Annotated in this window: 50 protein-coding genes, 2 tRNA genes and 5 pseudogenes (2 of these 57 cut by a window edge); 40 read left to right on the top strand and 17 right to left on the bottom strand. The window is 58.7% G+C overall.

Annotation, left to right across the window (positions count from 1 at the left end; all coding sequences use genetic code 11):
- Positions 1-77 precede the first annotated feature (77 nt).
- From AC0IYN_RS01125 to AC0IYN_RS01110, 4 genes and pseudogenes are all read left to right on the top strand, one after another.
- Positions 78-839: an SDR family oxidoreductase gene (locus tag AC0IYN_RS01125; RefSeq protein ID WP_078047655.1), complete on the top strand. Its 762-nt coding sequence runs from the start codon at positions 78-80 to the stop codon at positions 837-839.
- 202 nt (positions 840-1,041) lie between these two features.
- Positions 1,042-2,454, top strand: coding sequence for an aminotransferase-like domain-containing protein (locus AC0IYN_RS01120; protein ID WP_457240451.1), 1,413 nt, complete (start codon positions 1,042-1,044; stop codon positions 2,452-2,454).
- A gap of 114 nt (positions 2,455-2,568) precedes the next feature.
- A pseudogene (locus AC0IYN_RS01115) lies at positions 2,569-3,678 on the top strand (HAMP domain-containing protein); the annotation flags it as partial.
- The gene (locus tag AC0IYN_RS01110) at positions 3,655-4,536 is read left to right on the top strand and encodes a methyl-accepting chemotaxis protein (RefSeq protein ID WP_405045906.1); all 882 of its coding nucleotides are present in this window, start codon (positions 3,655-3,657) and stop codon (positions 4,534-4,536) included. The pseudogene AC0IYN_RS01115 and the gene AC0IYN_RS01110, both read left to right, overlap by 24 nt.
- A gap of 35 nt (positions 4,537-4,571) precedes the next feature.
- Here AC0IYN_RS01110 and AC0IYN_RS01105 read toward each other — a convergent pair whose 3' ends face one another.
- Positions 4,572-5,384, bottom strand: a complete 813-nt coding sequence (locus tag AC0IYN_RS01105; protein ID WP_457240449.1) for an alpha/beta fold hydrolase — start codon at positions 5,382-5,384, stop codon at positions 4,572-4,574.
- 666 nt (positions 5,385-6,050) lie between these two features.
- The gene (locus tag AC0IYN_RS01100) at positions 6,051-6,821 is read right to left on the bottom strand and encodes a hypothetical protein (RefSeq protein ID WP_406599663.1); all 771 of its coding nucleotides are present in this window, start codon (positions 6,819-6,821) and stop codon (positions 6,051-6,053) included.
- Positions 6,822-7,180: 359 nt separating this feature from the next.
- Between AC0IYN_RS01100 and AC0IYN_RS01095 the strand changes: the two genes are divergently transcribed.
- The 5 genes from AC0IYN_RS01095 (at position 7,181) to AC0IYN_RS01075 (ending at position 10,086) form a co-directional block, all read left to right on the top strand.
- Positions 7,181-7,256: transfer RNA gene (locus AC0IYN_RS01095), tRNA-Glu, on the top strand.
- Positions 7,257-7,260: 4 nt separating this feature from the next.
- Positions 7,261-7,336, top strand: a tRNA-Gly gene (locus AC0IYN_RS01090).
- Positions 7,337-7,562: 226 nt separating this feature from the next.
- Positions 7,563-9,500 (top strand): tyrosine-type recombinase/integrase, encoded by a 1,938-nt coding sequence (locus AC0IYN_RS01085; protein WP_471840306.1) that lies wholly within the window; start codon positions 7,563-7,565, stop codon positions 9,498-9,500.
- Positions 9,501-9,688: 188 nt separating this feature from the next.
- Positions 9,689-9,940 (top strand): hypothetical protein, encoded by a 252-nt coding sequence (locus AC0IYN_RS01080; protein ID WP_471840304.1) that lies wholly within the window; start codon positions 9,689-9,691, stop codon positions 9,938-9,940.
- Between the two features lie 11 nt (positions 9,941-9,951).
- On the top strand, positions 9,952-10,086 hold the full coding sequence (locus tag AC0IYN_RS01075; protein WP_471840302.1) for a hypothetical protein: 135 nt from the start codon (positions 9,952-9,954) through the stop codon (positions 10,084-10,086).
- 25 nt (positions 10,087-10,111) lie between these two features.
- Here AC0IYN_RS01075 and AC0IYN_RS01070 read toward each other — a convergent pair whose 3' ends face one another.
- The 3 genes and pseudogenes from AC0IYN_RS01070 to AC0IYN_RS01060 form a co-directional block, all read right to left on the bottom strand.
- Positions 10,112-10,993, bottom strand: coding sequence for a LysR family transcriptional regulator (locus tag AC0IYN_RS01070; protein ID WP_471840300.1), 882 nt, complete (start codon positions 10,991-10,993; stop codon positions 10,112-10,114).
- 283 nt (positions 10,994-11,276) lie between these two features.
- Positions 11,277-12,364 (bottom strand): annotated as a pseudogene (locus AC0IYN_RS01065) (IS3 family transposase).
- Positions 12,365-12,433: 69 nt separating this feature from the next.
- Entirely contained in the window at positions 12,434-13,027 is a 594-nt protein-coding gene (locus tag AC0IYN_RS01060) for a sugar O-acetyltransferase (RefSeq protein ID WP_471840299.1), read from the bottom strand.
- Between the two features lie 766 nt (positions 13,028-13,793).
- Between AC0IYN_RS01060 and AC0IYN_RS01055 the strand changes: the two genes are divergently transcribed.
- The 10 genes and pseudogenes from AC0IYN_RS01055 to AC0IYN_RS01010 all read left to right on the top strand — a co-directional run bounded on the left by AC0IYN_RS01055 (position 13,794) and on the right by AC0IYN_RS01010 (position 22,225).
- The gene (locus AC0IYN_RS01055) at positions 13,794-14,360 is read left to right on the top strand and encodes a flavin reductase family protein (protein ID WP_471840297.1); all 567 of its coding nucleotides are present in this window, start codon (positions 13,794-13,796) and stop codon (positions 14,358-14,360) included.
- 423 nt (positions 14,361-14,783) lie between these two features.
- Positions 14,784-15,753, top strand: a pseudogene (locus tag AC0IYN_RS01050) (IS5 family transposase).
- A gap of 278 nt (positions 15,754-16,031) precedes the next feature.
- On the top strand, positions 16,032-17,144 hold the full coding sequence (locus AC0IYN_RS01045; RefSeq protein WP_471840295.1) for an ABC transporter ATP-binding protein: 1,113 nt from the start codon (positions 16,032-16,034) through the stop codon (positions 17,142-17,144).
- Positions 17,144-18,025, top strand: coding sequence for an ABC transporter permease (locus AC0IYN_RS01040; RefSeq protein WP_471844731.1), 882 nt, complete (start codon positions 17,144-17,146; stop codon positions 18,023-18,025). Before AC0IYN_RS01045 ends, AC0IYN_RS01040 begins: the two co-directional genes overlap by 1 nt.
- 5 nt (positions 18,026-18,030) lie before the next feature.
- Positions 18,031-18,819: an ABC transporter permease gene (locus AC0IYN_RS01035; RefSeq protein WP_471840293.1), complete on the top strand. Its 789-nt coding sequence runs from the start codon at positions 18,031-18,033 to the stop codon at positions 18,817-18,819.
- Between the two features lie 53 nt (positions 18,820-18,872).
- Positions 18,873-19,856 (top strand): aldo/keto reductase, encoded by a 984-nt coding sequence (locus AC0IYN_RS01030; protein WP_471840291.1) that lies wholly within the window; start codon positions 18,873-18,875, stop codon positions 19,854-19,856.
- An 8-nt stretch (positions 19,857-19,864) separates the two neighbouring features.
- Positions 19,865-20,734 (top strand): amidohydrolase family protein, encoded by an 870-nt coding sequence (locus AC0IYN_RS01025; protein WP_471840289.1) that lies wholly within the window; start codon positions 19,865-19,867, stop codon positions 20,732-20,734.
- A gap of 4 nt (positions 20,735-20,738) precedes the next feature.
- Positions 20,739-21,323 carry a DUF1349 domain-containing protein gene (locus AC0IYN_RS01020; RefSeq protein WP_471840287.1) on the top strand — a complete coding sequence of 195 codons (585 nt, stop codon included), beginning with the start codon at positions 20,739-20,741 and terminating at the stop codon, positions 21,321-21,323.
- A gap of 13 nt (positions 21,324-21,336) precedes the next feature.
- Positions 21,337-21,777, top strand: a complete 441-nt coding sequence (locus tag AC0IYN_RS01015) for an RbsD/FucU family protein (RefSeq protein WP_471840286.1) — start codon at positions 21,337-21,339, stop codon at positions 21,775-21,777.
- A gap of 157 nt (positions 21,778-21,934) precedes the next feature.
- The gene (locus tag AC0IYN_RS01010; protein ID WP_471840284.1) at positions 21,935-22,225 is read left to right on the top strand and encodes a transposase domain-containing protein; all 291 of its coding nucleotides are present in this window, start codon (positions 21,935-21,937) and stop codon (positions 22,223-22,225) included.
- A gap of 302 nt (positions 22,226-22,527) precedes the next feature.
- Here the strand turns inward: AC0IYN_RS01010 and AC0IYN_RS01005 are convergent, their stop codons facing one another.
- The 4 genes from AC0IYN_RS01005 to AC0IYN_RS00990 form a co-directional block, all read right to left on the bottom strand.
- Positions 22,528-23,571 (bottom strand): ABC transporter substrate-binding protein, encoded by a 1,044-nt coding sequence (locus tag AC0IYN_RS01005; protein ID WP_471840282.1) that lies wholly within the window; start codon positions 23,569-23,571, stop codon positions 22,528-22,530.
- A gap of 72 nt (positions 23,572-23,643) precedes the next feature.
- The gene (locus AC0IYN_RS01000) at positions 23,644-24,501 is read right to left on the bottom strand and encodes a fumarylacetoacetate hydrolase family protein (protein ID WP_471840280.1); all 858 of its coding nucleotides are present in this window, start codon (positions 24,499-24,501) and stop codon (positions 23,644-23,646) included.
- 139 nt (positions 24,502-24,640) lie between these two features.
- On the bottom strand, positions 24,641-26,197 hold the full coding sequence (locus AC0IYN_RS00995; RefSeq protein WP_471840278.1) for a UxaA family hydrolase: 1,557 nt from the start codon (positions 26,195-26,197) through the stop codon (positions 24,641-24,643).
- Positions 26,198-26,396: 199 nt separating this feature from the next.
- On the bottom strand, positions 26,397-27,314 hold the full coding sequence (locus AC0IYN_RS00990) for a LysR family transcriptional regulator (protein ID WP_471840276.1): 918 nt from the start codon (positions 27,312-27,314) through the stop codon (positions 26,397-26,399).
- Between the two features lie 242 nt (positions 27,315-27,556).
- On the opposite strand from AC0IYN_RS00990, the gene AC0IYN_RS00985 reads away from it, so the two are divergent.
- The 14 genes and pseudogenes from AC0IYN_RS00985 to AC0IYN_RS00920 all read left to right on the top strand — a co-directional run.
- A complete protein-coding gene (locus tag AC0IYN_RS00985) occupies positions 27,557-28,369 on the top strand; it encodes a shikimate dehydrogenase family protein (protein ID WP_471840275.1) in 813 nt (270 codons plus the stop codon).
- 33 nt (positions 28,370-28,402) lie between these two features.
- Complete coding sequence (locus AC0IYN_RS00980) at positions 28,403-29,650, top strand: DegT/DnrJ/EryC1/StrS family aminotransferase (RefSeq protein ID WP_471840273.1); 1,248 nt, start codon at positions 28,403-28,405, stop codon at positions 29,648-29,650.
- 3 nt (positions 29,651-29,653) lie between these two features.
- Positions 29,654-30,631 (top strand): dihydrodipicolinate synthase family protein, encoded by a 978-nt coding sequence (locus AC0IYN_RS00975; protein ID WP_471840271.1) that lies wholly within the window; start codon positions 29,654-29,656, stop codon positions 30,629-30,631.
- 290 nt (positions 30,632-30,921) lie between these two features.
- Entirely contained in the window at positions 30,922-31,662 is a 741-nt protein-coding gene (locus AC0IYN_RS00970) for an amino acid ABC transporter ATP-binding protein (RefSeq protein ID WP_471844729.1), read from the top strand.
- Positions 31,663-31,688: 26 nt separating this feature from the next.
- Complete coding sequence (locus AC0IYN_RS00965) at positions 31,689-32,495, top strand: transporter substrate-binding domain-containing protein (protein ID WP_471840269.1); 807 nt, start codon at positions 31,689-31,691, stop codon at positions 32,493-32,495.
- A 74-nt stretch (positions 32,496-32,569) separates the two neighbouring features.
- Complete coding sequence (locus AC0IYN_RS00960; RefSeq protein ID WP_471840268.1) at positions 32,570-33,265, top strand: amino acid ABC transporter permease; 696 nt, start codon at positions 32,570-32,572, stop codon at positions 33,263-33,265.
- A gap of 10 nt (positions 33,266-33,275) precedes the next feature.
- Positions 33,276-33,920, top strand: coding sequence for an amino acid ABC transporter permease (locus AC0IYN_RS00955; protein ID WP_471840266.1), 645 nt, complete (start codon positions 33,276-33,278; stop codon positions 33,918-33,920).
- A 68-nt stretch (positions 33,921-33,988) separates the two neighbouring features.
- Positions 33,989-35,578 (top strand): aldehyde dehydrogenase (NADP(+)), encoded by a 1,590-nt coding sequence (locus AC0IYN_RS00950; RefSeq protein ID WP_471840264.1) that lies wholly within the window; start codon positions 33,989-33,991, stop codon positions 35,576-35,578.
- 963 nt (positions 35,579-36,541) lie between these two features.
- Positions 36,542-38,074, top strand: a complete 1,533-nt coding sequence (locus tag AC0IYN_RS00945; protein ID WP_471840263.1) for a M81 family metallopeptidase — start codon at positions 36,542-36,544, stop codon at positions 38,072-38,074.
- 42 nt (positions 38,075-38,116) lie between these two features.
- Positions 38,117-39,427 carry an MFS transporter gene (locus AC0IYN_RS00940; protein WP_471840261.1) on the top strand — a complete coding sequence of 437 codons (1,311 nt, stop codon included), beginning with the start codon at positions 38,117-38,119 and terminating at the stop codon, positions 39,425-39,427.
- 38 nt (positions 39,428-39,465) lie between these two features.
- Positions 39,466-40,206 (top strand): aldolase, encoded by a 741-nt coding sequence (locus AC0IYN_RS00935; protein WP_471840259.1) that lies wholly within the window; start codon positions 39,466-39,468, stop codon positions 40,204-40,206.
- 65 nt (positions 40,207-40,271) lie between these two features.
- Positions 40,272-41,627 carry a D-serine ammonia-lyase gene (locus tag AC0IYN_RS00930; RefSeq protein WP_471844727.1) on the top strand — a complete coding sequence of 452 codons (1,356 nt, stop codon included), beginning with the start codon at positions 40,272-40,274 and terminating at the stop codon, positions 41,625-41,627.
- Positions 41,628-41,711: 84 nt separating this feature from the next.
- On the top strand, positions 41,712-42,665 hold the full coding sequence (locus AC0IYN_RS00925; RefSeq protein ID WP_471840257.1) for a LysR family transcriptional regulator: 954 nt from the start codon (positions 41,712-41,714) through the stop codon (positions 42,663-42,665).
- 20 nt (positions 42,666-42,685) lie between these two features.
- Positions 42,686-43,223: pseudogene (locus tag AC0IYN_RS00920) on the top strand (IS5 family transposase); the annotation flags it as partial.
- Positions 43,224-43,338: 115 nt separating this feature from the next.
- Here AC0IYN_RS00920 and AC0IYN_RS00915 read toward each other — a convergent pair.
- Entirely contained in the window at positions 43,339-44,247 is a 909-nt protein-coding gene (locus AC0IYN_RS00915) for a LysR substrate-binding domain-containing protein (protein WP_471840255.1), read from the bottom strand.
- 97 nt (positions 44,248-44,344) lie between these two features.
- Here AC0IYN_RS00915 and AC0IYN_RS00910 point away from each other — a divergent pair, with 97 nt between their 5' ends.
- Positions 44,345-45,553, top strand: a complete 1,209-nt coding sequence (locus tag AC0IYN_RS00910) for an MFS transporter (RefSeq protein WP_471840254.1) — start codon at positions 44,345-44,347, stop codon at positions 45,551-45,553.
- Positions 45,554-45,654: 101 nt separating this feature from the next.
- On the opposite strand, the gene AC0IYN_RS00905 is transcribed toward AC0IYN_RS00910, so the two are convergent.
- Positions 45,655-46,233 carry a TetR/AcrR family transcriptional regulator gene (locus tag AC0IYN_RS00905; RefSeq protein WP_471840253.1) on the bottom strand — a complete coding sequence of 193 codons (579 nt, stop codon included), beginning with the start codon at positions 46,231-46,233 and terminating at the stop codon, positions 45,655-45,657.
- Between the two features lie 255 nt (positions 46,234-46,488).
- Here AC0IYN_RS00905 and AC0IYN_RS00900 point away from each other — a divergent pair, with 255 nt between their 5' ends.
- The 4 genes and pseudogenes from AC0IYN_RS00900 to AC0IYN_RS00885 all read left to right on the top strand — a co-directional run.
- The gene (locus AC0IYN_RS00900; protein WP_471840252.1) at positions 46,489-47,304 is read left to right on the top strand and encodes an SDR family oxidoreductase; all 816 of its coding nucleotides are present in this window, start codon (positions 46,489-46,491) and stop codon (positions 47,302-47,304) included.
- Positions 47,305-47,366: 62 nt separating this feature from the next.
- Entirely contained in the window at positions 47,367-47,951 is a 585-nt protein-coding gene (locus AC0IYN_RS00895; RefSeq protein WP_471840251.1) for a TetR/AcrR family transcriptional regulator, read from the top strand.
- Positions 47,952-47,978: 27 nt separating this feature from the next.
- Positions 47,979-48,902, top strand: a complete 924-nt coding sequence (locus AC0IYN_RS00890; RefSeq protein WP_471840250.1) for a glutathione S-transferase family protein — start codon at positions 47,979-47,981, stop codon at positions 48,900-48,902.
- 50 nt (positions 48,903-48,952) lie between these two features.
- A pseudogene (locus AC0IYN_RS00885) lies at positions 48,953-49,163 on the top strand (DUF2274 domain-containing protein); the annotation flags it as partial.
- A 603-nt stretch (positions 49,164-49,766) separates the two neighbouring features.
- Here AC0IYN_RS00885 and mobH read toward each other — a convergent pair.
- Positions 49,767-51,632 carry a MobH family relaxase gene (gene mobH / locus AC0IYN_RS00880; protein WP_471840248.1) on the bottom strand — a complete coding sequence of 622 codons (1,866 nt, stop codon included), beginning with the start codon at positions 51,630-51,632 and terminating at the stop codon, positions 49,767-49,769.
- A gap of 485 nt (positions 51,633-52,117) precedes the next feature.
- On the opposite strand from mobH, the gene AC0IYN_RS00875 reads away from it, so the two are divergent.
- Positions 52,118-52,366, top strand: a complete 249-nt coding sequence (locus tag AC0IYN_RS00875; protein ID WP_471840247.1) for a hypothetical protein — start codon at positions 52,118-52,120, stop codon at positions 52,364-52,366.
- Between the two features lie 79 nt (positions 52,367-52,445).
- Here AC0IYN_RS00875 and AC0IYN_RS00870 read toward each other — a convergent pair whose 3' ends face one another.
- Both AC0IYN_RS00870 and AC0IYN_RS00865 read right to left on the bottom strand, forming a co-directional pair.
- Positions 52,446-53,378 carry a nucleotidyl transferase AbiEii/AbiGii toxin family protein gene (locus AC0IYN_RS00870; RefSeq protein ID WP_471840245.1) on the bottom strand — a complete coding sequence of 311 codons (933 nt, stop codon included), beginning with the start codon at positions 53,376-53,378 and terminating at the stop codon, positions 52,446-52,448.
- Positions 53,371-54,129: a type IV toxin-antitoxin system AbiEi family antitoxin domain-containing protein gene (locus AC0IYN_RS00865; protein ID WP_471840244.1), complete on the bottom strand. Its 759-nt coding sequence runs from the start codon at positions 54,127-54,129 to the stop codon at positions 53,371-53,373. The genes AC0IYN_RS00870 and AC0IYN_RS00865 overlap by 8 nt, the downstream gene beginning before the upstream one ends.
- Positions 54,130-54,359: 230 nt before the next feature.
- On the opposite strand from AC0IYN_RS00865, the gene AC0IYN_RS00860 reads away from it, so the two are divergent.
- Positions 54,360-54,719 (top strand): DUF3742 family protein, encoded by a 360-nt coding sequence (locus AC0IYN_RS00860; protein WP_471840243.1) that lies wholly within the window; start codon positions 54,360-54,362, stop codon positions 54,717-54,719.
- 14 nt (positions 54,720-54,733) lie between these two features.
- Here the strand turns inward: AC0IYN_RS00860 and AC0IYN_RS00855 are convergent, their stop codons facing one another.
- The gene (locus AC0IYN_RS00855; protein ID WP_471840242.1) at positions 54,734-56,257 is read right to left on the bottom strand and encodes a conjugal transfer protein TraG N-terminal domain-containing protein; all 1,524 of its coding nucleotides are present in this window, start codon (positions 56,255-56,257) and stop codon (positions 54,734-54,736) included.
- A gap of 12 nt (positions 56,258-56,269) precedes the next feature.
- On the bottom strand, positions 56,270-56,617 hold the 3' portion of the coding sequence (locus AC0IYN_RS00850; RefSeq protein WP_471840241.1) for a hypothetical protein. Its footprint extends 3 nt past the window's final position; only the last 348 of its 351 coding nucleotides appear in the window; its start codon lies beyond the right edge, outside the window; the stop codon is at positions 56,270-56,272.
- Position 56,617: a 1-nt sliver of an integrating conjugative element protein gene (locus AC0IYN_RS00845; RefSeq protein ID WP_471840239.1), read on the bottom strand. 1,397 nt of this gene lie beyond the right edge of the window; just 1 of its 1,398 coding nucleotides falls inside the window; the start codon falls outside the window, past its right edge — the gene reads right to left on this strand; only part of the stop codon is in view: it crosses the right edge, with 1 base visible at position 56,617. Before AC0IYN_RS00845 ends, AC0IYN_RS00850 begins: the two co-directional genes overlap by 4 nt.

Below are 56,617 nucleotides of genomic sequence, written 5' to 3'. Positions count from 1 at the left end.
TTCTGATAGTGCTGACGCGCCCGGCACGGCGTTGGCTAGACTCGAGCCACGGTTATTTTTCCCACAGGACATCTTCCATGAGCATGACGTTTTCCGGCCAGGTTGCCCTGGTGACTGGCGCCGCCGCCGGTATTGGCCGCGCTACCGCGCTGGCGTTCGCCGCCGAAGGCTTGAAGGTAGTGGTTGCCGACCTGGATGCAGCGGGTGGTGAAGGTACTGTCGCCCTGATCCACCAGGCCGGTGGCGAAGCGCTGTTTGTGCGCTGCAACGTCACGCAGGAAGCCGAAGTCCAGCAATTGATGGCCCAGACCCTCGCCGCCTATGGCCGCCTGGACTACGCCTTCAATAATGCCGGCATCGAGATTGAGAAAGGCAAGCTGGCTGACGGCAGCCTGGATGAGTTCGACGCGATCATGGGGGTCAACGTCAAGGGCGTGTGGTTGTGCATGAAGCACCAATTGCCGCTGCTGCTGGCCCAGGGCGGCGGGGCGATCGTCAACACTGCATCGGTTGCGGGGCTGGGCGCGGCGCCTAAGATGAGCATTTATGCTGCGTCCAAACATGCCGTGATCGGCCTGACCAAATCGGCGGCCATCGAGTATGCGAAGAAGAAAATCCGCGTCAATGCGGTGTGCCCGGCCGTGATCGATACCGATATGTTCCGGCGTGCCTACGAAGCCGACCCACGCAAGGCCGAATTTGCCGCCGCCATGCACCCGGTGGGGCGCATTGGCAAGGTCGAGGAAATCGCCAGCGCGGTGTTGTACCTGTGCAGCGACGGTGCGGCCTTTACCACCGGCCAAGCCTTGGCGGTAGACGGTGGCGCGACGGCTATCTAGGACCTCGGGTCGCCCTCCATTCGAAAACGGTCTGGGGGGCGTGAGGTATTTCCATAGCTGGCACCGTGCCTTGTCAGATTGTGTATCAGCAGGTAAATAACTCAATAAAATCAATACTTTAATAAAACTTGGCGAGCGGCTGCGGTGGGCTTCTGTGCTTAACTGTCCTGGGTTGAATAACAGACAGTGAAGTGAGTGGCGCATGGATTTAGGGATCGATCGACAAGCCCTTGTACCGGTGGTGCAGCAAATCATCAGCGCGGTGGCGCAATGGATTCGCACGAGTGGGGCGAGCCCTGGCACACGCTTGCCGTCCGTTCGCCAGGTGGCCCTTGATAACCTGCTCAGCCAGTCCAGCGTGATCGAGGCGTTTGAACGATTGGTCGCGCAGGGGTTGCTGGTTTCAAAACAGGGTTCGGGTTTCAGCGTTGCCCAACCGCCGATGTCGCACGAAGGCCAGTGGTACGAAGGGGCCGAGCAAGACTGGGGAGCCTTCACCGATAACCCGTTGGGTGAGCTGAAACTGGGCTGCGGCTGGTTGCCGGATACCTGGCGTGAAAGCGATGACATCAGTTACGCGGTCCGCGAAGTGACCCGTACCGACACCGCTGGCCTGTTCAACTACAGCACGCCCTTGGGGCTGCCCGCGTTGCGCGAGCAATTGCTCAAGCGCTTGGGCCAGGTCCACATCGCTGCCCATCTTGACCACATCCTCACCACGGCCGGCGCCAGCCATGCCCAGGACCTGCTGATCCGCACACTGCTCAAGGCCGGCGATTGCGTGGTGGTCGAAACGCCGGGGTACGGCAACCTTTATCGGCAATTGGCGTTCCACGGCGTGCAACTGCTGCAGGTGCCACGCACCCGAGGTGGCCCGGACATCCCGGCGCTGGAAGCGCTGTTGCAGCAGCATCGGCCCAAGTGCCTGTTCGTCAACAGCCTGTACCACAACCCCACCGGCTCCAGCCTGAGCCGCACGGTGGCCGAGCGTTTGCTGGAGCTGGCGCGCCGCGAAGATTTCCTGATCATCGAAGAGGATGTCTTCGGTGACCTGCAGCACGCCAGTTGCACACGGCTTTCGGCGTTGCCCCATGATGACCGGGTGATCTACGTTTCGAGCTTTTCCAAGACCCTGAGCAGCGCCTTGCGCGTGGGTTACCTGAGTGCCAGCGCGGCGATCATCGCGCAATTGGCCAGCCTCAAGACCTTGACCGGCTTCGGTACCTCGCGGTTTGCCGAGGCGGTGGTGGCCACGCTGCTGGCCAACGGCACCTACCGCAAGTGGGTGCAGCGTTTGCGCAAGCGCCTGAATGCGCAAATGGCTGCCACGTTGCAGGTGCTGGAAGACGAGGAGTGGGAGGTGTTCACTGCTCCGGCTGGCGGGATGTTTGTGTGGGCGCGGCCGGGGGCTGGGGATCGGTCGCGGTTGCAGGCTTGTGCACGGCGGCTCGGGGTTTTGTTATCGCCGGGGGCGCTGTTCAGTCCAACCCATGAGCCCAGCGACTGGCTGCGCATCAATGTGGCCTATGCGGCGGATCAACGCGCCTTGGCGTTGTTCCGGGCCATGGGCCCCGCGAGATCGACCTCGACCATTCTGAAAACGACGAGCGTGTAGCTTTTTGCCATTATTGTGGCGCCAACGACTTGTGCTCAGTGCCTTGTGGTTGCGAATCTCGCCTGTGTAAACCGGGCTCGATGGCAATTGCCATTGCAAGAGGATTCAAGTGCAATGATTTCGGCCGTGCAACGACAATTCGCCAACCTCGGTATGGCAAAAAAACTGGGCTTGGGCTTCACCCTGGTGCTGCTGTTGACGGCGGTGGTCGCGGCGATCGGCGTGTGGTCCCTGCAAACCGTTGGCCAGCGTTTCGAAGGCCTCAAGGCCATGTCCTCGCTCAACAGCGGCTTGCTCAAAGTGCGCCTGATCGAGCAGGACTACGCGCTGCATGCCGACCCCAAGGCCGTCGACGCGCTGCATGAAAGTGTCGACGCGTTGGCGGCCCTTGCCGCGAGCCTCAAGGCCCAGTCGGCGGCCAATGTGCCGGCCATGACCGACGTCGAGCAGGCCCTGGCCGCGTACCGCAAGGCGTTCGATGAGTTTGTCGAACTGACCCAGACCAAGGACCTGGCGTTGGAAATGGCCAGTTGGTCGGTGTCCAGCGTGGCCAATAACCTCGATGTGCTGCAAGCCGGGCTGGCAGACGACGGTGCCTATGGCCTCAAGGAAAGCCAGGGCAAGGAGGGCGCCGAATTCATCGAGCAGGCGGGGCAGGTCAGCCAGGTGTCGCGCCTGATGCTGCAAGCCATGAACGAGGCGCGGGTGCGCCTGGACCAGAGCCGCAAGGTGAGCGAGGAAGAAACCGAACAGGGCAAGATCGAGCAGGCCGACCAGGCTTTGGCCCAGGTCGAGCAACTGAAGACCTCGGTCAAGGACCCCGGCTACCAGACCGTGCTCAACGAAGTGTCCGGGCATATTGCCGCCTTCAGTGAAAAACTCGGTGAGTACACCGGCCTGCTGGCCCAGGAGAAGGTGGTCTACAAACAGCTGCATGACCGGGCGGGCGAGGTGGTCAGCCGGGTCAACCAGGCGTATGACGCTGAAGACCAGTCCATGCAGGCGCAGTTGAAGAAAAGCGCGATGCTGATCATCGGCTCGTCGGCCCTGGCCTTGCTGGTGGGGTTGATTGCGGCGTGGGTGATTACCCGGTTGATCGTCGCCCCGCTGCGCAGTGTGATCGCGGTAGCCCAACAGATTGCTGCCGGCGACTTGAGCGGGCGCATGGAGGTCAGCCGTCGCGATGAAATCGGCCAACTGATGCAGGCCATGCAGCAGATGGGCAACGGCCTGAGCCAGATGGTCAGCGGCCTGCAAGCCGGTATCGAGCAACTGGCGAGCTCGGCGCATTCGCTGTCCAGCGTCACCGAGCAGACCAACGTCGAGGTCAGCAGCCAGAAAGAAGAAACCGAGCAGGTCGCCACGGCGATGAACCAGATGACCGCCACGGTACACGACGTGGCGCGCAACGCTGAAGAGGCCGCGCAAGCTGCACAGACGGCAGACGACAAAGTCGACAGCGGCCAACAGGTGGTGCGCCAGAGTCTGCAACGCATTGAATTGCTCGCCACCTCCAGCACCAGTGCCAGCGCCAGCATCGAGAGCCTGAGCGCCGAGATCCAGAATATCGGCACGGTGTTGAGTGTGATCAAGAGCGTGGCCGAACAGACCAACCTGCTGGCCCTTAACGCCGCCATCGAAGCCGCCCGTGCCGGCGAGCAAGGGCGTGGCTTTGCGGTGGTGGCGGATGAAGTACGGGCCCTGGCCAAGCGTACCCAGCAATCCACCGAAGAAATCGAGCGCCTGGTCAGTACGTTGCGCAGTGCGGCCCAGTCGTCGGTGCAGCAGATCCAGCAAAGCGGGGAGCTGGTGAAGCTGGCGGTGAGCGACGCCCTGGAAACCGAGAGTGCCCTGGGCAGTATCGCCGTGGCGGTGTCGTTGATCCAGCAGATGAACCAGCAGATCGCTGCGGCGGCCGAGGAGCAAAGCTCAGTGGCCGAAGAGATCAACCGCAGTGTCACCAGTATCCGCGCCAGTGCCGATCAGTCGGCGCTGAGCATGCAGGGCAACGCCGCGTCGAGCATCCAGCTGGCGCAGTTGGGGGCGGAGCTCAAAGGGATGGTGGGGCACTTCCGCCTGTGATCGCCGCGTTGGCGCAGCGATCACAGGGGAGGGGGTCAGGCGTTGTTGGCGAGGAAGGTCAGCAGCGCTTCGTTGACGAAGTCCGGGTTTTCCCGGGCGCTGATATGGCCCGCCTCTGGAATCAGGATCAGGCTGCAGCCAATCAGGCCGGCCATTTCTTCGGACTCGGCGGGTGGGCGTGGTTTGTCTTGCTCGCCACACATTATCAGGGTGGTGTCGGCGTCCAGGCGTGGCAACTGCTCCAGCACAGCCTCGCGACTGAAGATCAAGCGGCCCAGGGGCACGATGCTCTGCAGCAGTCGCTCTTTGGAGTAGCCCTGCAATTGCCTGCGCAAATCCTGGTACAGCGCTGATTCGCGGTCGATACCCGGGCGGAAAAAGATCGGCGCGACCACGTCCAGCAAGGGCTCAGGGATAGCACCGGCGTCTTCGATCATCTTGAACAGCGAGAAATAGTACTGGCGCGTGGCGTCGGGCTCGGCGCCCAGGTACGTGTCCATCAGCACCAGGCTGTTGATGCGTTGCGGCGCCAGCAACGCCAGGCGTGCGCCCCACATGCCTCCGACGGAGAGCCCCACGAGGTTGATCTGGGGGATATCCAGTTGGTCCAGCAAGGCCAGGGCCTGGCGCGCGAGGTCGTCAAGAGAGTGGGTGTGCGCCGGCAATGGGCCGGATTCGCCATGGCCCCACAACTCGGGCACGATCACGCGGTATTGTTGCGACAGTGCTTCGATCTGCGGCGCCCACATGTCGGCGCCCCACAGGTAGCTTGAGCCCAGCAGGACGACGGGGCCCGAGCCCTGGTCGACGTAGTGCAGTGGTTGTCCATCAATGACGGCGACAGGCATAGCAGGCCTCTGACTTCGTGGAGTACGGGGCACTTTTGTACGCTAGTCGGGGGCGGGGGGATAGATGCAAAGTGATGGCATGTGGCGAACTGGGTTTGCCACAGGGGACAGGCCACAGCTAGCTAACGGTAACCCCGAGATTCAAAACTGTAGGAGCTGGCTTGCCTGCGAAGGCGGCCTGACAGCCGACCACAATCTAACTGTCACCCCGCGATCCAAATGTGGGAGCTGGCTTGCCTGCGAAGGCGGCCTGACAGCCGACCTGGATGTTGGATCTGATCGGGTACATATCCGTTATTTGGGTAACGGCTGTTATGGGTTCCGCCCTTACGGCGGGTCACTTTGGAAAAGCCCCAAAGTAACCAAAGGGCTCTTGCCCCAACACTCGGTACCTCGCCTAGGCTCGGTATGCCCGTAATCCGACAGGTATTTGGGGGGCCGCCGCCACGCGCCATCCATGGCGCGGGGCGGCTAAACCGGCATCCCTGCCGGTTTACCCCCCAAATCCCTGTCGAATTCCGGCCAGCGTGTTTGACGGGGCGCCTAGGATCAAAAGCGAGATCAAGATCAAGATCAAGATCACGATCAACAGCTACTCGCTTCGCATCGTGGTTTGGGGGTGGTGGCTACAGCTTTGTTAGGTACCTATGCACTGTGAGGGCAACATTAGTCGTAAATAACTTTCTTCTTCCACTCGGCGTCGGCGTCGACCACCTTGAGGCCTTCGGTCAGTTCGTTGACTTCGTCTTCGGCCGGTTTGCTGTTGGTCAGCACGGTGGAGTTGGCGCGGGCCAGTTGGGATTCCAGTTGTTGCAGTTGTGCGCTGTAGATCACCGGCTCCGGCTGCTTACGCAGGTACTGCACGCCACGTTCGAAGGCCAGGCGTGCCTGGCCCGGTTGGCCTTGTTGCAGGGCGTGTTGGCCGAGGTTGTTGAAGAATTCGATGTGCAGCAACACCAGGATATGGCGGATCTCCCTGATCCAGTGCTTGGCTTCGTTGGCCGGCAGGAAACCGTCCTGGGCCGCGCGGGTGACTTGGCCATGCAGGGCTTCGAGCAGGAAGCGCACGTCCTTGGCCTTGGCTTCGGTCTGGATCGGCGCGGGTGGGTTGTTCACCGGGATGGATTCACCCTGGGCCACCAGCGTATTCAACTCGGCAATGCGGGCCTTGATCGGTGCGCTACCTTTGTTGAGGTTCAACAGGCGCTGGTTGACGTTGAGTTCCAGGCGAGTCAGTAACAGCTTGAGCGCCGGGGTCATCAACTGGCCGGGGAAGGTCTCGGTGATTTCACCGCAGCGGCGCAGGCGATCGTTGAGTTCGATCTCGGTGCGCTTCTTTTCCAGCTTGTTGTTTTCCACCACGTGGTTCATGTAGCCAATGGCGATCAGTATTGCGATCCCGGCTATTACCAGCAGGGTGATCATGAGTGGTGTCACCGGTGTGACCTCTTTATAGGGTTTACAGTGGAGTGTAGTGACTGGGCCATCCGGCGGATAGGACTGATCGACCAGTTGCCCGGGTACTTTGCTTCTATATAGAAAGGCGTTCCCTGCATGGATGCACATTGCCATCATTTGCCGGAACGAACTATAGCGTCTTGTCGGGCGCCAGAATATAGGCGTCAAGGGCCGGACGGGCAGAATGCCCGCCAGGGCCCGGAAAGCAGGGCGAAGTCATTGATTTAAATAAATTTATCCTTGGGGGTTGACGACCTTTCAATCCATCCATAGAATGCGCGCCACTTACAGCGTAAAGCACACAGCGAAACGCGGTAGGGAGTGAATGTTGTACGTGTGTCCCCTTCGTCTAGTGGCCTAGGACACCGCCCTTTCACGGCGGTAACAGGGGTTCGAGTCCCCTAGGGGACGCCAATATGCGGGAATAGCTCAGTTGGTAGAGCACGACCTTGCCAAGGTCGGGGTCGCGAGTTCGAGTCTCGTTTCCCGCTCCAAATTATGATCTACAGACTTCCACTGACGTCTGTAAGTCATTGAAAGAAGGGGCTTAGGCCCCTTTTTTTCATTCCGGTGGCGTCTACTGAAATCCAGCCACAGCCAGCGTTTTTAAGGCCAGAATTGAGGCCAAAGAATGCGGGTGGTTTCAGCGCCGGATTGTTGCTGGGCCAGGAGTGGAATCGTGACGAGCATTGAGCCTAAGTCTCAATTTAGGAGCTCGACATGGCACTCTCTGATCTGATTGTCCGGCAGGCTAAGGCCACCGGCAAACTCTACAACCTCCCTGATCTCGATGGCCTCGGCCTGGTGGTTTCACCAGTCGGGGGCAAGTCGTGGCACTTGCGCTACTACTGGCTAGGCAAGCAGAAGCGCATCTCTTTGGGTAACTACCCCGAAATCGGCCTTCGCGAGGCGCGCAACCTTCGCGACGAAGCCCGAGCCCTCTTGGCCAGGGGTATCAATCCCCATACCGACCGTAAGCAGAAGCGACACGCGATCAAGCTGGCTTCGGACTACACGTTCAAGGCGGTCTTTGACGCTTGGGTTGAACATCGCGCGAAGGAGTTGAAGGAAGGCCGGAACAGCGCGATGTCGCAGATCAAGCGGATCTTCGTAAAGGACGTATTGCCCAGTCTTGGAAAAATGTCGGTCTACGACATTCGTCGGCCCCAGCTCCTGGGCGTCCTGTCGAGGATAGAGGCGCGCAAGGCGTACACCACCGCCGAGAAGGTCCGCACCTGGCTGGGGCAGCTATTCCGTTATGCTCTGGTCATCGTCGAGGGGATGGAGGCCAATCCGGCCACTGACCTGGACGTGGTGGCTGAGCCCAAGCCCCCGGTGAACCACAATCCCTACCTGCACCTCCCTGAACTTCCCTCGTTCCTCCAGAAGCTCCGGCTGTACAACCCCCGCGGTTGGCAAACCCAGCTCGGTATCCGGCTGCTGTTCCTGACCGGTGTTCGCACCGGGGAGCTGAGGCTGGCAACTCCTGACCAGTTTGACCTGGATCGCGGTCTGTGGATCATCCCGCCCCAGATCGTAAAGCAGCTTCAGGGCGAGATGCGCAAAGCCGGCAAGCGACCACAGGACGTGCCACCTTACATCGTCCCGTTGTCCGTCCAGGCCATTGAGATCGTGCGTTACCTCTTGGAAATGATGCGGCCTGCCCAACAGCACCTCCTGACACATCGCAGTGAACTCAAGAAGCGTATCAGCGAGAACACGCTCAACGCCGCCTTGAAGCGAATGGGCTACGACGATCAACTCACCGGTCACGGCATCCGTGGAACTATTTCGACGGCGCTCAATGAGATCGGCTACCCCAAGATCTGGGTGGATGCGCAGCTTTCGCACTCAGATCCGAACAAGGTGAGTTCGGCCTACAACCACGCGAAGTACGTGGAGCCGCGTCGGCGGATGATGCAGGACTGGGCTGATCGCCTTGACTTGCTTGAACAGGGCCAAGTGGATGCAGCCAGCGCACACCTTACGATCCATATTGAGGGAGTGCCGGCCATCGCCGACGAGGTCAAGAGCGACCCCATCGTTGCTAGTTCCCATGCAGCTTCGGTATCGTCCGGGGTATACGTTCCCATCGTTGTAACTCCGAACGATGGCGCAATCACGTTCCAGCGGCTGTCACAGGTGCCGCCGCCCCCGGTGCATGTGCCGGAACCGGAAGTGTCCGCTATCCAGCGCGAGCGCGAGGAAATGCTGGCTATATACGAATCGCCGAGTAGTCTGCCGGTTCCGTTGTTTGGCAAGTTGGCCGGGAAATCAAAGGATCAGATCAACCGCGAATTGAAAGCGGGCAAATTGCTGTCCGTCAGCCTAGGCAACCGCGGGCAGCGTGTGCCTGACTGGCAATTAGTGCCGCTCAAGCTCAAGCTCGCGCAGGTGATGCTGAGCCGGGTGACTCAAGCTGATGCGTGGGATTTGTATCACCTGCTAACCAAGCCCCAGCCGGGGCTGGATGATCGGGTAGCCATTGATATTGTCACGCCGACGAACCTCGACAAGGTCATGCAGGCATTGCTGGATGTGCCTCGGCAGCCCACCCAGACTGGTGCCGAGTCGCGTGAGTTTTCCGAGCCCATTCGCGAAAGCGTCAGACGTCTGGTGGGTAGTGCAGCTGCGCTTGAGGCTGTAAGCCTGTGCTGATCGAAGGGCGACGACACCCCGTTGCCCTCTGCTAAAGGGCGTCATCTGGGGCTGCCTTACTTAGATGCCGAGTTGCTATGTCGTTCACATCAGGGCCACCTTAGCCTTGAAGAGTCTGCAATCTTCCCCAAAACTATCGGTCGGCGGCAGCGCTTCTAGACTTCGCCGCCTTTCGGGAGACCACCATCATGGAAAATCACAGCGGCTTCGTAAGCGATGCCATTCTTCTGTCCATCGGTCGTGCCATTCTGCGCAAGCAGGATCGCGAAGGCCGTGATATCAACGATGCGGAGATGCAGAAGCGAAGCGTTCAGCGGGGCCGCCCCCAAGGCACAACCACCTATGAAGCCAAGCCCGCCATGGCTTTCGGCCTGGCGGTGCGGGCTGCCCGTCTGGAACAAGGATCGCGCAAGAGCAACTTGCCTCTGTGGCGGGCATAGAGCGCTCGCATATGGGGAAAATCGAGCGCGGGGAACATATCCCGACGCTTGCTTTGATAATGAAAATCTCAGTCGGCCTTGGACTCACTGCAGCGAAATTGATGGACGCACCCGAGCGCAATCTTCGCGCGTCTGTCGACGATTGATGCTGCAATCCAGAACGCAGGCGACCTATAAGTCGCGCAGACGATCGATAAGGCGCTCCAGAGCGGCGGATGAACGTTTGTTCGCTTGGCGCAGCAAATAGGTTGTGATCACCGCTGAATCCAGTGCCAAGGGGCGGAGCACCACATCCGGGCGCTGGCTTGTCGTGGTCTTGCTCGATGTTGTGAAACCGACGCCGTAGCCTGCCCCGACCAGAGTGAGCATCATGTCCAATGACGATACTTCCTCGACGACATTGAGTTTGTGCTCCATTGCCTGTAGGAGCCGGGCGAGTTCTCGGCCGTAACCCTCGCACGCCTGGGGATCGCACAAGACGAGCGGGTGGTCACGGAGTTCGTGCAGAGGAACCCTCCGGTGAGCCAGCAACTCGTGCCTAGCGGGTACGGCAACAACCAGAGCATCCTGCCAGATCGGTTCGGTGATGATGTCATTGCCGACGTCGGCTGTGTGAGCGAATCCGAGTGTGAAGTCGCCTGTGCGCAGGCCGCGGATCTGTTCGGCCAATGGCACCTCCGCTAGGCGGATCTCAATCTCCGGCTCCTCCGCTCTGCAACGGGCGAGGAATGCCGACAGCCGAGGGTCCATCGCGCCATCGGATACTGCGATTCGAATACTGCCTCTCAGTCCCGACGCCACGGCTCTGGCGTTATCCCTGGCTTGTTCCAGGACGGTGAACAGTCGGCGCGTGTCTTGTAAAAACGCAGCGCCTGCTGGCGTAAGACGGGTCCCCCTGCGATCTCGATCAAAAAGCACGACACCCAGCTCATCCTCCAGCTCTTTGATCGCACGGGATAGCGGGGATTGCTCTATGTGCAGGCGTTCAGCAGCTCGCGTGAAATGCAGTTCCTCGGCCAACACGACAAAGCTCCGGAGATGTCGTAGTTCCATATCTAACCTCTCTCCGGGATCCCCCCCCGTCACGCTGATTCGTACCAGGAAGCGGATGTGTCGCCCTTACAGTCCGGCCACGCCCTGAAGCGTTGTGCGGCGCCCGCAATTCCCAACTCTGTGCACAGGTACCGTGCTCTTGCATGACAGCACCGAGGTGATGTCGTCCTATCTCGAAGCGCTTTCACGTCATGAACTGGCGTGGTGTAACGCGGGCTGGGGTTCTACCCCAGCTCCACGGACGGTTTGAAAAGGGTGAAAACTTCAAATCTTGCCGGGCGACTCAACGACACATTCTTGGGTTATGGAGCCGCTCGATGTAGTCAAATAAATCCGCCCGCGCTTCATCACGGGTTCTATACGATTGCTGGGCAACACGCTCGCGCTTGAGCTGGTCGAAGAAACCTTCAGAGGCTGCGTTGCCACAATGCCCGACGGCGCTCATGCTGCAGATCAGTGTGTTGCGGGTTAAAAAACGCTGGTAGTCCGCAATGGTGAATTGACTGCCGCGATCGGAATGCAGAATCACTGACCAGTCTCCCTGACGCTGCCAGGTCGCCATTTCCACCACCCGGATCACCATCTGCCGATCCTGGCGATGATGCATCGACCAGCCAATCACCAGCTTGCTGTACAGATTGAGCACCACACACAGGGACAGCTTGTCCTCCAGGGTGGCGATTTCCGTGATATCAGTGACCCATTTGCGTTCCCGCTCCAAGGCGCAGAAGCTGCGCTCCAGCAAATTTTTCACCTCTGCCGGACGGCCAGTGGTTGTTCGGCCAAGGCCGCGCTTCTTGCGGCGTGGCCAGCCTTGAATTTGCTGCGCCGCCATCAGGCGAGCAGCGCGGTTCAGGCTGACGGTTTCTCCCTCGTCGAGCAGATCCTCATGCATACGCGGTGCACCGATTACGCCACGGCTGTCCTCATGAATCTCACGCGCCTCACCAGGCGTGCACTCTCTTGAGCGCGTGGGCTTGGCTCGCGATCCTGCCAGCCGTAATAGCCGCTGGCGGATACCTTCAGGCAACGACACATCAGTCGGACTGGGTACTCGTTGCGGCAGCGCTGGACCACCGTGTACCGCTCGATGACTCCCTGGCAAAGCACGCGGCCGCGTCTCTTAAAAATCTCGTTCCTTGGTCACGCGGGCTAGCTCACGCTTGAGGCGCGTCAGTTCCTCATCTTGTGGGCTACCTGTTCCGGGAAAGGCTTTTTCTGTACCTGGCTGTGCTCCGCGAACCCAGCGATTCAATAGGCTCGGAGCTACCCGATTTCTTGAGCGATTTGGTGGCAACTGGCCTCTGAACGACGGGCCAACTCGACAGCCTCCCGCTTGAACTTGGGACTGTATTTTTTACGCTTGGACATAAACAGTCCTTCAGCTCGATGTGAGCTTACTCGAAAGTGTCCGTGTTAACGGGGTAGAACCCTACCAATTCATTTCCGTCGGAAATCCATCCTTTGGAAGTCTGCATCGGTGATGTCTCGAATAACCCGACAAGGATTTCCGACAGCAACGACATTGGCTGGAATGTCGTTGGTAACGACGCCACCAGCTCCAATAATCGAGTTATCTCCAATCGTCACGCCAGGCAAAATCACTGCCGAAGCACCTATCCACACATTGTTTCCAATGGTGATGGGTAGCGCATATTCAAGGCCTTGGTTACGTCGTTCCGCGTCAAGTGGGTGTCCTGCGGTATGGATTCCTACGCCAGGCGCGATGAATACGTTATGCCCAATAGAGACCTTAGCGCCATCCAATATGATCAACCCATGATTTGCATAGAAATCGTCACCGATTTCTATGTTAGACCCATAGTCGCAGTAGAACGGCGGCTCAATGACAGGATTTTTCCCACACTTTAGAAAGATAAAATTAATTAACTCCAATCTCTTGGAGTCATCGCCTGGCATTGTCGCGTTGAAATGCGCGCATTGCGTCTTCGCTTGCCTCCGAAGAGAAAGCAGTGATTGATCGTAGTTGGCATCGTACAAAAATCCATCAATAACGCCGGTCAACCTATTCATAGTTATATAAATTCCAATGTCCTCAGATGGTCGCACCAAATACGGCACAAAATCGTACTAATGTACGATTTCAGATCCTACAGGTAGCTTGACCTCTCGTCAACCAACTCGTACACTTGTACGAATCTTTGTTCTGTTGCCCTTTCAGGCAGGGCGCCAGAGCCTCTATAAAAAAACACTAGGATCAGGCGTGACGAGCGAAAAACGAAAGACGTGGCAGCAAGATCCGAACCGCAGGGAGCGCATCCTGAGGGCGACCCTGGACTGTATCGAGTTGCACGGTGCGGTGGGCACCACTTACCGAAAACTATCCGAGATGTCAGGAATCCCGCTCGGCTCTCTCACGCACTACTTTCCAAATATTCAAGGGCTAATGCATGAGGCGTTTCATTCCCTGGCCCAGAGCGTTTCAGCGCGGTTTTCTACGTCGATTCGGAAGGCAAAAACCAGAGAGGATGCATGCGATGCAGTTGTTGATTTAATCTTTGGGCGCTCAACATCTGGGAAAAGAACGAGTCAATTAAGTTACGAGCTTTACAGTTTTTCTTGTCGAAACCCTTTAATGAGACAGGTAATGAAAGGCTGGATGCTCGAAAGCAGGGAATCGCTCCAATGTCATTTCTCCCCGCTTGCGTCGATTGCCTTAGATGCTCTAATCGAAGGGGCCATACTGCATCGATCAGTAATTCCGATTTCTCGCGAAGATGTTCGAAAAATAGTTGCGCGCTTATCGGATCTATAGATTTTTAAGAGCGAATTGAGTTATATGAAGAAAGTACTCTCTGGCCCACATATACACGCCTACCCAGGAAGGGTCGCTATCGTTACTTCCTCATTTCGCGGGGAGGTAAATATGATGGCATCAGGTTGGCATACCTATATCGGCTCATCCCCAGAAACTTATGGAATTTCCATTAGAAAAGAAACAAAGTCATGGGAGTTAATAGAGCGTAGCGGCATGTTTGGAATAAATTTTCTCCCCGCAGGAAATTCTTCCATCATACACGGTGCAGGCACACTGACTGGGTTCAATAAGGATAAGTTTATTGAGCTCTGCACCTCCTATCAACTCGGAACGCTATCATCTGTTCCAATCCTTGAGGACGCCTATCTTTCTTACGAATGTGCAGTGCGTGATATTCGCCCCTATGGTGATCATCATTTTGTAGTAGGGGAGATTTTGCAAACGCATAAAGATGAGACCTTGTTTCTGGAAGATGGTTCTGTTGATTTGAATAAACTTGAAATACCGCTTTACATTGGCCGTTCGAGCTACAGGATACTCAATGGAAAGTCACCATTGGTCAATCACTGGAAAGGGGAGAAGAAATGAAAAAAATCTCAGATTTTTATTGGGTTGACGAGCCGACTAAGTGGGAAATAAAGGGCTGCCATTTCACTGCCTGAAGTTGTCAGCGGATTTGCTTTTAGTGAGTCCTCGGTATAGCGGCAGTGGCATAACGTATTTAGAACTTTTCAGTCGCGCTAATGATGAAAATAAGCAGAAAAGGAATATTTCAGTGGGGCTACGTCTTTTGCGGTATTTTCTTGCCATTGGCAAGAAATTTTTCCCTTTAAAGACGTCGGCGCGATTTAGTATTTAATCATGGCCTTTGTCAAGCACGACTAAAGAAGTTTTAAGACAACCGTGCGCAACACGCCTAGGTATTCTCCGACCAAGTAAGCACAGGCCGTCTGACCTATACTGAAAGAACGTCTCGCTCAACCAACCTCCACAAGCCTTGCCCAGACTCAGATGAGCTTTTCCGATTTCGAGTACGCCGGTAAGCGCAAGCAGACCCACCGTGAGCGTTTCCTAGTCGAGATGGAGCAGGTCGTGCCGTGGAGTTGGTTGGACGTGTTGATCGGGCCACACTATCCGAAGGCCGGTGGGGTATAAGCCTTGCCCCTTGGAAACGATGCAGCGCATTCACTTGTTGCAGTACTGGTTTTCACTGAGCGATTCAGGGATGGAAGAAGTGTTGTACGAGCATCAACCCGATGCGCCAGTTTGCGCGACTGACGCTCAGCGCCCCGATTCCCGAACGCACAGCTATCATGAATTTCCGGCATCTTCTGGAGAAGCATGAGCTCGCGGCAGGAATCCTGGAAGCCGCTAGCAACTACCTGCAAGACGAAGGCCTGTTGCTACGCCAGGGTACGACTGTCGATGCCACGATCATCCATGCGCCCAGTTCGACCAAGAACATGGAAGGCAAGGGCGATCCAGAAATGCATCAGACGAAGAAGGGCGACCAGTACGATTCGGCATGAAGGCCCACATCGGTGCGGATGTTGAATCGGTCTGGTGTATCACGTTCATGATATCGCCGCGAACGTGGCCGACGTAACGGACGTTGCACCGCTACTGCATGCCGCAGAGAACGTTATCTGTGCTGATGCGGGCTACACCGGTGTTGAGAAAAGACCAGAGCATGAAGGGCTGCCCGTGATCTGGCAGATCGCAACGCGACGCAGCACTTACAAGCACTTGGACAAACGCGGCGCGCTTTAAAAAGCCAAGCGCAAGATAAAAAAGGCCAAGGCGGAGGTACGGGCGAAAATGGAGCACCCATTCCGGGTAATCAAGCACCAGTTCGGCTATGTAAAGACTCGTTTTCGCGGCCTGGCCAAGACACGGCGCAACTGACCACGCTGCTTGCGCTGTCGGATCTGAGGATGATGCGCCGGCAATAATGACCACTGCAGGGGAGGCGCGCCTCTAGCACGCAAGAGCTAGGGTAGAGCCCTGGTTTTGAGCCGATTGAGGGTTGATAAATTGATCTAGCGGCGTCGCTCCAGGCAGCTTGTTCGGAGCATCCCTAGATGATAGCTGGCGGTTATCGACTGCGGTCCACTTCTCATTATTCGCTTCCTATGAAGTGCAGTATTGTCGAATCGCCAGGTTTTATGGTGTTCCCGACGCGAGCGTCCAGAGCGGCGCGGGGAGGCCAGGTGTGCGAGTCAGCTGGCATTTGCCTCCTGTTAGAATGAGAACAAGAAAATGACTGTTTTAGCGAACACTGTTTTGTCCACAGCCACATCGGATCTGATCCGTCTGGTGGGTGTCACCAAGTCATACGGCAGCATTGATGTCCTCAAGCCCGTCGACCTGGACATCAAAGATGGCGAGTTCCTCACCATCCTCGGACCCTCCGGGTCGGGCAAGACCACCATCCTGCGCATGATTGGCGGGTTCACGACGCCGACCTCTGGTCAGATCCTGCTGCGCGGCACCGACATCGCCCGCGTGCCAATCTTCAAACGGCCGTTCAATACGGTGTTCCAGGACTACGCACTGTTCCCGCATATGACCGTTGCCAACAATGTGGGCTATGGCCTGCGTATCCGACGCATGCCGGCCGACCAGATCAAGGCCAAGGTCATGGCCGTGCTCGAAACCGTGAACCTAGCCGATAAGGCCGATCGCTACCCCGCGGCACTTTCCGGCGGCCAGCGGCAACGCGTGGCGCTGGCTAGGGCTATCGTCTGCGAGCCGCAGGTCGTTCTGCTCGACGAACCCCTTGCGGCGCTCGATGCAGAGTTACGCCGGGCGATGCAGGAGTTTCTCAAGGACCTGCAACGCAGGATCCGCACCACGTTCGTGTTCATCACCCATGACCAGGAAGAGGCGATCTCGATGTCCGATCGCATCGCCGTGATGGACCATGGCAACCTCGTCCAGGTGGGCACACCCAAAGACATCTACTACAAGCCAAAAAGCGAGTTCGTCGCCAAGTTCTTCGGGGAGAACAACCTGCTGCCCACCACCCGTAGCGTCCAGAACGGAGTAGCGATGATCGAAAGCCCGCTAGGCAAGCACCTGTCGCTTGGCGATCAAAGCAAGGATCATCTATTGGCAATCCGGCCCGAGAGTTTCGCCCTGCACGATGGGGGCGAGTGCGCGCCGGGGCAGCAGGCCACCACGGCCAAGCTCGAAAGTGTCACGTTCCTCGGGCCCACCACACAATTGTCGCTGGCTCTGGGGGGCGCGTCGGTGCACCGGATCAAAGTGCGTATCCCCACTGCCTGCTGGAGTAACGCTCTGAGCGTTGGCGCGGATGTCCCGCTCCGCTGGTCGGAGTCTGATATCAGCTTCGTGCCGAGGGCGTCGTGATGACCACTCTCACATTGAACATGGTACCCGCCCATTCGCACCGATTGCCGCTCGCCAAGCTGCTGGCGAAACTGGTTATCTATGGGGTGCCAACAGTGATGGTGCTGGTGCCGCTGGTGTCCTTCCTGGGCTACAGCTTTCTGGAGCAGAAGAATGGTGTCCTGACCGGCAGCCTGACCCTGGCCAACTATGCCGGCTTCTTCACTGGTAGCTACTTGAAGGTATTCTGGGGCACGCTGAAGCTGGCGTTCTTCGTCGCGCTGGTGGCGTTGGTCTTCGGCTATGCCATTTCCTACCTGATCTGGCGTCTGGAAGGTTCGGCTCGTTACCTACTGCTGTTGCTCAGCGCGCTGCCGCTGGTCATGAACTATGTGGTCAAGATCTACGCCATGCGCAGCATCCTCGGATACAACGGTTTCCTGAACTCGTTGTTGATGTCGCTGGGCGTCATTGACGTGCCCAGCCGCTTGTTCATTTTCAACCAGACGGCCGTGATGATCGCGATGGCGGTGATCTACCTGCCCTTCGGTATTCTGCCGATCTTCCTGGCGCTGGACCGCATTCCGCAATCCTTGATCGCTGCGGCGGCCGATCTGGGCGCCAAGCCCGGCTGGACGTTCCTCACGGTGGTCCTGCCGCTGAGCCTACCCGGGTCGGTTGCTGGTGCCCTGTTCGTGATGGTCATTGCCTTGGGTGACTACCTTACGCCACAGATGGTGGGGGGCAGCGAAGGCTTTACCTTCGGGCGGGTGATCTGGAGCCAGTTCGGCATGGCCTTCAACTGGCCGCTTGGCGCCGCGCTCGCGGTCGTTCTGCTGGTCGCCGTTATCGCGATCATCGGACTCGCATCCCTAATTTCCCGTGCTGGGAGAGTGAAATGACACCTATGGAACGCATTACCGTCTCCGTGCTGTGGGTCGTCGGCATTTTCGCGTTTGCCGTACTGTACGCACCGGCGGCCGTCGTGATCACGCTGTCGATCTTCAGCGTCAAAAATCAGCAGATCGATTGGTCTGACCCGAGTTTCAAATGGTATGGTCAGTTCGCTGAGAACGACCAACTGCTCGGTGCACTGGGCAACTCGCTGCTGGTGGGGGGCTGTGCGGTGGTGATCGCGACGGTCATTTCCTTGGTCCTGGCCTACTACATGAAGACCGGTGTCCGCCGAGGGCAAAAGTACATCGAGTTCGTCATCTTCCTGCCATTCGTGCTGCCGGCAATCATCACGGGCATTTCACTGCTGGTGGCCTTCCGCGAAGTGGGCATGGAACGCAGCCTGGTGACCGTCACCTTGGGGCACGTCGTGCTGATCCTGGCGGTAATCTACCGCATGATCATGATCCGACTCGACACGCTCGAAAGCTCGCAGATCGAAGGTTCCCTGGACCTGGGAGCTAATGGTTTTGAGACCTTCATCTATGTGGTCTTCCCGCAGCTGCGTTCGGCGCTGGTGACCAGTTCGCTGCTGGCTTTCGCCCTATCCTTCGATGAAACGCTGGTCACCTTCTTCCTGGTGGGGGGGGACAGTACGCTGCCCATGCGGCTGTGGGCCATGATGCGAACCGGCTTCACGCCCGAGGTGAACGCGCTTGTTTCTATCGTGCTGTGTGCGACGCTGATCTTCGCGGCGTTGGGCGCGATCTCCCTGCGCCAAAGCATCGAACGCAAACCCTGACCGATAGCGTCATGCCCATTTCATAAAAACATAGAGAGAAGGTAAAGCCTTTCATGAACGACATATTCGAAACGCGGCCTTTAGGGCTTACCAATCTTCGCGCCAGCCGGTTGGGGGTAGGTACCACCGCGATTGGTGGCCTCTACTCACCGACCAGCGTCGCCAGCGCCGAACAGACGATGGTAGCCGCCTGGGATATCGGGGTGCGCTTCTTCGACACTGCGCCGCAATACGGCAATGGCATGGCCGAGCACCGCCTAGGGGCGTTCCTCCAGAGTAAGCGGCGCCAGGACTACGTGGTCTGTACCAAAGTCGGCCGCCTGTTGCGGGTACCGGAAAGGCCAGTGGTCGATGGCTACTACAAGGGTACCCCCGACGAGCGCCCGGTGTTCGACTTCAGCTATGACGGAGTGATGAAGTCGGTGGAGGAAAGCCTGACCCGACTGGGCCTCGACCGGGTTGATGTCTTGCACATCCACGACCCAGACGCCAGCTATCAGCAGGCGATCGAAGGTGCCTACAAGGCCCTCGATCGGCTACGCGCCGATGGCACCATCGGTGCCGTCGGTGCGGGGATGAACCAGAGCGAGATGCTCGCCGAGTTCGCTCGCAACGGTAACTTTGACTGCTTTCTGCTGGCGGGCCGCTACACCTTGCTTGAGCAAGGGGCTCTCAACGAACTGCTGCCACTGTGTGTCCAGAATAACATCTCGATCATCATCGGCGGGGTCTATAACAGTGGCATCCTGGCCAATCCGACGGTGGGTGCGAAGTTCAACTACGAGGACGCGGACCGCGCGCTGATCGAGCGGGCGTTGCGATTGGAGCAGGTTTGCCGGGACCATGACGTGTCCTTGAAAGCTGCAGCGATCCAGTTCCCTCTCGCCCACCCGGCGGTCGCCAGCGTACTCACCGGACCGAGGAGCGCCGAGGAAATGGCCGAGAACGCCGAGCTGTTCCGTACGCCCATCCCCAGTGCCCTGTGGCAGGATCTCAAGGCCCAGGGCTTGATCCATGCCGATGCGCCCATTGCATGAAGAAGCCCATGTCGACCCCCATAATCGATACCCACCAGCACTTTTGGGATCTTTCTACTGGCGTATACCCTTGGATGGCCGGTGATGGCATGAGTGCGTTGCGCCGCAACTACGGCCCGGCCGACTTGCAGCCGTTGTTGCTCGAGAGTGGCGTCAGCTCCACGATCATAGTGCAGTGTCGACATGACTTGTCCGAGACTCGCGACCTGCTGGTGATTGCCGCAAACCATGAGTTCGTCAGAGGCGTCGTCGGCTGGGTCGACCTGGCCTCGGGCGACGTACCGGCACAGATTGCGACCCTGCGCGCATTACCTGGTGGCCATATGCTGATCGGTATACGCCATAACGTTCATGACGAGCCCGACCCTGAATGGCTGTGCCGCCCAGCGGTGCAGGCCGGCGTCGGCGACGTCATAGCTGCCGGCTTGACGTTCGATCTACTCGTACGTACCCGGGAGTTGCCCGCCGCCATCGCGCTGGTAAGACGTTACCCCAAGGGGCGCTTCGTCCTAGACCACATGGCCAAGCCACCCATTACGCATGGCTTCAGCCACGCCTGGGGTGATGCGTTCGAGCTGCTCGCCCAAAATGACAACGTCTGGTGCAAGGTCTCGGGCCTGGTCACCGAGGCGGATGCCAACAGCCTCGGTGCGCAGACCCTCGACATCTACACAGAACGTGCGCTCTCGGTCTTCGGGCCAAGGCGTCTGTTGTTCGGCTCCGACTGGCCCGTCTGCACCTTGGCCGCGACCTACGCCGAAGTCAAGGCGATCGGCGAACGACTCGTTGCCAAGTACCCACAGATCGCCAGAGGTTTCTTTGAACTGAACGCTATCGATGCCTATGACCTACCTCGACTTTCCCCAACCCAAGGATAACGCTATGAGTATTGACCTCAGCACCGGACAGTGGCTGAACCCGCCTACCGCTTGTCAGGTGGAAGGTGGCGGCCTAACCCTGACCACCGACGAGAAAACCGATTTCTGGCGCGAGACTTACTACGGTTTTGTCCGCGATACGGGGCACTTCCTGGGCTTTTCGACGGGCAGCGAGTTCACTGCGCAGATCCGTATCCAGGGGGAGTTCCGCACGCTGTACGACCAGGCGGGGCTGATGGTTCGGATCGACGAGACACGCTGGATGAAGACCGGCGTGGAGTTCACCGACGGTGAGTTGTTCCTGAGCACGGTCATCACCGACGGGCAGTCAGACTGGTCGGTTTCGCAGCCGTTCAAGGCGTTGGAAGACTTCTACCTGAGGGTCACCGTCGCCAAGGGCGCCATGCGGATCCAGGCGTCCCAGGACGGGGTGTTCTGGCCGCTGGTGCGCCTAGCCCCGTTCCCGGCGTCGGACAGCTACCAGGTGGGGCCGACCGCCTGTACGCCTGAGCGCAGTGGGTTGACCGTACGCTTTTCGCAGTTCTCCATCGGTCCGGCTACCACCAAGAATCTTCACGACCTGAGCTAGAGGACGATTCGAGATGTTGATAGGTATTGATCCGATCCTGAACGCGGACATCCTTTTTGTCTTGCGCGCCATGGGGCACGGAGATGAGATCGTCATCGCCGATGGCAGCTTTCCCGCGCAAACGGTCGCCAAGCAGTTGATCCGAATGGAGGCGGCCGACTTGGCGCGCATGCTCAAGGCCGTCCTCTCGGTCATGCCGATCGACGAGTCCGAGCCTGATCCAGTGATGGGGATGGAAGTGATTGATGAGCCAGATACCTTGGTCACGGCGCATACCGTGATTCAGGACGCGTTGGACGCCTTGCCCGTTAACCCACCACGGCTTCGCCGTCTTGAGCGTTTCGCGTTCTACGAGCGGGCCAAGGAAGCGTTCGCGGTGATCGCGACGGGGGAGACGCTGTTCTACGGTAACGTGATCCTTCGCAAGGGGACCGTCAACTTGGGCGGGAACTGATCGCCGCCTGGCGGTCTGCGACTGGCCGTCTGCCCTGCGATGTATGGCACGGGTTTTGCCCGTGTTCGCGGGGCTTACCCTAATGCCAGTCAGTTAAGCATTTAACTTATCCGTCCAGCACCAATAGAAACGAGCTCTGTTTTTATGAGCTCGCTTCATGCCCCTTCAAAACGACCTTCAAGAAGTCACCCAACTCAATCCAATCTCCTTCGAGCGCTTTGTACATTTGATCGATCCCACCTGGATCGAACAGGCGCTGGCGGCGACCGGTATCGTCTCTATTCGCCGCAGATGCCTGTCGGCGGAGCGTATCGTTTGGCTGGTGGTGGGATTGGCCCTGTTCAAGAACGAGCCGATCTGGCTCATCGTGCAACAGCTGGGACTGGCGCTGGGCGAAGCCAAGGTGCCCTTGTCCAGCGCTTCAGTCCAGGCCCGACAGCGTTTCTGAGAGGCGGTCGTTGGCCGAGCAGCCGCCATGCGCCAGTTTATGGGCTTGCGCAGCTTTGCCGTCGATGGTGTGTGGTGGGGGCGACCCCACTCTGGCGATGGAGCCTGAGCCCTGGGTTGTATCTGTTTGAGTGGAAATTCCAAGCGGATTTCGGCTGATTACAAAGCATCTTGAAAATCGCATTCTCGCGTGAATTTCAGCTCAGTGTCCTGAAGATTTCACACTGCCTATTTAGGAGTGGACTTGTCCCACGAAGCAGACATCTCGGTATCTGCTCGCAGGCTTCGCCCACTTCTACCGGATCACACCGAGGTGGCTTTGATCTCGTTCCACAGTTCGATACGGCGACCAAAATCCTCTGGCGCCTGCAGGAAGATTAGCTTGTCGGAGTAAGTCAGGCCGATCTTGGTATTTGCTTCTTCGTTCGTGGAGTTTCCGTAGCCGGTCTTCTCGCTGATGTAGGTTCCGACTTCCTTCTCAAGCATCGCATCGACCCAGGCATGCGCCAGGTCGAGGTCGCGTGCTTTGGCGCTGATGCACCAGCAATCGATCCAGCCGATGGCGCCTTCCTTGGGAATGGTAAGGGCGGCGTTGACGTTGCGCTTCTTGAGCATTGCGGCTTGAGGCTCGCCCATGGACATCATCAGGTCAATACCGCCTTGGGCGAAAATGCTTACCCCGTCGTCGAACCCGGAATAGTAACTTGCAATATTCGGCTTCTGGGCAAGCAGTTTAGTCTTGATCTGGTCGAATTGGGCGTCTGTCAGGTTGAAAGGGTCCTTGATCCCCAGGGTCAATGCCGCCGTCACGATGGAATTGTTAGCGTCGTCGACGATGATCATCCGCCCTTGGTACTTCTTGTCCCAAAGTACTTCCCAACTGTCTGGCGCGGTGGCGAAGGTGTCGGCGTTGTAGATCAACGGAATGGAGCCCCAGGCGAAGGGCGCGGCGTAGGTCTTGCCGTCGAACATGATCGCCGAAACACTTTGGAACGTCGGAGTCAGGTTCTTCGCGTTGGCGAGTTTAGCTAGGTCGAGCGGCTGGATCAGCTTTTCCTGTGTCAGACGTTTGTAGGATGAGGTCTCGATGGCGATCACGTCGAAGTCGGCGCCTTGCGACGCAGTCATCTTCGCGAAGATCTCGTCGACACTCGCCGCATAGGTGATGGTGACCGAAGCGCCTGTCTTGCGCTCGAAGGCTTTTACCCATTGATCATCCGCGTAGCCCTCCCAGGTCAGTACCCGTAAGGTTTTACCCGCCGCATTCGCCGAGCGCATGAACGCGGGGGTTACCAGCGCGCTTGCCGCGACGACGGTGCTCAAAGCTAGAAAATCACGTCTTTTCATGTTCGCCCTCTCTCGCTATTTATTGAAATTATTCTGTGGGCTCTGCCGCAGGCCGTCAGGCCTGCTCGTCCATTACCTAGCCGATTCATTCCAGGCATGGATTTCCTGACGTTGTACTCCAAGGCCGTCGATTCCCAGGGTAACCACGTCCCCCGGTTTGAGGAACTTCGGCGGCTTTTGTCCCAGGCCGACACCGGCTGGGGTGCCGGTCGCGATGAGGTCGCCCGGCTCCAGTGCGTAGAATTGCGAAACGTAGCTCACGATCTGCGGCACGCCGCGCACCAAGTTGTAGGTGTTTCCGTCTTGGTAGCGCGTGCCGTTTACCTCGAGCCAGATGCGGCGAGCTTCGATGTCTGGCACTTCGTCCGACGTTACCAGCCAGGGGCCCATCGGTGCGAAGCCAGGGAAGCTCTTGCCCTTGGTCCACTGGCCGTTGCGCTCCATCTGGTAGGAGCGTTCGGAAAGGTCGTTGACCACGCAGTAGCCGGCGACATGTGCCAGTGCGTCGGCCTCGTCGATGTACAACCCGGCGCTGCCGATGACGATGCCTAGCTCGACCTCCCAATCGCCCTTTTGCGCGTCACGGGGCAGGTGTACCGGGTCATGGGCACCAGTAGGGCGGCAGCCTTTCATGAAGATCGCCGGCTCCTTGGGCAGCTCGAGCCCAACTTCGGCGGCATGGTCGACGTAGTTCAGGCCGATGCAGATGATTTTGCCGACGTTTGCGACTGGCGGGCCCAACCGTGTAGCGGGGTCTTCGACGATCGGCAGACTGTCGATATCCAAGGTGCGCAGCCGGTTGAGTGTCGCCGGGTCGAGGGTGTGCGCTGCGATATCGGGAACATGCCCGGATAACGAGCGCAGGCGTCCTGCAGCATCTATTAGTGCTGGGCGTTCGTGCCCTGCAGTTCCATAACGTGCGAGTTTCATGTCATACCCCGTAATGACGTGTTCAGGTTGTTCTGCACCCGTCCGTTAGCTATTCGTTCTCCCGCAGGCACGTACGTTCGCGTCGGGTCGTTCTTCCGTGGCGCTGGTCCACGGTTGTGTACCGTAGGTTTGGGCTATCTCATGTGATGGCGCCGATCTGCCAAGGTACGAATTCGTTCTGGCCGTAGCCATGGCGTTCGCTTTTGCTGCGCTCGCCGGAGGCTACGCGCAGCATCAAGTCGAAGATATGGGCGCCACGTTCCTCGAGAGTGTCAGTGCCGTCGGCGATGCCGCCGCAGTTCACGTCCATGTCCTCTTCCTGGTGGTTGAACATGCGTGAGTTGGTCGCAATCTTGATCGAGGGTGATGGCGCGCAGCCGAAAGCCGAACCACGCCCAGTGGTGAATGCGATGAGGTTGGCACCGCCGGCGACCTGGCCTGTGGCTGAGATCGGGTCGTAGCCAGGGGTGTCCATGAACACCAGGCCGTGGGCGGTTACCGCTTCAGCGTATTCGTAGACATCAACCAGGTTGGTGGAGCCGCCTTTGGCCACGGCGCCCAGGGATTTCTCCAGAATGGTCGTCAGGCCGCCGGCCTTGTTGCCTGCCGAAGGGTTGTTGTTGAGTTCGGCGTTCATGCGCTGGCAGTAACTTTCCCACCAGCGTAGGCGGGCTAGCAACTTCTCGCCGACCGCGCTACTCACCGCGCGTCGCGTCAGCAGGTGCTCGGCACCATACACCTCCGGTGTCTCGGACAGGATAGCCGTGCCGCCGGCCGCCACCAGCCGGTCGACCGCGTTGCCCAGCGCTGGGTTGGCGGTGATGCCCGAATAGCCATCCGAGCCACCACATTGCAGCCCAACGACCAGGTGCTTGGCGCTGACCGCTTCGCGCCGTACCTGGTTGGCGGTCGGCAGCAGTGCCTTGATCTGCTCGATGCCGTTGGCGATGGATTTCGAAGTGCCGCCGGTGCCCTGAATGGTGAATACGCGCAGGTGCGGACCGGCTTGCAGGTGCTGTGCCTTGAGCAGGTCGTCGATTTGGTTGGTCTCGCAGCCCAAACCGATCATCAGTACGGAGTGGAAGTTGGCGTGAATCGCATATCCGCCCAGGGTCCGTTGCAGCATTGCCAAGGCCTCACCGCCCGGGTCAACGGCGCAGCCGATACCATGGGTGAGGGCCACGACGCCGTCGATGTTCGTGTAGGGCGCCAGGGCCTCGGGGTGGATGTCTCGACGGAAGTAGTCGGCAACCGCTCGAGCCACGGTTGCCGAGCAATTAACGGAGGTCAGCACGCCAATATAGTTGCGCGTGGCCACCCGACCGTCAGGGCGCACAATGCCCATGAACGATGCTTCCCGGTGCGGCGTGGGCTTGGCGTCGATGCCGAATTCATGATCGCGGGCGAAATGCGCCATGCCCAGGTTATGACTGTGGATGTGTTCCCCGGCCTCGATAGTGGCAGAGGCAACGCCGATGATCTGGCCATAGCGACGAACGTTCTCGCCGGCCTCGATGCGCCGTGTCGCGACCTTGTGCCCGGCGGGGATTTCCTGCTGGACGATGATACCTTCGGCTTCCAGCGCAAGGCCCATGGGCAGTGGTTGGCGCGCGATTAACACATCGTCGCGTGGGTCCAGGCGAATTGTGGCAGTCGCGATCTGACTCTGCGCATTGGTTTTAGCAATCAATTCCATCACGGCACCTTACTGGGTAAAAAGCGAATGCTCTGCTGCATGCTTTGTATATCGTGATGCTAGCGCTGGCACGATGAGGTGGGTAATGAAAATCAGGTGGCTTGAGATAACTGGGCGTTATCCATTCGGCGCGGCATGTATGAAGCGGTCTGGCTGATAACTGTAATGAGCCGAATAGGGTGTTATCGGCTCCCACGCATCACTTAGTCAGTTCTTCGATCAACAAGTGAGTCAATTGCGATAGATCCACCTGGGTGCGTGTGACGATGGCGAACGGCTCACTCTTTGGTGTGATTGTGTATAGCAGAGGGGTCAGCATGGCCTGCAACAACGGCAACTCCGCCACGTCGGTAGGCAAGACCGCGACCAGGTTGGGATCGCTGATCAGTAGCTGCAGTGTAGTGAAGGTGGACGAGGTCTCGATGGGGTAGGGCGGGAAGTTCACCCCGGCCTCGTGGAACTCGCGTTCGAGCGTCTGGCGCAGGGGCATGTTGGCCGAGAAGATCACCCAGCCCGAGTCCGCTAGGTCTTCCAGGGTCAGCGAGGTGCTGCCGGCCAGCGGATTCGCAGGATTAGCCATGACCACTAAGGCCTCGGGCTTCATGTTGATACTGTTGTAGGCGGTGGGGCGTGGGCTCACGCTGGGGTAGCACAGTGCCAAGTCCAAGCGACCCTGATCAAGAAGACTTAGGAGCTTGACGCTGGTGTCCTCGACGATCTCGATGGTCGCCTGCGGCTGGCGCTCGCGTAGTCGCAGCAGACTCGCGGTTAGCAACGGCACGCCGCCCATGATCGTGCCGACGCTGATGCGACCGCCGTGTCCCTGGAATATGCCGTGCATTTCCTGTCGCAGGTGGGCCAGGTCGGTAAGAATCAGTCGTGCGTAGCGGATGGCGCAACGGCCCATGGCATTGGCATTGAGCCCCTTGCTCGTGCGTTCGAAAAGCGTTGCGCCGAGGGTTTCCTCTACATCGTGTAGGGCTTTGGTAGCGCCGGGTTGGGTGATTCCGATGATTTCTGCGGCGCGGTGGATGGAGCCATGGTCATCCAGTGCGATCAACAGGCGCAACTGTTTTAGGCGAAGGCGCGAAGATATGGTTTCCAGAGTTGGCATCATCGTCGGACAGGCGCTTTTTCTTAAAGGGACGCTCGCATTAGGCATCACTAGGCGGAAAAACTCCAGTCGCAGCGGCACTTCTGAGGCAGGGATATCCATTGGTTATCAAGCGGCGCGCACTTCTCATTACTCGTCCCCAGGTCAAGTGCAGTAACTTGAATCCATCAGTTTCGCGGTGTTTGTCGTTTCGTCGTGCAGCCCATATCGCGAATTCGGGTTGTTTATATAGAGGAGCCATGTACATGTCTGACAGGCGAGAAAACAATAAAGAGGTAACGGGCAGGACCCGGGTATTGGGGATCCTGGCGCACCCTACCGAACATGTTAAAGCACCGCCGAAGATCAACGCGATTGCCCGTGAACGTAATCGTGACGCAATCATGGTGCCGATGAATGTCGCACCGAAAGACTTCGAACAATTCGTCCATTCACTGCGCTTCTTGCTGAGTTTCGATGGTGCCATTGTCACGGTGCCGTTTAAGCAGGCCATCCTTCCGTTGTGCGACGAACTCAGCGAACAGGCCACCGCCGTCGGCGCTGCCAACGTCATTCGACGCCTTGACGATGGCCGTCTGGTCGGCGACCAGCTTGATGGCATCGGCTTCCTTCGTGGTCTGCAGCACGCGGGTGTCGAGGTGGTGGGGCAATCGGTGTACCTGGTCGGTGCCGGTGGTGCGGCCAACGCGGTCGCCTTCGCGCTTGCCAAGGCCGGCATCTCCCGTCTGACCCTGGCCAACCGAAGCGAGCACAAAAGCGTCGAGCTGCGCGAGCGGCTGCTGCGCTACTACCCAGCCCTGGAGGTATCGCTGGGATCGCGCGATCCCACTGGTCACCAGTTGATCGTCAACGGTACCTCCTTGGGCATGTACGACACCGATCCGCTACCACTTGACGTCGACAAGCTGACCCCACAGATGACCGTCGCCGAAGTGGTCCAGGAGCCCGAGCGCACCGCGCTACTGGTCGTGGCCGAGAGTATCGGCTGCCGGGTACACCTGGGGCGCCATATGCTGGAACACCAGGTGCAGTTGATGGCGGACTTTCTCGGCCTGTAACTGGCACATTCATCTCGCAAGTAAGGATTTAACATGAACGAATTAGCTATCCACGGTGGGCCGCGTGCCATCGAAGGAACCTTGCCGAGCTTCCGTGATGCATCCGGACGTACGTTCGGTGCCGAGGAAGAACGACTGTTATTGGAAGTGATACGCTCGGGCAGCTTGTCTTTCCTGGTCGGCCCCAAGACCCGCCAGTTCGAGAAGCGCTTCGCCGAGCTTTATGGTGTGTCCACGGCAGTGGCGGTGGCTAACGGTACGGCAGCCCTCCATACCGCGGTGATCTACCTCAACCCGGAGCCAGGAGATGAGATCATCCTGTCGCCGATAACGGACATCGGCACGGTCATCCCGGTGCTTGCGCAGTTGGCGGTGCCGGTTTTCGCCGACGTCGACCCGCTTACGCAGAACCTCGATCCAGCCTCGATCGAGAAGAACATCACCCCGCGCACCCGCGCGATCATCGTCACTCACGTGTTCGGCAATCCGGCGGACATGGACGCGATTATGGCGATCGCCCGTAAGCACGACCTGTTTGTCATTGAGGATTGTGCACAGGCGCATCTGGCTTACTACAAGGGCAGGCTGTGCGGCACTTTCGGCGACGTGGGCTGCTTCAGCTTCCAGCAGTCCAAGCACATGACTACCGGTGACGGCGGTCTGGTGATCAGCAACCGCCACGAATACAAGGGCCGCTCCCTACGTGCCTGCGGCGACAAGGGTTGGCCGCGCGAGCGTGGAGGGCGCGATCACCTCTTCCTTGCTCCCAACTATCACATGACTGAGCTGCAGGCGGCAGTCGGCTTGGCGCAGGTCGAGCAACTGCAAGGCTTCGTCGACGCTCGCGTTGCGGCAGCTGATCGCCTGACTGGGCTGCTCGACGGGCTACCGATCCAGCCGGTGCTGCCGCTGGCGAACACTCGTGGGGTCTACTTCTTCTATTCGTTCCGAGTGGATACCACGCAGCTCACAGTATCAATGGGGGATGTGATGAAGGCGCTAGTGGCCGAAGGGGTTGATGGTTTTATCGGTTACCCAGGCGAGATCCCGCTCTACAGCTATCCGGTTATCCGCGAGCGCAAGACTTTCGGTACCTCGGGATTGCCCTTCACGCTGCCGGGCGTAAGACCTCAGGACTTCTCCGACAGTGTCTGCCCGGTGGCTGAAGCTGCATGCAAGGAAACCGTATGCATGTGGTGGACCGACCGCTTTGAGGAACACCACCTGCAAGGCATTGCCCACGCGATCCGCAAAGTGCTGACGGCCTACGCCCGAGGCTAATTCATGTCCGCGGCGGGCATGGCCTGCCGCTCTGCAAAAAGTAAAGAGGTTTTTGCGATGCAAACCACTGGGCCGTATTCGGGGCTGTTTCCTGTAGCCCCGACGCCATTCACCGACACCGGCGAACTTGATTTCGAGGGGCAGGGGCGTGTGTTGGACTGCATGATCGACCAGCGCGTCGATGGCATCTGTATCCTGGCCAACTACTCCGAACAGTTCCTGCTCTCGGACGAGGAGCGCCGGCAGTTGACTGAGTTCTGCCTCGACCACGTCAAGGGCCGCGTGCCGGTGATGGTCACTTGCAGTCACTTCAGTACCCAGATCGCCAGCCAGCGTGCTCGCCACGCGGCCGATCACGGCGCTGCGCTGGTCATGATGATGCCGCCGTACCACGGTGCGGGTATCAAGCTCGAACCACGGCTGATCCGCGAGCACTTCGCGCGGGTGGCCGAGGCCTGTCAGTTGCCTATCATGATCCAGGACGCGCCTCTGAGCGGCGTGACACTTCCCGTCGCCTTCCTGGCTGAGGTGGCCCGTACTCTGCCGCTGGTCCGCTACTTCAAGATTGAGGTGCCCGGTACCGCCGCCAAGCTGCGCGAACTTATCGAGTTGGGCGGCAACAGTATCGAGGGACCGTTCAACGGCGAGGAGGCGATCACCCTGATGGCTGACTTGGATGCCGGAGCGCGTGGGGTAATGGCCAGTGCGATGATTCCCGATCTGATCTTGCCGGTGATGACCGCACACGCCGAGGGTCGTCGTCAGGAGGCGATCCAGGCCTACGAGCGTATCCTGCCGTTGATCAACTACGAGAATCGTCAGTGCGGGCTGCGTGCGGCGAAGACGGTGATGAAGGAAGGCGGCGTGATCAAGTCCGACAGCGTCCGCCATCCGCTGGAGTCGCTGCACCCTCAGACCCGCGCGGGCTTACTCGAATTAGCTCGTGCGGCTAATCCGATCGCCTTGCAGTGGGGTAAGTGAAGTTTGAGCGCCCTGGAGTCCCGTGAGGGCACTAGGGCGGCTCAACTAAGCCGCCAAAAGCAAAAAGAAGCAATTGAAGCCTAAGAGATCGCAATATCGACAACAACAATAACTATCCATTCCCATAACGTTGTGCTGCATTGACAGTGTATGCCGCAACATGGCTCTGAGATGGTTGAGCCGGGATGTATCTCGAGGTGAGAGGTATTTGAATGTCAGGCCGAATAGTTGAAAGCAGCTTTGTCAAACCCACGTTGGTCGCGTCCGTGGAAGAACGTGTCGCAAGCAATATGGCCGGTAAAACTTCACCGTTGGTGTCGTTCGACGGTGTGCGGAAGAGCTTCGGAAGCCTGGAGGTCTTGAAGGAAGTTACTTTAGACATTAATGCTGGCCAGGTCATCTCGTTGATTGGCCGAAGTGGTTCGGGCAAAAGCACAGCGCTGCGCTGTGTCAATGGGCTGGAGCGTATCGACGATGGGTCGCTCAAGGTCTGCGGACGCGACCTGTCCATCCCTGGTTGTGACTTGCGCGAGTTACGTAAGGAAGTCGGGATCGTTTTTCAGCAGTTTAATCTGTTTCCACATTTGACCGTAGCGGACAACGTCACGCTGGCCCTGCGCAAAGTGTTGAAGGTTAGCCCCCATGACGCTCTAGAGGTGGCAAAGGATGTCTTGAGCCAGGTGGGGCTGTCGCAAAAAATCTACAACTATCCCGAGCAACTGTCAGGCGGCCAGCAGCAGCGCGTGGCCATTGCGCGCGCCCTGGCAATGCGCCCACGGTTGATCCTGTTCGATGAAGTCACCTCATCGCTCGACCCGGAACTAACCGGGGAAGTGCTGAAGGTGATCGAGAACTTGGCGGCAGATGGCATGACCATGTTGCTGGTTACTCATGAGATGTCATTCGCCCGCTCTGTGTCGAACGAAATCGTGTTCATGCACCAAGGCAAGGTCTGGGAAAAAGGTGGTGCCCAGATACTGACATCACCCGACACCCAGGAGTTGGCGCAGTTCATTGGCAACGGCTTATAAATATAAAAACAGAGGAGTACGTATTCATGAAAGCGATCACAGGTAGTGCACTTCGCGTGGTAATGATGTTCATGGCAACGGTACTGTCGGTTCAGGCCCACGCCAATGCACTGGACGATATCAAGCAGCGTGGCGAACTGGTGGCGGCGATCGACGTCAGCTACCCGCCCTTCGGCAAAGTCGACGCGACGGCTGGCCAGTCGGGCTCGGACGTTGAGACAGCAAGGCTGCTGGCGCAGGACTTGGGCGTGAAGCTGAAGGTCGTGCCAGTGTCTGGCGCCGCGCGGGTGCCGTTTCTATTGTCACACAAGGCCGATGTGGTGATTGCATCGTTCTCCATCACCGAGGAGCGCAAGAAGGTCGTCGATTATTCGCTGCCCTACGCGGTGGACTATCTGGTGGTGGCCAGCGAGAAGTCCAACGCGGTTTCCCACGTAGCCGATCTTGCCGGCAAGAGCGTCGCCGTGACGCGCGGCACCACCGCCGACATTGAGCTCACTAAAACCCTCAAGGCGTCCTCGGTGCCGGCCAATGTGGTGCGCTACGAAGATGAAGCCACCGCCAACACTGCGGTTGTCACCGGGCAGCAGGACATCATCGCCGCATCCCTGTCGACGGTTCAGGAGTTGCAGAAGCAGGTGCCGGCCAAGAACATTGAGATCAAGTTCAACATGGCCCACTACCCCCTGGCGATCGGCCTGCGCAAGCAGGAGCCCGAACTGAAGGCCTGGCTAGACGAGTGGGTCACCCGAAACGTCGCGAATGGCAAGCTGGACAAGATCTTTGTGCAGTACTTCGGCCAATCGTTACCGGACGACCTGCTCAAGCTCTGAGCTGGATAGTAGCGCTCGACGAACCGAGCCCACCTACTCGGTTCGTATTTCTTCTCAATTGCCGAGACTGGAATATGTCTTACCTATTTGATTTTTCCTTTCTGCAAGAGTATTGGCCCAACGTTGTCGATGGCATTGTCATGACCTTGTACCTGAGTGTGGTGTCCATGGTCTTGGGCTTGGCGATCGGGGCGCTGACTGCCGTGGGACGATCTTACGGACCGCGTGCGGTGCGGACGCTGGCGGTGGTCTACGTCGAGCTAATCCGTAATACGCCGTTGATCATCCAGGTGTTCTGGCTGTTCTTTGGTTTGGCGGTACTGCAAGTGCGGATCGGTGCGACGAACGCTGCGATCATCGCTCTAGCGATCAACGCCGGCGCCTACACTGCCGAGATTATCCGCGCCGGGCTTGCCAGCATCCATCGCGGTCAGACTGAGGCGGCATTTTGCTTGGCCCTGACTAAGCGGCAACTGATCACCAATATCCTTCTACCGCAGGCGCTAGAAAAGATGTATCCAGCCTTGGTCAGCCAGTTTGTACTACTGATGCTTGCCAGCTCGCTGATGTCGCAAATCTCGGTGGAGGAACTGACCGGCGTGGCCTACATGGTCCAGTCGTTCACTTTCAGGGGCTTCGAGGTCTATCTGATCATCGCGGTCGTGTACCTAGTGCTGGCCATCCTGATCAAGATCGTCTGCTTTTACGCGGCGGCTTACATCTTCCCGCGTAAGCGCCGTATCCAGCAGTCCATACGTCTAGTTCAGTGAGGTGGGGTTCATGTTCGTCTTGACTCAAGATCAGTTTATCTACCTGTTGACGGGCGCGGCCTGGACGCTGCTGCTGTCAGCAATCGGCTTCATCATGGGGTCGATACTCGGCTTGCCGCTGGCGTTGATGCGTGTTTCGTCCAATCGGCTGCTGGCCGGTGCGGTGTCGGTTTTCATCCACACGATCCAGGGTATCCCGCTGCCGGTGGTGATGTTCCTGACCTATTTCGGCCTGGGGTTTAGTGGCTTCGATGTGCCAGCGCTGCTTGCAGCGGGCATCGCCCTGTCGCTTTATGCTTCCGTATACCTAGGGGAGATTTGGCGCGGCTGCATCGAGTCGGTGCCTAAGACTCAGTGGGAAGCGGCCGAGTGCCTGGCACTGAGCAACACCCAGCGGTTGCTTTATGTGATTTTGCCGCAGTCTATCAAGATCGCGTTGCCGCCAACTGTTGGCTTCCTCGTGCAGGTCGTCAAAGACACTTCCAACGCCGTGGTCATCGGTTTCTTCGACCTGGCCTATTCGGCCAAGGTGCTTAACAACGCGACCTTCAGTCCGTTCGTGATCTACAGCATCGCCGCGATTATGTACTTCGTGATTTGTTTCCCACTGAGTTCCTTGGCGACGTACACCGAGCGCAAGGTGGTCCGCGTGTGAGTGCGGACTGTAGCGTTACCCGTTCATTCGTTCCGGTCATGGACCGGTGAGATTAGAGAGAGTTGAAAATGCTTCCTATACTTGGCCAGCAATTCATAGCCGGGACCCGCAGTGGGCTTGGCGAGCCCCGTCACCAGAGCGTGGAGGCCGCCACCGGCCAAGCCCTGCCTTATGTCTTCCACCAGGCCACGCCAGAAGAGGTAGAGCAGGCGGCATTCGCTGCGCAGGCGGCCTTTGGGCCCTATCGCCAAATGAGCCCGGCGAAGCGCGCGGCTTTCCTTGAGGCGATCGCCGACGAGCTGGAGGCGCTGGACCAAGACTTCGTCGCTATCGTGTGCCGCGAAACTGCGCTTCCGGCTGCGCGTATCCAGGGCGAGCGTTTGCGCACCAGCAACCAGATGCGCCTGTTCGCCCAGGTGCTGCGCCGGGGCGATTGCCTCGGCGCGAGGATCGACTTGGCGTTGCCACAGCGCCAGCCTCTGCCGCGCGTCGACCTGCGCCAGTACCGCATCGGCGTTGGCCCGGTGGCGGTGTTCGGCGCCAGCAACTTCCCGCTGGCCTTTTCCACGGCTGGCGGCGACACCGCCTCGGCGCTGGCGGCCGGCTGCCCGGTGGTAGTCAAGGCCCACAGCGGCCACATGGCTACCGCCGACCTAGTGGGCTGTGCCATCGAGCGCGCGGCTACGCGAACCGGAATGCCCGCGGGTGTGTTTAACATGATCTTTGGCCAGGGCGTCGGCGCTGATCTGGTCAAGAACCCGGCGATCCAGGCCGTGGGTTTTACCGGCTCTCTTCACGGTGGCGATGCACTGTGCAGACTTGCCGCTGAGCGCGCGCAACCGATTCCGGTGTTCGCTGAGATGTCGAGCATCAACCCCGTCGTCTTGCTCCCCGGTGCTCTGACCACCCGTGGCGAGGCCATCGCCGGCGAGCTGGCCAGCTCAGTGGTGCTGGGAGCAGGGCAGTTCTGCACTAATCCGGGCCTGGTGATCGGTATCCGCTCCTCAGCCTTCACCGAGTTCACCGAGCAGCTCCAACGACATTTGTCGGCACAAGCGCCACAGACTCTTCTCAATGTCGGCGGTCTTCGTAGCTACCAGAAAGGTGTGCAGACGCTGGAGGCATGTCCTGGTGTCAAGCGTCTGGCCGGACAAGCGCAGGAGGGTGATAAGGCCTATGCGCAGTTGTTCAAGGCTGACGTGAGCCTGCTGCTCACCGGACATCCGCTGCTGCAGGAGGAAGTGTTCGGCCCGGCCACCGTGCTTGTTGAAGTAACCGACGATGCGGAACTGGGGCTGGCATTGCGGGCGTTACGCGGGCAGTTGACAGCTACCATGATCGGCGAACCTGAGGATCTGCAAAAGTATCAATGGCTGATGCCTTTACTCGAAGAGAAGGTCGGCCGTATTTTGGTAAATGGCTATCCGACTGGCGTGGAGGTGTGTGATGCGATGGTTCATGGCGGTCCATATCCGGCGACTAGTGACTCAAGGGGCACGTCGGTCGGCAGCTTAGCAATAGATCGTTTTTTGCGTCCGGTCTGCTACCAGAACTACCCAGATGCGTTACTTCCCGATGCCTTGAAGAACGCCAATCCATTGGGGTTACGACGATTAGTAAATGGTGAGTGGAGCAGCCTTTCAGCACCAGTAGCATAGTTGGTTAGTCAGAGGCTGCGCCGAATGAGATAGACAGCTCGAAGTACAGGCCCTGATACATCAGGTTTTCAGAAGGGGGATGATCGCTGGGATAGCTGGTGGTTGTTCCTCTTGGGTGTATTGAGGCGTATCGACACTCGTTGAGTGCGACAGTGGAGGTGTGTCTATAGTGCCTGGTAATCAGGGCTTGCCTTGTCATCCTCAGCCTGCAGGAAGTTCTCAATTGGTGCGGGAGGCCTGGCTCTTGGAAAAGGGTGGCGCCCGAGAATCGACCTGTCCATACGTAGTCGTGGCAGCGGACACTGCGTACAGTCACTTAGTCATTCGCTACTTAGTAGCAAGCACCTGATCTTCTGCGTCCCTCCTGCCAAGCCGTCCCTGTCTCCACGCAAAGGCCAGAAAGCCATGCGAAAACCTACAGGTGCCACGGAGGGCTGCATCGCGCCGTCTGCTCGGTTGCGAGGGGAATGTGCCGCGCAAAAACTACCCTAAAGACCGCTTTATCGTCGGAAGCCGCGACATCCATGTAGTTGCTCCATTGAACAGAACAGAGTATCGCCCAACTGGGTCGCTAGCTGGTGAAGGGCCTACTGCGGTCGGTCGACATGGTGCAAACCACTCCGGACTTGGGAGTTGATTGGCTGTTGCCGTACTTGGTATGGCTGCGCAGCAGGCAGGTGCTACCCCAAGGTGCATGTTCTGCTGACCTATCTGGGATCACGGGCGGTGTACCTTTGGCGTCAATCTGGCGATGCATTAGTCGAACTACTAGTTTTTGCGCGCCCGCTTTCAGACAGTCAAGACCAATATCCAAGCTCAATGTGCTGTGTGCTTCGCTTATCAAATAGCTATTAGCGAGACTTATGTCTGCATCTTTATTAGTACGTTGTGTCGTAGGCCTTAACGGGGAATTATTGCTCCCGTGACCTTCATACACGAACAATACATAGAGGGCGTGAAATCATGTCGATGGAAGGGCAGGAGACGAAGACGCACGTGCACGCTGTACCCCGTCGAGTTGCGGTGGCTAGCTTCGAGTTCGAGGGTAACCACTTTTCCAACACGGTCTACGACCGCGACCGCTTCGGCTTGTGCGCTGAAGGTAAGGACCTGTGGTTGGCAATCGACGGTTTGCCCATAGCGCTCAGCGGTGGAATCGAAGCGCTGCGGGCCGACCCGATGCTCCAACTAGTCCCGATCTTAGTCGCCCAGGGTGGCTCCGGTGGCGGGGTGGAGCGTCGATTTTTCGATCAGACGGTGGATGCCATTGTGGCCGGTCTGCGTGACGCCGGAGAGCTTGACGGGATCTATCTAGCACTACACGGAGCGATGATCAGTGATGGCATCGACGATGCCGAAGGCTATCTGTTGGGACGCATACGGGGGGAATTAGGCGAACGCCCAATTATCGCTGTCAGTTTGGACCTGCATGGCAACGTCACGCCGGCCATGGCTCAGCATGCGAACATTCTGGTCGGGTACCGAAACTACCCCCACGACGATGCCTATGACACAGGGCGCCGTGCCGCTACCCTTCTACGGCGCACGCTGCACGGCGAAATCACCCCGATGATGGTGCTGCAGCGCCTGGCCATGCTGGTGCCAGTGTCAGGTGGTTCCACTGCCGTTGCTGAGGCTCCACTGGCTCATATTAAGCAGCGCGCCCTGGACTTTGAGCGCGACGGGCTGCTCTCGGTCAGTTATTTTACCTGCCAGCCCTGGCTGGATGACGATGACGCGATGAACGCGGTGATTGCCATCGCGGATAGGGACCGCACGTTGGCCACCTGTACTGCAAAGGCGCTGGCCGAGGATTTGTGGAGCCGCCGTGAGGCGTTCGAGTTGCCGCTTCTGGGTGTCGAGCAGGCGGTCTATCAGGCGCTGCGAGCCACGTGCCGTCCGGTGATCGTCGCCGATACCGGCGACAGCGTCGGCGCTGGGGCGGCAGGGGACTCGGTCTGCGTGCTTGCGGCACTACTTGAGCAGGCGCCACACCTGCGCAGCGCCGTGTCGCTGGTCGACGCGGCGGTGGCGGCACAGGCCATCGCCCAAGGCCCGGGCGCGTGGCTGGAGGTGGTGTTGGGCTTTTCCGTTGATCCGCGATACGGCCAGCCGCTGCCGCTCAAGGCTCAGGTGGTGAGCGTCCACGATGGAGCCTTCACCTACGCCGCCGGTATCTTCGCCGGGGTCACCGCTCGCATGGGCCCCACGGCCGTGCTGGCGGTGGGGGGGCATCGCATCCTGGTGTCGAGCGTGGGTACCTACGAGTTCGCCGATGAGCACTTCAAAGCTGTGGGTATCGAGCCGGAGCAGTTTGACGTGGTGGTGCTCAAGAACGGCATGAACTACCGCAACCTGCTGGTCGGCGAACGCATCGCGATCCTCGCCGACACCGTGGGCGCTTCCTCTGCCAACCTCGCCGCGTTGCCTTGGAGGCACCGCACCTCGCCGTTCTGGCCGCGCGATCGCGCAATTAGCGATCCTTTACGTGCCTGACAGGCCTTCCCATGACAATTCCAATGATGAGGGGTGGTTGCCTTGAACACTGAACATGTGTACCAGAAGATTACGCTACGCCTGGTGCCTTTCCTGGTATTACTTTACCTGATCGCCTACATCGACCGTTCAGTGCTGGCTTTCGCCAAGTTGCACATGAACGTCGACGTTGGCATCAGTGACGCGGCTTACGGCTTCGGTGCTGGACTGTTTTTTCTCGGCTACATCCTCTTCGAGGTGCCGAGCAACATCGCGTTAACCAAGGTCGGGGCGCGCCGTTGGTTCGCCCGGATCATGATCACCTGGGGCTTTATCACCTGCGCCATGGCGCTGATACAGGGACCGCTGTCATTCTACATCCTGCGCTTCCTGCTGGGGGCGGCCGAGGCCGGGTTCTACCCGGGCGTTCTGTATTATCTGACCCTCTGGTACCCAAGCCGTCGGCGCGGCCGGATCTACGGCTACTTCGCCTTCGCCCAGCCGTTGGCACCGATGCTGGCTGGGCCGTTGTCCGGCGCTTTGCTCGGGCTCAACGGCAGTCTAGGATTGCATGGCTGGCAATGGCTGTTCGTGGTCTGCGGTGTCCCGGCAGTACTGCTGGCCTGGCCGACGCTTAGACTGCTACCTGAGAACCCAGCCAGTGCGAAGTGGCTGAGCCAGGACGAGCGGAGGGCGGTTATCCGCGATGTCGAGGATGACGCCCGGCGAGTCGGCTCCCCGGCAAAGGGGCACGCGCTACTGGCGGTGCTCAAGGATCATCGTGTGCTGATGCTGGGATTTGCCTATGCACCGATTCCCCTGGCCATCTATGGGTTGTCGCTTTGGCTACCAACCCTAATCAAGGGCTTCCATGCCTCAGACTTGACCACCGGTTTTCTCTCGGCCATCCCGTTCCTATTCGGTGTGCTCGGCCTGCTGGTAATACCGCGCTCGTCCGACAAGCACAACGAACGTTATTTCCACACCATCTTCTGCGTCTTGGGTGCATCACTAGGCCTGGCTGGCGCAGGTCTGTCGCCGTCGCTCGGAGCACAACTAGCATTCCTATCGATGTCGGGGTTTAGCCTTTATTCGGCCTCGGCGGTGCTCTGGGCTTTGCCCGGGCGTTTCCTGACCGGCGCCCAGGCGGCGGCGGGGCTGGCCCTGATCAACTCGATCGGAAACCTGGGCGGCTACCTGGGGCCGTTCGGCGTAGGACTGATCCGTGAGTACACCGGCAGCCTGGCCTATGGGCTTTATTTCCTGTCTGCGATGTTGCTGATCACCATCCTGCTGGTGCTCATGCTGCGCGGCGGGGAGCGGCGCGGTGCGCACGACACCCTAGGATCGACCCTCGACCGCGGTAACGCCTGAGTTCCGGGTTCCTGAAAACTGACCATTGGGATTACCTCATGAGTGTTCAATCTGCTGCATACGATGAACTGTTTGACTCCGAGGTCGTCGCGCGCTTGCGTGACGATCTGGCCCTGGCGCTGAGGGCAGCTGCCCTGCATGGTTTAGGGGAAGGCATCTGCAACCACTTCAGTGTCGCAGTACCCGGTGAGCCGGACAAATTCCTGCTTAACCCACGCGGCCTGATGTGGCAGGAGGTCCGCCCCGAGGACATCATCCTGATCGACACCGAAGGCAAGCTTCTGGCCGGGCGTCACCAGCCCGAGCCATCGGCAATGTTCATTCACGCCGCGGTGCACCGACTTTGCGGCAAGGACGTGGTATTGCACACCCATATGCCGTTCGCCTCGGCTTTGGCGCTGACCTGCAATGTCGGGTTGGATACGCTTCTTTCTCAGAACGCCATGCGTTTTCATGGTCGCTTGGCGCTCGACGCGCAGTTTAACGGTCTGGCCCAGGATCACCGCGAAGGCGAGCGTATTGCCAACGTCATGCAGGGTGCGGACATCGCTTTCCTGGGCAACCATGGCGTGGTCGTCTGCGGTGATCGCCTCGATCATGCCTATGACGACCTGTATTACCTAGAGCGGGCCTGCCAGGCCGAAGTCCTGGCCCGCTCGACGAGGCTCGCGCTGACCACCGTCAGCCCGCAGATGGCCGCCCAGGTGTCCGAGCAGGCGCAGCAGGAGCGGCTGCAATCGGAACTATTCTTCGCCGCGTTGCGGCGTGTCCTGAAGTGATGGATTGGGGTGAATTGTCGATGAGCACTGATGTATTCACTGAGCTTTCCGGCCAGGCGCACACTTTGGTGCATGGCCGTACTGCTGCGCAATGGGACGTGGATTTCCCGTTACTCTCGGTCATGCGCCGGCTGACGCCCGTGACTTGGTTCAACCCTGCGCTGTGTCCGTTCAAGCAGGCTCTGGGCGATATCGACTTGACCGAGGCCGACGTGCGCGAAGCCGAGGCGCGCCTAGCTCGCTTCGCACCGCTACTTGCCGATGCCTTCGAGCAAGTGCGCGAGGCTGGTGGCATCATCGAGTCCGAACTCGCGCCGCTGCAGCACTTCGCCGATGCCGCCGTCGCGACATTGTCGCTGCGCGCCCGGCCAGCACGGTTGCTGATTAAAAAGGACAGTCACCTGCCCATTGCCGGATCGGTCAAGGCCCGTGGCGGTATCTACGAGGTGCTGTTCCATGCCGAACGCTTGGCGCTCGCGGACGGGTTGATCACCCCCGACAGCGACTATCGTGTGCTGGCCAGACCCGAGGGCCGGGCGTTGTTGGGACGGCATACGATCATCGTGGGCTCGACCGGCAATCTGGGCATGTCGATCGGTATCGCCGCCGCTCGCCTAGGCTTCCAGACGGTCGTGCATATGTCGGCTGATGCCCGTGAGTGGAAAAAAGCTCGCCTGCGCGACAGCGGTGTCAATGTGGTCGAGCATGCCGGTGATTATGGCCAGGCGGTCGAGCGTGGCCGGCAGCAAGCCGAGGCAGACCCAGCCTGCCATTTCATCGACGACGAGAACTCGCGGACGTTGTTCCTTGGCTACGCGGTGGCGGGTGCACGCTTGAAGGCCCAGTTCGAGCAGCGAGGCATCGTCGTCGACCGCGACCATCCGCTGTTCGTTTACCTGCCCTGCGGTGTGGGCGGGGGGCCTGGCGGCATTAGCTTCGGCCTGAAGCTGGCGTTTGGAGACCATGTGCATTGCTTCTTCGCCGAACCGACACAGTCGCCGTGCATGCTGCTGGGCGTGTACACCGGGCTGCACGAGCAGGTCTCGGTGCGTGACTTTGGCCTGACTAACAAGACTGCCGCGGACGGCCTGGCGGTCGGTACACCGTCTGGGTTCGTGGGGCGGTCGATGCAGCGTATGATCGACGGCTTCTATACCTTGGACGACGACGAACTGTTCCGCGCGCTAGCGCTGATGCAGCAGAGCGAAGGGCTGGCACTCGAGCCCTCGGCGCTGGCCGGTGCGCTGGGTTTCGAGCGCACGCTGGGCGAGGCGGGCGCGGCGTATCGGTCGCAGATGGGGTTCGATGACGTCACCCTGGCCAATGCCGTGCACCTGATCTGGGCCACGGGCGGCGGCATGGTGCCCGCCGAGGAGTATCAGGCCTACCTGGCGCATGGGCGCCGGCTGCTGGAGGGCTGAGCCGAGGCCGCGTCGGTGTGACCTTGCGGTTGCCCGGCGCTTTTGGTCGAATACGACGAAGGTCTTAGGTGTAGTGTGGGTGTGATGCTGTCTTCATCGATGGTGGTCTGGTTGAGAAGTTTCGATGCTGTAGCCCGGCAGGGCAATTTCACGCGCGCGGCAGAGGAACTGTGCATCTCGCAGGGGGCGGTCAGTCAGCAGGTCCGCCACCTAGAGGAAGCGTTGCGGTGCCCGCTGTTCCTGCGCGAGCCTCGTGCGCTACGCCTGACGCCCAGTGGTGCGCGGTTGTTCGAGGTGACTGGCGAGCTATTTCGCCGGCTCGACGCTACCTTGGTGCAACTGCGCCAGGGCAACGACGACCAACACATCGACCTGAGTTGTTCGCCGTCCTTCGCCATCGGTTGGCTTACCGCGCGCCTGGGGCATTTCTTCCGCCTGCACTCGAACCTGCACCTAAATATCCACGGCGAGTTCCACGAGCTGTCCAAGGCCAACCTCGCGCGCGATGGTCGGGACGCCGCGGTGCGCTACGACCTCGGAGAATATGACGACTTGGAGGCGAGGCCCTTCCTCGACGAATGGCTGTTTCCGGTCGCTAGTCCAGAGTTCATCGCCCGCAACCCCGATCTGAGATATCCGTCGGATCTGCGTTCGCACTGGCTGTTGCATGACTCCAGCCCCTGGGATGGCGCCAGCGCATTCGAAGAGTGGGGCTACTGGCTTGGCGAGGTCGGCGTCAGTTTGGGCGACCTCGCCGACGGACACTTCTTCAACCTCTCTCAGCTAGCGATGGCTGCTGCTGCGAACGGCCATGGTATAGCTATGGGGCGCATGGCGCTGGTCCATAGCGAACTGGCGTCAGGCCGCCTGGTGGACCTGTTTGGCCTGTGCGTGCCATCGGCTGCCAAGTACCGTTTCGTCACTCCCGATGCACCGAGTGGCTCGCTGCTGGTGGTAGAGCGTTGGCTGCACAGCGAGAGCGAGCGGTTCATCGAGTCTTGCAGGGAAATCGTGCCCTGGCTGCCTGAGGACTACTAGGGATAATCCGATCAAGTAAGCCCAGTACGACCAAGAACATGGAAGGCAAGGGCGATCCAGAAATGCATCAGACGAAGAAGGGCAACCAGTACTATTCGGCATGAAGGCCCACATCGGTGCGGATGTTGAATCGGGTCTGGTGCATCACGTTCATGTTATCGCCGCGAACGTGGCCGACGTAACGGACGTTGCACCGCTACTGCATGCCGCAGAGAACGTTATCTGTGCTGATGCGGGCTATATCGGCGTTGAGAAAAGACCAGAGCATGAAGGGCGGCCCGTGATCTGGCAGATCGCAGCGCGACGCAGCACTTACAAGCACTTGGACAAACGCGGCGCGCTTTACAAAGCCAAGCGCAAGATCAAAAAGGCCAAGGCGGAGGTACGGGCGAAAATGGAGCACCCATTCCGAGTGATCAAGCGCCAGTTCGGCTATGTAAAGACTCGTTTTCGCGGCCTGGCCAAGAACACAGCGCAACTGACCACGCTGTTTGAGCTGTCGAATCTGTGGATGATGCGCTGGCAATAATGACCACTGCAGGGGAGGCGCGCCTTTAGCACGCAAAAGCTAGGGCAGCGCCCTGGTTTTGAGCCGATTGAGGGTTGATAAATTGATCTGGCGGCGTCAAAACGCTGCTTATTGCTCGCTCCAGGCAGCTTGTTCGCAGTATCCCTAGCCGATTTTTAAGTGGGTAGCAAGATAGGCCAATAATAAGTCGACTTTTGGGAGCAATTGTCGACTGCGCAACCATACCAAGTGAAGGGGAAGGCCCTGGGTTGCCAGTTCAGGCAGTACTTCAACCAACTCGCCGCTCTTCAGTTGCGCTGACACCAGCCATGTCCCGAGCTGTGCGATGCCTAATCCGGCCACTACGGCGTTGACCTGAATATCGCAACTGCCAACAATGAAGCGGCCCTCAATGCTATGTCGTTGTATCGGTTCAGAGTCCTGCGCTACCAGCCAGGGTGCAATGCTGCCGTCGGGTTTGCCGAACAAAACTGCTGAGTGCTCAAGCAATTCAGTACAAGACTGTGGCATACCGTGCCGAGCCAAGTACGCTGGTGCGGCACAGAAGATCAGTCGCTCATGACCCAAATGGCGATTGCCTAGCGACGGTGGCCAGTGGTCTGGCCCACCAATCCTCACGGCTAGATCGATGCCTTCCTCCGCAAGATCGACAAAACGGTCTGTGAAGGAAATTTGCGGTCGCAGACCTGGATGCAATTCAGCAAAAGACAGCAGTAGTGGCATGACCTGCGTCCGCCCATAGCTGTCGGGCAAATCAATACGGAGCCGACCTACGGGTTCCATACGACCAGCAGCAAGAACCAATTCGGCCTCTTCCAGTTCGCCCAACACACGAATGCATGTGCGATAGAACGCAGCACCTTCCTCGGTCAGTGCGAGCTTGCGCGTAGTCCGCTCAAACAGACGCGCTCCTAGCCGCGCTTCCAGGCGTGCTACCGCTTTGCCTACAGCGGAACTGGTCAGGTGCAGCCGTTCAGCGGCCGAAGTGAAGCTACCGCAATCTGCTGTACTGACAAAAACCTCGATTCCTTTTAGTCGTTCGGTGGGAAGCATGCGCATCACAATTCGGGAATTAATTTCTCAAATTATAGGAAAAAATGTCGAGAAAAGGAAGATAATTCACGAATAGTATAAGGGACGTTTTTTCCTTATGAGAACCTTGCAAATGTCTTCAAGCGGCGCAACAAGCGCAGCCGTCTCGCCAACGGCCCAATCATCCGGTCTATCAATTGCGATCCTCGCTGCTGCAGGCTTCATCGTCATCACCACCGAATATTTGATTGTCGGATTTCTCCCCGCACTCGCACGCGATCTGGACGTGTCGATCTCTGTTGCAGGTCAACTCGTCACTTTATTCGCCTTCATCGTCATGATTTGCGGACCTGTACTCACGGCGTGGTTGTCGCACCTTGAGCGCAAGCGGCTGTTCGTTGTCATTCTTTTGATATTTGCGGCTTCCAATGCCATGTCTGCGCTTGCACCAAACATCTGGCTCCTTGGCTTGTCAAGGCTATTCCCGGCGCTTGTCTTGCCGGTGTTTTGGGGAACGGCAAGCGAAACAGTCGGAACCATTGCAGGTCCAGCTCACGCCGGCAAAGCAGTATCTCGTGTGTATCTTGGAATCTCTGCCGCGCTGGTATTTGGAATTCCATTGGGTACAGTCGCTTCCACTGCCATCGGATGGAGAGGCGCTTTTTGGGTGATGGCTGCCTTGTCGTTGACAATTGCCCTGTTAATGATGGCCGTGATGCCAACGCTTGAACGCTCTGCACGGACACGTATCCGAGAGCAGGCTCGTATCCTCCGCTCGCCTTATTTCCTGGGTAACATGGCTCTTTCGGTATTGGTGTTCACTGCAATGTTCGCGGCATACACCTATCTGGCCGATACCCTGGAACGGCTCGTTTTGATACCGCAGTCGCACGTTGGTTGGTGGTTGATGGGCTTTGGTGGGGCTGGGTTGATCGGCAACTGGCTCGGCGGAAAGTTTGTCGATCGGAGCCCCCTGATCATGACAGCCGTATTTTCCCTCTTGCTTGCGATTGGTGTTTCATCCGCCGTTCCTGCTTCCGGTCAGTCGATTGCACTCTTCACTGGGGCGCTCGCTATCTGGGGTATTTCCTATACGGCGCTGTTTCCTATTTGCCAGATCAGGGTAATGAAGTCGGCGTCTCACGCACAGGCGCTGGCAGGGACTATGAACGTGTCTGCGGCAAATGCCGGAGTCGGTCTCGGCGCAATACTCGGAGGTGTTGCTATCCCTGCATGGGGACTTGCCAGCATTAATAATGTGGCCGCAATCGCTGCTCTACTTGCGGTAGCAATGTCTCCCTTAGTCGCAAGGCTGAGAAAGAGTTAATCGGAAATTAACCAATCAGAAATGCTTCAGCACGATTTTGATTCAGGTGGTTCGTGGCGACGCAGTTGCAAGAGGTATTGGACTGTGTCCTGAAAGCCAGGCTACCTCAACGCTTCTAGCGCGAGATTTCCGATTTTTCTTAACTGGTCCGCGGGCATTCCTGCTCGCGCACAGATTTTCAATCCACCTAGCGAAGAAAGTAGAAATTGCGCGGCGAGATCGGGGTCTATATCTGCACGAATTTCATGAGCGAGCTTCGCTTGCTGGATTGCAGATACGAGTGGTCCAAGCATAACGGTTGCGCCCGCTTCAAAAGTTTTAGATATCGCTGAATCTCGGTTCCCAAATTCGCAAATTGCATTAGTACCAAGACAAGTAGGGTCTGCACTCTTTTCGCACCGGTCGATAAATGATGAGAAAACCATAAAGAGGCCTTTGATTGGTGAAGGACCTCTGGAGAGGTCTCGCACAATCTGAGCGGCCTGATCCTGGTTATATCGCTGTAAAGCCTCGACGTACAGAGCATGCTTGGAGGAAAAAGTATCGTAAAAGCTTTGACGGCCTATACCCATCGCCGCACGAAGCTCTTCGGTTGTGGTTCCCCCGAATCCGTGCTTTGAAAATACGTCCATTGCGCATCGCAGCGCGTGATCTCGGTCAAATTCTTTTGGTCTAGCCATGAGGTCGCGATAACAATTGATCAGTGATGTTGTAGCTTTCTGAATTTTTATCAGGGCGCAGTTTTTTTACGAGAGGCCTTTGCACCGAAAAGTATAGGGCACGTCATAGCTCCAGCACAGTTGCCACAAGTGCCAGGCGTTGGATTGACCACATGCCGGATGGGTGCAGGAGCGATGCCGGGCAATCATGCCAGTTTTGGACAGGACTGTCCAAAACTGGCATGATTGGGCCTTCTATAGATGAAGGGGATAGGCATGCAAAGGACAGTGTTGTTGACGGGAACGTCCAGCGGATTGGGTGATGCGGCGGCCCGTCGTTTCCTTGATCAAGGGTGGAATGTTGTGGCCACAGCTCGAGACGCGATGAAGGCAGTCGGTGGCCTAGACCATCCCAGCCTTCTGCGGACTCGACTGGACGTTCGAGATGAGGATTCGGTTCGAACAGCTTTTGATGAAGCAGCGGCCCGCTTCGGTGAGATCGACGTGGTAGTCAATAACGCTGGCATCGGACTGGGCGGACCGCTTGAGGCGATTGACCTTTCCCAAATGCGCGACCATCTAGAGGTCAATGTGGTCGGTGTCGCAGCTGTCTGCAAAATTGCCATTCCGCAAATGCGCCGAAATGGCAAAGGATTGCTGATCAATATTTCCTCCGCAGCTGGTCGGGTCGGCCTCCCATTCTTGAGTCCATATTCCGCCGGAAAGTTCGCAGTAGAAGGGCTTTCCGAAGCCATGCGGTACGAACTCCAACCGTTTGGCATTCGAGTAAAGCTCGTCGAGCCAGGTGGGATCAGGTCGAAGTTCTCTCATGTCTGGTCTTCGACCGAGGCTTACGAACCCACGGCGGGATTGGTGTTCGATCGCATGGCCAAGGGCCTTCAGCAAGCCCCCGTCGCAGATATCACTGCCGCTACGGTAGTCGCTGCCGCCAATGATCCGTCGGACAGACTGCGTTACCGAGCATCGGATGCGAGAACGTTACTGCGCATACGAGGACTTCTTCCTGACTCTCAGTGGCGCAGGTTTGTCGCGAAAGTTTTTGGCATACCCCCCTCAAAGGTGCGGGATTGAACTAGCGTACTTCCACGGAACGCCGTATGATGACCGCCTAGTCACTCATTTAAGAGAAGCGGATGGCTAGACCACTCAGTGAGGAGAAACGTAAAGCTCTCCTGGAGGCAGCAACTGAAGTTGTTTCGGAATTCGGGCTGTCGGCGCCGACGGCCAAGATTGCGAAATTGGCGGGTGTTGGTGACGGGACACTCTTCGTGTATTTCCCGACGAAAGAACATCTCTTCAATCAGCTCTATCTGTACATAAAGGAAGGCTTTAGAAGGACGATTAGCATTGATTCAGACGCTCCCATTCACGCGGAGCTTAGAAGATTTTGGGATGCCTACATCGACTGGGGAATGAATTACCCGAAGAAATACGTAGCGGCAAGATATCTAAACTCGTGGGATACCCTGCTGGATGAAACCAGGCTGACCGCATGGAACATGTTTCCAGATTTCAGGGATCTAGTGAGAGCCGGCGTCAAAGAGCGAAAGTTGCTCGCGCAGCCGCAGGAATTTGTTGGGCAATTGATCGATTCAATTGCGAACATGATTATCGAGCATTGCCAGAGTCGCCCGGAAGAAATTGATGAATGGAGCGCTCTTGGTTGGCAAGCATTCTGGAATTCCGTTCGCTTAGCAAACCAACAACCGAGTAGCTGAAATTTGGATACTGTTATAGGTGAATTTATGTCTGAAATTATTCTTCATCACTTTGATGCCTCGCCTTTTGCAGAAAAGCTCCGTCTTATTTTTGGCCTAAAAAGATTGTCCTGGGCCTCAGTGGACGCGGAACTCATCATGCCGAAACCCAAGCTTACTGCCCTAACTGGCGGCTACCGTAAGACACCGGTGATGCAGATAGGCGCAGATATCTACTGCGATTCCCGCCTGATCGCCGTTGAACTTGAGCGGCGCTTTCCTGAGCCCACAATTTTCCCTGAGGGAAGTCGAGGACTGTCACTTGCGCTCTCTTCGTGGAGCGACCGCGACCTACACATTGCCAGCTCCGGCTCCGCGATCGGCGTCAATATTCATCAATTCCCTGAGGCGTTGATGCGTGACCGAAAAGCCTATTTCGGTGACTTCATGGATGTGGAAGGTTTGGAGCGAGAAATCCCTCATCTGACGACCCAGTTACGTGCCCATGTTCATTTGATCGAGCAACAACTCTCCGATGGCCGTTGCTTTTTGCTTGGGAGCGAACCCGGCTTGATCGACTTCCATGCATATGTTGAGGTCTGGACGGCACTGGCACACGTCCCGCACGCCAAAACCCTGTTCGAGCCGTTCAACCATCTGCCGTCATGGATCGCCCGTGTTCAGGAGATTGGTCACGGACAGCGCGTCGAGATCACTTCAGAAGATGCGCATGCCATCGCGTTCCAAGCGTCACCAAAGGCATTTAGGGAAGTTGACCGCACAGACGCGCTTGGCCTCGCAGAAGGCGATGAGATCACAGTCACTCCTGACGACTATGGCCGTGTCCCCGTTAGTGGAAGACTTGTGACTCTCACCATTCATGAGGTGGCGATAGAGCGAGAGGATGAAGTTGTCGGAACGGTAGCAGTTCACTTCCCGCGAATCGGGTTTCGCATTTCAAAGGTTCGTTGAGGGGAATAGCGCGTGCAAGCCGGAACATGACTTGATGCGCGACGCGCAAGCTGCGGCTTGGGCCGCTGCCGAAAACGGAATCCACGAAGCTGACCTTTGGCTTGCCCGGCCAGCCTGAAAGCCGACTTCGACTTCGACTGCTACTCCGCGCTGCACGCACGGACCTACGGTGGAGCGGTCGATGTCAGGGTGCTGGGTCTGCACATGCTGGAAGCCTTCATGGCGGGGGATCGAGGGTTCGGGAAGGGAGGCGCGGGAAAGGCTGACGCCATCTGCCTCCGCTCGCGTCCGTCGCTCGAAAGCGCAGCCCAAGGCTGCGCTTTCTTCGTTCTGGAGAGTGTAGGTCGATTGGGCTACGATGAACAATCGCGGCCACCGACTGCTGGCGATCGTCTCCGATACAGCTCGCTCCGGCTTTCCATCGCGACGCTCTTATGTAGCTCCTAGCCCACAACGCCGCAGCCTCGCAAAGCGATCGCAGTTAGAGCTAAATCCGCGCCCCATATAGACCTCCGCCCATCGGGCTGATTTCAACAATCGCTTGACTTCGGATATTTTTACCCGCGCGCAGGACGCGCCTGCCTCCTGAAGTGGTCTGCCGACGGGGCGTAGGCAGGCTCGCCTCACGGTGGTGCGATAGATCGGTGATTCCGCCAGCTCAAATTCTGGTTTCACGCTCGTGTGGGGATTGTCCTCCGATGCAAAGCTGCTGCGCCTCACGCCGCCCGCTCGCGGCAGTTGACCTATTGGGGGGGTGACGTCGGACGCTGCATCCGCCAGATGACCGATTTCTTTGTGGCTGGTTTCAAAGCACGGCGGCAGCCTTTGGAACTGAGATAGTAGTTATCTTGACGATGGCGAGAGTTATTCGTTGCGAGCTGTTGTGCCCGATAGTGCAAGATATGGATTGTTCGGCGGGATCTCTGCGAATAGCGACTGAGCATCGTCCAGAAGGTAGCCATGGAGGCGGCGAGACTTCCTTGGCCCAGTGACCCCGCACGTCCAAATGTTCAGTCCGCTGGACTGCTTCCTATGCAGCCCCAGCTTTTCAAAGCGCTTCTGCACCCATTGCCAATCTTGCTGGTTTTCTTGCTTGGCCAGGATGGTGATCTGCGGATGCTCCTGTGCATAGCGCTGGAATACGCCGGGGCTGACCAAGTAGGCGGTATCGGCGACGGTATGCACCAGCGCTTTGACGTCGTTGATGATGAGCCGACGCGACTGGATGCCCTGACGGAGCCAGTCCATGAAGTGTTCGCCGGACTGCCCTGCGCCAGCCTTCGGACTCGACGTGTGTGCGTCTGATTCGGCCTCGGTGGAGGCGGGCGGCGTGGCGATGTCCGCAGTCATCTCGCCGCTCGGACTATGCCGCTCGCTTCCTTCGTGTTCCATCGGAGCATCGAACATGGATAGCAGGTCTGCTACTGCGTCGGCATTCGGAGCTTTGTCCCTAAAGCTCGGCGGAGCCAGCGACTGTCCGTCCTCTTGCTGCTGAGCGCTGCGTGGAGTGGCATTGGCCTGTGATAGGACGGTTGCGGAGTCCTCTATTGCCGCGGTCGTGTCTGATTCAGAAGCGCTGGCCGCAATACTTGTTTCTACTACGACAGTGCCGATGAAAGGTTCGGGGCGTTCGTCTGGTTGCCAGATCAGTGCCGGCGACAGGCGTAGGAGCGTGAAAGAGTGCGACCAACCGGCAGCAGTGCTGATCGTGGCCCGCCAAATGGCCTTGCCATCAGAGGTTGGCTGAAGAATGCCGTGATCCTGCAGCACGTTGAAGACGGCAGTGTTGTTCGCGGGAATGCCCTCGACGCCCTGTGCCAGCAGATGAGCGCGTAGTTTGTCCGAGACCGTTTTGCTGACCAGCCAAAGCGAGTCCTGATCCAGCCATCCGTCCGCAGGGCCAGCCTGATTGATCTTCAGTTCCTCGCGTAGCAGGTAGCGCAGGCCATCGAGAAGTTTGCGTTGCAGCGCGGTTTTGGGTGCAGCTATTGCACGCGATGGGTCGCCACCGAGCTCCTGCGCGACCGAAGCCCGGTCTGCCTGGACGACCAGTTCGCCCAGTATGCCGGCATGCTCATACTGGCCGGCCAGCACATATAACAGCGGGGCCCACAGGGCGGGAAAGCTGCTTAGCCAGTCGAGGATGTCGCGATCGAGTACCTGTGTGTAGAGCAGTCCTGTGGCCGCGCCGTGCAGTCGGTACTCCCGATCTTCCCGGTATCGGAAGCGGTACGCTCGTGTGAGCGGCCCGTGCCAGGGATGCCAGACGTCGCCATTTTCGTGCTCGACATAGAGATCGACGGCGATTTTGCCGATGTCATGTAGCAACGCGGCATACGCGATGGCGGCTGTCCAAGCTTCCGCCTGCGCCGCCTGATCTTCGGGTGTTGCACCAGCTGGCAGCAGGTGGGACTGCCGAAGCTTCAGGGCGAAGGCGACGATCTCCAGGCCGTGGTCAAGCATGCCCCCGAGGTAGGAATGGTGGTGGCTTTCCGAGGCGGGGAACTGTTGCACGATCTCCGCGTAATGTTGCAGTGGCGCGAGGTACAGCGTGGCGAACTGCTTGCGCGAAAGAGAGGTGCGCTGCCAGATGTGATCCAGCAGTATCCGTCTGCGCGGTGTCGCCAGCAGAGACGCGGCAGATTCCGGCCGCGTCAGCCCTTTGGGTAGCTCGACGGGTCCTGGAGCTTGTGTTGGCGTCGGCCGTTTTCGCTGGAACAGTGCAAACATCCTCATCACCTCCAATGCCGGCTGGTGCGGCCTTTTCCTTTTCCAGATAGGGCCGTTCACCCTTGCCCCCATTCCATTGACCCTTGCCGCCCTTTTCCCCTTGCTGAAACCCTTTGATATAGCGCTGCGCGATCAGGCTCACCAGCGTCAATGCGATATGGCAGGCGTCCATTTGTTGCATGCGAAAAAACTTGGCAGGTGAGGCCCTGGAAACGCAGGCGTGCAAGCGGTAAGTCGCTAACTGTCTGGAATATCTTGTTTTTTCGGTTGCCAGGGCAAATGGACGTGTGCAATCCTTGTTGCGCGCCGCATATCGGCGCCGGGTGTGAGAACCCGAATTGATACCAGCGGGTCGCGTTATGGCGATCCGTAGGGCAGGCGTTCGCGTCTGGCCGGTCTGGTATCAGCCGGTTTCTCACCCCTGCGGGTCGCCGCCATCCCACTGCTGGCGGCGGGAACCTGGTTCAATCAGGGGCAGCAACGATATGGATCGGTTGGATAGCCAGACCAAGCCAAGCATCTACGCCGAGACGGCGTATCAACTTATTCTTTCCGGCGTGAATCAGTTCCACTCCGAGGAAGATCAGCAGCTGTTTCTGGATTCGCTCTTGTGCCAGTGCGCGGTGTTTGCCCGTTTGCTGGGAGGCAGGCAAGCGTTTGAGGACTTGCTGAACCGCTTAAAGACCGTCGATGTCGAGACTGAATTTGAAGAAACCTCCCATCTGACGCATTGAGGTCTCGGCTCCGCGTCTTCGGGTCGATTGGGGCGCAGCTGTGAGTGGCGGTTGGATGTCACCCTGGGTGGTTGGTGCTTCAATCGTGCGACGTCATCGCCGCGAACCCGGCATCGAGTGCGCTCGCCTGCGCAACGAAATCCTGCGGCCTGCGCTGCTGGAAAGTGACTAGGTTCGCGACCTTCCAGCGTAGCGCCGGTAGCTGGTCGGCGTGCGGGCATTGAAGTAGTGCCCAGTCGGGTTGCGCGCGGGCCAGTCCACTCAGGAACTGCCGGTGGGCCACGCTTAGCCGCTGTATGAGCTCCTGCCGCAGTTGCGCGCGGCTGGCCAGCAGCGTCTCCAGCGGGCACTCTACTTCGGTCATGCCGACGAAGGCGCGCTGGTATTCCCGCGCAATGTCCTTATCGTTGCCGAACAGCACTTCATGGGTGGGGCGGTTGTGTCCGGCCAGATAGACCACGAAGCATTCGACCATCGCGTCGGTGATCCCGCCGGTCTCGTACAACTGCCACACGTCGAACAGGTCGCGCGGGTGCTGGCGATCCAGAGCAGCGACGAGCTTGCCGGCATAGAGTTCATCCGGGGCCAGGGTCGGCGCATCGAACTCGACACCGAACAGATCGCTGGTTCTGGTGCTCAGCGGCCTGCGTTCTACTGGCAGCACGGTGCCGCGGAACGCGACATTGACCTCGACTTTCACCTGGCTGTTTTCGTTCTCGACCACCAGCTTGGTATCGCCCAGATCCTTGCTGCGGATCAGGCGCGTCTGCACGCCAAGGCGCTCGACCCGCTGCGCAATGGCGGCCAGTTCCTGGTTGATGGCCTGCAGCGCTTCATCCCTAGGCACATCCCAAGGCCGATAGACCACGTCGATATCCACCGACAGGCGAGGCATGTCCTGAACGAAAAGGTTGATGGCGGTGCCGCCCTTCATGGCGAAGATCGTGTTGTCGAACACATCGGGAGCGATGGCCAGCAGCAGGCGGACGGTGTCGGCGTAGTGTCTATCCATGGGGGTTCAGGCTCAGCAAGGTGCCGTCATCGAGACGACTCATCCAGCGTTTGTTGCTTCCCGTGCGTACGGGGTATTGCTCCAGCAGCGCATCGACGTCGACCACGCTGGTCTCGCGCGCCCAGGTCAGGAACAGGCGTACGGTCTTGACGCTGGTGCAGCAGGACAGCAGCTGTCCGAGCAGATCCTTGCGCGGCGAACGCAGGCCGTCGAAGAGGTTGCGGCTTTCTTCCAGGCTTTGTCGGGTACCGGCCTCGTAGAGCAGTTCCAGAACGGCACGTTCCGGCACCGCCACCAACAGCCTTTCAGGCTGCCCCGGAGGCGTATGCAGGGTCTTGCCGGCGAGCACGTCGTCGGACCAGTCGAACAGCTTGGCGTTGATATAGCGCGCAGGAAAGCGCTCAGTGAACCAGGTAGGTAGCGCAAAGCGGGCATCGCCCCAGAGCACCAGCGTGTCCCGCGTGGCCAGGTTGTGGCGCACCCCTTGCAGAGCCAGCGCGCTCTTGCCCCCGACATGCAAGCCTGCGACCTTGCTTTGCAGGTAGCGTAGCGCGCCGCTGACGTCGAAGTTGTCGTTCGGGAAGGCGTAGACGCCATGCGCCAGGCGCACCAACCAGTTGCCCTCCACGTAGCGGGCCGCCAGCTGGGGCGACACACCAAAGGTATCGAGCACAGCAAGATCAAACGGGCCCCCACGAGGGAGCTCCGCCTGCAGGCGCTTGATTACTTGATGTCTACTATTTCCACTCATATGTTAAATATACAGAAATATCTAATCAATTTCTATGCTGGGACAAGGGGATGCTCGAAAAGTAGCCTCATGGTTGTATTTGGTGTATAAATCTAATCAAGCCGCTCGTGTGGGCTGGAATGGCGATGCCAGCCTCAAATCGCGTAACGAGCCTGCCGCATTGATGGCCGCACGACAGGGGCCATTGGCACAGACTGGAGAAGGATGTAGCTGACAGACAGGTGATGACCATGCGCACGACAACCCGCCCTAATTCTGCAGAACGCCTTGGCCGCTGGCTTGGCCGTGGCTGGAGGGGCTCTGTGCGCGTGGAACGATGGGTGTCGGCTGGACTGGTCGCGCAAGGTCTGCCCAAACGCCTCGCGGTGGCGCTGCTGTGGATAGCAAAACTCTTGGTGTTAGCACTGTTGTTCTACGCTGTCTTCTGGCTGGCACTGCTGCTTCTTTTCGCGGTGGCCGGTGCTTGGATGGCGCGCAACGCGGACTGGGATGAACCTCCGTCTGAATTGCGCAACGGCCATCTCGGCTTCGGGCTGTATCATCGCGACGGGTCCAGGATTGACCCGCATGATCCGAATGAAGAAGCGTAGGAGCAAGCGTCGCCCTACTTCTTGGTTGCCGCCTTCATCAGTGCTCCGCCTCCTTTTCCGCCAGCCGTTTGCGCGTCTTTGCTGCCATTGACCAACGCCTGGGCGATGGCTCCAGCCTGAAATCCTGCCCATGCCAGCGCGCTCATCCAAAATGCTGGCAACACGAGGAACATCGTCGCCATCACGAAGTTGAGCAGCATGTCTCCAAAGGCATTATTCAGCCCCATCACTGGATCAAAGTTCGTGTGTGGCCTGTTCCAGCCCCATCCCCAGCCATAGAGTGCATCGAGGATGGTACTGTCGATCCAGCGCGCGAGCTGGAACCAAAAGTCCACGAAGAATAGTGCGAACTGGACCATGGTCATAGTGACCAGTGTCTTGAGGTTGTACGTTCCGATCACCAGCACCAGTGGGATGCAGATCACAAAGGCCATCTTCAGTAGCGACAGCACCATGGGCAGTGCCTGACGCAAGACATCCATAGCCGGAAAGAAGCCAAGAGATCCGACGGCCAGTCCCACGTCTCCTGCTGCCCGAGTAACGATGTTTGGCACCGTCTTGTCGATCTGGCCGCCGTAGTCAGAATAGACCGAACCTTGGTTGAGCTTCTGCTGGCGCGGCGAGGCGATCGCCCGGATCACCGAGTCATCCACTTCGGCGCGACTCAGGAAGCCTGCCCAGCCGGCGACGCGGCTGAGCAGGCTGGGATCGACCTGTGCCAGCAGCCGCGCGCGCAAGCTGTTGCCGCCATCACTCCACCACTGGCGGCAGGTTGGGTAGCCCGCACCGCTGGGCACCTGAGTCAGGCCAGCGTCCCGGTTACTGTCGTAGGCCCAGCCTTCGCGTGGCGTCTTCGCATGGTAGGTATCGTAGAAGCCGCTGGTACCGACGAAGTAGTTAGAGCCGATCCAGCTCACATCGTGCAACTGATTATCGTCGAGGTCAGGGCGGCTCATGAACAGCTTGGCCCGCGCCGGACCATAGCAGTCGTGGGTGAAGTCCGCGACTTCCTGTGCCAGAACCGGGTCGTCGATGCGGGTCGCGTTGATCTCCATCCTCATCTGACGCAGGTCGGAGCCACACGGGATGGCCGCCACCGACGCGCCGGTGATCGCGCGCGAGAGCGCATGCATGAATGCCCACCACACCGGAACCTTGGCGCTCTGGTTGTTGAGGGTGCTGAAGGACTGCGACCAGCCAGTGTCCCCGGGTTGCGGCACGCTGACCTGGCACTGCGCCGAGCGCGCCTGGTCGTACTTAATGGTGTTGAGGTCGACGTCGATGAACGGGATACCCGCGAACATCACCACGACGATTGCCACCCACACGCGGTTCTCGATGCGCATAGAAGACAGTACCCCTTTGTTGCCTTCGTCGGCACCCTCGGCACGTGCTCGCAGCCATTCGTCGATGATGATGGCGGCGAAGGGAATGACGAATACGCCGCTAGACACCAGCACCGCCCAGATACCATTGTGAACCACCCAGCTCAGCAGGGTCAGGTAATACTCCAGATAATCGGTGGTAAATAGCGTCATGGCCATGATCCTCTAGGCGCCCTGCGCCAGCAGGCTGAACTCCAGTGCGAGCACAGCCGCCACGCTGGCCACTTCGGCGCGGATGAGACGGCGGCGGTCGTCTGCATTCGAGGCACGTGCGAGCAGCCGTCGGCGCATCCATATCCACCCGTAGACCGTCGCGCCATACAGGCACAGACGCCACAGCAAAAAATAGCCTGCGGCATCCGCTAGCCAATGCTTCCATCCGGCGATGCTGCCAGAGAACTGGATGCCCAGGACGTTGGCAGCTACGGCAACAACCAGCAGCCCCACAATCCACCCCAAGGTCTTGGCGAGGCGCCGGATCAACAGCCAGCGCAGGCGCAGCCAGGTCGGGCT

Source organism: Pseudomonas sp. AC112, assembly GCF_979253545.1.
Note: the sequence above shows the minus strand (reverse complement) of the source record. Positions and strands in the feature narration are given on the sequence as shown.

Excerpts from the sequence above, each read along its gene's own strand:
- AC0IYN_RS00985 (WP_471840275.1), top strand. The coding sequence starts at position 27,557 with ATGTCTGACAGGCGAGAAAACAATAAAGAGGTAACGGGCAGGACCCGG.
- AC0IYN_RS00870 (WP_471840245.1), bottom strand. The coding sequence starts at position 53,378 with ATGGATAGACACTACGCCGACACCGTCCGCCTGCTGCTGGCCATCGCT.
- AC0IYN_RS01125 (WP_078047655.1), top strand. The coding sequence starts at position 78 with ATGAGCATGACGTTTTCCGGCCAGGTTGCCCTGGTGACTGGCGCCGCC.
- AC0IYN_RS00970 (WP_471844729.1), top strand. The coding sequence starts at position 30,922 with ATGGCCGGTAAAACTTCACCGTTGGTGTCGTTCGACGGTGTGCGGAAG.
- AC0IYN_RS00895 (WP_471840251.1), top strand. The coding sequence starts at position 47,367 with ATGGCTAGACCACTCAGTGAGGAGAAACGTAAAGCTCTCCTGGAGGCA.
- AC0IYN_RS00980 (WP_471840273.1), top strand. The coding sequence starts at position 28,403 with ATGAACGAATTAGCTATCCACGGTGGGCCGCGTGCCATCGAAGGAACC.
- AC0IYN_RS01005 (WP_471840282.1), bottom strand. The coding sequence starts at position 23,571 with ATGAAAAGACGTGATTTTCTAGCTTTGAGCACCGTCGTCGCGGCAAGC.
- AC0IYN_RS01035 (WP_471840293.1), top strand. The coding sequence starts at position 18,031 with ATGGAACGCATTACCGTCTCCGTGCTGTGGGTCGTCGGCATTTTCGCG.
- mobH (WP_471840248.1), bottom strand. The coding sequence starts at position 51,632 with ATGTTTGCACTGTTCCAGCGAAAACGGCCGACGCCAACACAAGCTCCA.
- AC0IYN_RS00855 (WP_471840242.1), bottom strand. The coding sequence starts at position 56,257 with ATGACGCTATTTACCACCGATTATCTGGAGTATTACCTGACCCTGCTG.
- AC0IYN_RS00905 (WP_471840253.1), bottom strand. The coding sequence starts at position 46,233 with ATGGCTAGACCAAAAGAATTTGACCGAGATCACGCGCTGCGATGCGCA.
- AC0IYN_RS01055 (WP_471840297.1), top strand. The coding sequence starts at position 13,794 with ATGAAGAAAGTACTCTCTGGCCCACATATACACGCCTACCCAGGAAGG.
- AC0IYN_RS01110 (WP_405045906.1), top strand. The coding sequence starts at position 3,655 with ATGCAGGCCATGCAGCAGATGGGCAACGGCCTGAGCCAGATGGTCAGC.
- AC0IYN_RS01060 (WP_471840299.1), bottom strand. The coding sequence starts at position 13,027 with ATGAATAGGTTGACCGGCGTTATTGATGGATTTTTGTACGATGCCAAC.
- AC0IYN_RS01085 (WP_471840306.1), top strand. The coding sequence starts at position 7,563 with ATGGCACTCTCTGATCTGATTGTCCGGCAGGCTAAGGCCACCGGCAAA.
- AC0IYN_RS01015 (WP_471840286.1), top strand. The coding sequence starts at position 21,337 with ATGTTGATAGGTATTGATCCGATCCTGAACGCGGACATCCTTTTTGTC.
- AC0IYN_RS00875 (WP_471840247.1), top strand. The coding sequence starts at position 52,118 with ATGGATCGGTTGGATAGCCAGACCAAGCCAAGCATCTACGCCGAGACG.
- AC0IYN_RS01040 (WP_471844731.1), top strand. The coding sequence starts at position 17,144 with ATGACCACTCTCACATTGAACATGGTACCCGCCCATTCGCACCGATTG.
- AC0IYN_RS01025 (WP_471840289.1), top strand. The coding sequence starts at position 19,865 with ATGTCGACCCCCATAATCGATACCCACCAGCACTTTTGGGATCTTTCT.
- AC0IYN_RS00910 (WP_471840254.1), top strand. The coding sequence starts at position 44,345 with ATGAGAACCTTGCAAATGTCTTCAAGCGGCGCAACAAGCGCAGCCGTC.
- AC0IYN_RS01120 (WP_457240451.1), top strand. The coding sequence starts at position 1,042 with ATGGATTTAGGGATCGATCGACAAGCCCTTGTACCGGTGGTGCAGCAA.
- AC0IYN_RS00865 (WP_471840244.1), bottom strand. The coding sequence starts at position 54,129 with ATGAGTGGAAATAGTAGACATCAAGTAATCAAGCGCCTGCAGGCGGAG.
- AC0IYN_RS01020 (WP_471840287.1), top strand. The coding sequence starts at position 20,739 with ATGAGTATTGACCTCAGCACCGGACAGTGGCTGAACCCGCCTACCGCT.
- AC0IYN_RS00860 (WP_471840243.1), top strand. The coding sequence starts at position 54,360 with ATGCGCACGACAACCCGCCCTAATTCTGCAGAACGCCTTGGCCGCTGG.
- AC0IYN_RS01045 (WP_471840295.1), top strand. The coding sequence starts at position 16,032 with ATGACTGTTTTAGCGAACACTGTTTTGTCCACAGCCACATCGGATCTG.
- AC0IYN_RS00990 (WP_471840276.1), bottom strand. The coding sequence starts at position 27,314 with ATGATGCCAACTCTGGAAACCATATCTTCGCGCCTTCGCCTAAAACAG.
- AC0IYN_RS01010 (WP_471840284.1), top strand. The coding sequence starts at position 21,935 with ATGCCCCTTCAAAACGACCTTCAAGAAGTCACCCAACTCAATCCAATC.
- AC0IYN_RS00915 (WP_471840255.1), bottom strand. The coding sequence starts at position 44,247 with ATGCTTCCCACCGAACGACTAAAAGGAATCGAGGTTTTTGTCAGTACA.
- AC0IYN_RS01000 (WP_471840280.1), bottom strand. The coding sequence starts at position 24,501 with ATGAAACTCGCACGTTATGGAACTGCAGGGCACGAACGCCCAGCACTA.
- AC0IYN_RS00965 (WP_471840269.1), top strand. The coding sequence starts at position 31,689 with ATGAAAGCGATCACAGGTAGTGCACTTCGCGTGGTAATGATGTTCATG.
- AC0IYN_RS00935 (WP_471840259.1), top strand. The coding sequence starts at position 39,466 with ATGAGTGTTCAATCTGCTGCATACGATGAACTGTTTGACTCCGAGGTC.
- AC0IYN_RS01105 (WP_457240449.1), bottom strand. The coding sequence starts at position 5,384 with ATGCCTGTCGCCGTCATTGATGGACAACCACTGCACTACGTCGACCAG.
- AC0IYN_RS00960 (WP_471840268.1), top strand. The coding sequence starts at position 32,570 with ATGTCTTACCTATTTGATTTTTCCTTTCTGCAAGAGTATTGGCCCAAC.
- AC0IYN_RS01080 (WP_471840304.1), top strand. The coding sequence starts at position 9,689 with ATGGAAAATCACAGCGGCTTCGTAAGCGATGCCATTCTTCTGTCCATC.
- AC0IYN_RS01075 (WP_471840302.1), top strand. The coding sequence starts at position 9,952 with ATGGGGAAAATCGAGCGCGGGGAACATATCCCGACGCTTGCTTTGATA.
- AC0IYN_RS00950 (WP_471840264.1), top strand. The coding sequence starts at position 33,989 with ATGCTTCCTATACTTGGCCAGCAATTCATAGCCGGGACCCGCAGTGGG.
- AC0IYN_RS00900 (WP_471840252.1), top strand. The coding sequence starts at position 46,489 with ATGCAAAGGACAGTGTTGTTGACGGGAACGTCCAGCGGATTGGGTGAT.
- AC0IYN_RS01030 (WP_471840291.1), top strand. The coding sequence starts at position 18,873 with ATGAACGACATATTCGAAACGCGGCCTTTAGGGCTTACCAATCTTCGC.
- AC0IYN_RS00890 (WP_471840250.1), top strand. The coding sequence starts at position 47,979 with ATGTCTGAAATTATTCTTCATCACTTTGATGCCTCGCCTTTTGCAGAA.
- AC0IYN_RS00945 (WP_471840263.1), top strand. The coding sequence starts at position 36,542 with ATGTCGATGGAAGGGCAGGAGACGAAGACGCACGTGCACGCTGTACCC.
- AC0IYN_RS00925 (WP_471840257.1), top strand. The coding sequence starts at position 41,712 with ATGCTGTCTTCATCGATGGTGGTCTGGTTGAGAAGTTTCGATGCTGTA.
- AC0IYN_RS00975 (WP_471840271.1), top strand. The coding sequence starts at position 29,654 with ATGTCCGCGGCGGGCATGGCCTGCCGCTCTGCAAAAAGTAAAGAGGTT.
- AC0IYN_RS00995 (WP_471840278.1), bottom strand. The coding sequence starts at position 26,197 with ATGGAATTGATTGCTAAAACCAATGCGCAGAGTCAGATCGCGACTGCC.
- AC0IYN_RS01070 (WP_471840300.1), bottom strand. The coding sequence starts at position 10,993 with ATGGAACTACGACATCTCCGGAGCTTTGTCGTGTTGGCCGAGGAACTG.
- AC0IYN_RS00955 (WP_471840266.1), top strand. The coding sequence starts at position 33,276 with ATGTTCGTCTTGACTCAAGATCAGTTTATCTACCTGTTGACGGGCGCG.